A 57,671-nucleotide genomic window follows, 5' to 3' on the forward strand; every position below is an offset into this window, starting at 1 on the left:
GACGGAGCTGTTCGGCTCCCGCGCCTTGCGGCAAGGGGACTGGAAGATCACCGACATTGGCGATGGCAAATGGCGGCTGTTCAATATTGCGGAGGACCCGGGCGAGACCAATGACCTGTCGCTGGAGCAGCCGGACCGGCGCAAGGACCTGATCGCGGCATGGGATGTCTATGCCAAGGATGTCGGCGTGATCATCCCTGATCAGCGGATTTATCAGCCGTGATCATCCGCCGGTTGCTGCCCATAATCTCCCTCGTAGCGCTTCTGCCGCTCACCACCGCCGCCCTCGACCGGCCGGCCTATGGCAGCCTGTGTGAGCGTGGGGGAGACCAGGCGATATGGGTGCCCGCCGGAGAAGCCCTGATCGGAGACGATCGGGGCTATCCGGAGGAACGGCCCGCCTATCGGGTCAGGGTGCCGGGATTCTGGATCGACCGGCATGAAGTGACCAACGCGCAATATGCCCGTTTCGTCGCCGCTACCGGCTATGTGACGCAGGTGGAGCGGCAGGGGGAGTCGGTCATATTCCGGCCGCCGGGGCCGGGTGAGCGCCCCGTTGAACCAAGCCAATGGTGGCATATCGTCAAGGGTGCGGACTGGCGGCACCCTGAAGGGCCGGGCAGTGACCTGGCAGGCCGCGATGACTATCCGGTGGTTCAGCTTTCCTATGCCGACGCGCTTGCCTATGCGCGTTGGGCAGGCCGGTCCCTGCCGAGCGAGGAGCAGTTTGAGCGTGCGGCCGGGGGCGGGCAACCTGACACGCTGACGCAGCCGGGACCGGATGCGGCCAATAGCTGGCAAGGCGAGTTTCCCGTCCGGAATGACGCGGTTGACGGCCATAAGGGGCTGGCCCCTGTCGGATGCTATAAACCCAATGCGTTCGGCCTTCAGGACATGATCGGCAATGCCTGGGAATGGACGAAAAGCTGGTACCTGCCCGGTCACGGTCCGATGGTGTCGAATGAGGGTGCACCGGGCAATCCCAGTTTCGATCCCGCCCAGCCCGATGCGCGCACTCGCGTCATCAAGGGCGGTTCGTTTCTCTGCGCCCCCAATTATTGCGCCCGCTACCGCCCGGCGGCCAGGCACGCGCAGGACGAACTCTACGCGGCCTCCCATCTGGGGTTCAGGACCATCGACAGCGCGCGTGCAGGTCCGGCTCAGCCAGCAGTCCCGCAAGCCGGGCGGCACGGCATTTGAGGGCCTGAGCATTGCCCGCCGCCGGGCAAAGCTCAGGCTGCGCGGGCGGCGCGGCTATGGCTTGCCGGGCATGCTCATCAGGAAAGCGGTGAGATGGCCCACATCCGATTCCGATACGACATCGGGCACCATGCGCGGCATGGCTTCCGACTTCGGATTGCGGATCCATTCCGCGACCTGATCGCTGGTGGCCCGGCCTGATATGCCTGCGAGTTTCGGACCTGCCTGGCCTTCTCCCGCCGCTCCATGACATGCGGCGCACATGGTCTCATACAGCGCCTTGCCTTTTTCCGCGTCTGGCTTCTCCAGAACGGCAGCGGCCTTTGGCGTCGCTGCGGATGTGGCGGCCGCCGGGGCTGGCGCTGCGCCTACGGCATAGATGACCATCGTCGGAATGCCCGAAGCGCCGAAGGTCGACCGCGATACATTGCCTGAGGTCAGCGCCACATATTGCTTCTTGTTGACCTCATAGGTGACGATGCCGCCCGCCAGCGCGCCGCCCGTGGCGATCTTGCGAAGCACTTCGCCATTGGAGCTTCGCAGCGTGTAGAAATTCCCGCCCAGATCTCCCGCAAAGGTCACGCCGCCCGCAGTCGGCGTAATTGCCGAGACGACAGGGAAACCGGGTTTGAACTGCCACCGGATATGGCCATCATCCGGGTCGATCGCCGTAATGGTGCCGTCCGGCTTGTCGCCATCGGCCATCATGCGTCCGCCATAATAGACCTGGCCCATAACATAGGGCTGCGGCGCCAGAGTGATCTTGTGGCACCAGTCGACCGCGCCCGCGATCAGCGAGCGGTTCAGGCGGTCAAAGGCAACGCCATTCCATTCGATCCCGCCCAGCACGCCCGGACAGATGGTTATTCCTTCGGGCGTCGCCGTCTTGAACAGATTGTGCAACCGCACCACTGGCCGTTTAAAGACCATCTTGTGGCTTGTCCGGTCGATCACATAGACATGACCGTCCTTGTTGCCCAGCGCGACAAGCTTCCGCCCGTCCTTACCCTCGAACAGCATCGGTGGCGACGTCACGCCATAGTCGTGATTGTCCGATGGCCGGGTCTGATAGAACCATTTCAGCTTGCCCGTCTTGGCGTCGAGCACGACAATGGAATTGGTGTAGAGATTGGTGTGCTTCTTGTTCCCGACACGCGGGGCGGTATCCAGAACGGGGGCCGGATTGGCAACCGGAACGAACAGCTCGCCAGTATCGGGATCAAGCGCGTAGGACGTCCATGTGCCGCCGCCGCCCTGTTCATAGGAACGCCCCTTCCAGGTTTCGGTGCCGGGTTCTCCCTCCTGCGGGACAAGGTTGAACTGCCAGAGTTTCTCACCTGTATTGGCGTCGAATGCGAACATGCGCCCACGAATGCCGCCCTCGCTGTTGGCGATGCCGATGAACAGCATGCCGTTCCAGACGATCGGCGCTGAGGTGAACAATTCTCCCTTTGCCCAATCGATGGCTTGCTTTCGCCATATCTGCTGACCCGTCAGCGCATCATAGGCGATGATGCTGCCATCGGGCAGGCCACGGAAAAGCTTTTCGTCAGCATAGGCGACGCCGCGGTTTACCGGGATGCCCTCCTTGGCCATGGGCCGGTAGGTGCTTTTCCAGATGATCGCGCAAGTCGTCGGATTGATCGCCATCGTCACCCGGCCAATGGTGATATACATCATGCCGTTGGCCAGGACCGGGCCGGGGTAGAAAGAGCCAAGCTCTCCGACCTGAACGCGGCACACCTCCTGGATATTCGCCGCGTTGTCAGCGTTGATCGCGGTCAGATCGGAAAAGCGCTGCCCGCCAAGACTGCCATTGTAGAGCGGCCAACTGGTGACTTCGGGAAGGGGGGGAGGGCCCTCCATCGGGTGATGCCCGATTTCCTGCGCGGCCAGCGATGAACCGATCACCGACAGCGCGAAAACCGCCCCTGCGCCAGACATTATCGCGCCGCGCCAGCCGCTCTTGCGCTTGTATATTTTCATCACTTCATCCCCTCTTTATCCGGTGTGGCCCTGCCCACCGGCAAATGACTACATGGCCTGCCCGAAATCCTCGGTTTCCTTGTCGCTTTCCGGATTATGCGCCTGCGCCCGGATATATTGGCGCACAGCGGCCAGATCCTTGGCGGAGATATTATCGAATTTCGGCATATTGTTCGGCTGGAGAATGCCGTCCCGCACCACCGCGAGGAAGGTTTCCTCGGACAAGGGGATGAAGGACCGCCGCAGATCGGGCGCCATGCCGGCGGCCACAGCGCCAAAGCCGTGGCACAGGGTGCAATGCTGGGCGTAGATAGCAGCGCCCTGGCTGGCCAGCGCCGGATCCGGCCTGTAATCGGGATCAGCCGGTTTCGACCAGTCCGGCTCTACCTTGGGCGGCAGGACCGCTTTGCCGTCCAGCGCGAAGGTCAGGACGCGGCGCGCCATGGTGCGATAGTCCAGCCTGTACCGCTGAAGCATCGCCCCGCCGCTGCTGGAACTGGTGCCAAAGCCCGTGAGCACCGTGACATATTGCCGCCCCTTTACCGAGAAGGTGATGGGTGGCGCGACCGACGGGGCCTGCGTATCGAACGACCAGAGGCGTTTCCCATCGACCGCCGAATAGGCGTTGAATCTGGAGTCGATCCCGCCCTGAAATACCAGGCCGCCGCCTGTCGAAACCACGCCTGCGGGCACCATGCGGGGGGCCTGTACCCGCCACATTAGCTTTTGCTGGACCGGGTCCCAGGCGATGAGCGAGGAAGTGTAGTTGCGCGGTCCGCCGTCCTTCACCTTGAAATCCGCCGCAAATCCCGGCCCGCCGCCGACGGTGACGTCGGTTGGAGGCAGCCAGCCCGCGCCGGAGCCATCATCGGAGAGTCTGGCGGACAGCTCATTTGCCGGCAGATACACCAGCCCCGTCTTTGGGTTGTACGACATGGGCTGCCAATTATGTCCGCCAAGCGAGGTCGGGCGGACCACTGCCGGGTTCGCATAGCGCGCCTCAGGATTCTCGACCGGACGGCCCGTGCCCAGATCGATCTTCGACGCCCAGTTGACGTCCACGAAGGGTTCGGCGGAGATCAGCTTTCCGGTGATCCGGTCGATGATATAATAGAAGCCGTTCTTGGGAGCCGCCATCAGCACCTTGCGCGGCTTGCCGTCGATAATCAGGTCGGCCAGCGGCATGTCCTGAGTGAAGGTAAAGTCCCAGGTTTCGCCGGGATTTGCCTGATAATGCCACTTATATTTGCCGGTTTTCGCGTCGACTGCGACGACGGAGGCAAGAAACAGATTGTCTCCCTTGCCCTGGCTGCGGACCCGGTGATTATAGGGATAGCCATTGCCGGTGCCGATAAAGACGGTGTCGGTTTCAGGGTCGTAAGTGAATGCATTCCACGGCGTTCCTCCGCCGCCGAACTTCCACCATTCTCCCGACCAGGTTTTCGCTGCCATTGCCATGGCTTCATTCTCGAAGCCCTTTGCGGGATCGCCCGGAACGACCCAGAACCGCCACAGCCTTTTGCCTGTTTCGGCGTCAATCGCCGTCGCATGACCGCGCACCGCGCCATAGTCGCCGGAATTGCCGATGATCAGCTTGCCGTCGAAAATGCGCGGCGCGCCCGTCACATAGCTGCTGTCATCCTTGTCGAGCGTCGGCACTTTCCAGAGCGGCTTGCCGGTCTTCGCGTCGAGGGCGATGACGAAGCCGTCATGCGTAACCGTGTAGACCTTGCCGTTCCACCACGCGATGCCCCGGCTGCCCCATCCGGCATGCTGCTTGGGGCCTGCAGTCTTGTAGACCTCCGGGTCATAACTCCACAACAGCTTGCCGGTAAGGGCATCCACCGCATGCACAAAGCTGTATCCCATCGCGAAATAGATGACGCCATCCACTGCGATCGGTTGGGTGACCGTATTGCCTGCGGGCAGATCCAATGACCAGGCAAGGCCAAGGCGCTCTACATTGCCAGCATTTACCTGATCCAGAGGGCTGTAATGCTGCTCGCCATAGGTCCGCCCATAGCCAGACCAATCAGCGCCGCCGGAATTGTCGAGCAACCGCTCGCTGGGCTTGACGCCGTGCATGACGGACATGGGACTGGCGCCGACGATCATTGTCAAAAGCAGGGGGGCAGCAGCATATATTTTCAGAACTCGGCCCACATCCTTCTCCCAATATCATCCCGGCGATCCGGTCATTCCTCCTCCGCAAAATTGGGGAGGGTGCTGAACCAGACCCATGGCCGGAGCCGGACGGCGGAAGGTCAAAATCCGCCATGGCGCCTGCAGCCGCGAAATGTTTCGAGATGGGGAGTGACAAGGGTTCTGGCAGGGCGGGCGCGCCGTGCGAGAATGTCCGTCATAGATCCCCTCCCAGACTGTACCAAATCCACATGCCCGCTCGTTCTTTTGCCGCGAGAGGTGCGTCTGAAATTGGATGGCGCATGATCACAAAGATGCAGACGGAACTCTATCGCCCGTTGGGCAAGGGAGCCTTTCCTTTGCCGCATGCTGACCCGTTTTAGGGTGGCGAGCAGATTTTCGGTGACTGGTAGGTAACTGTTTTAACGTCAGAAATATCTGTTCAATTCTTCGGATTGGGCATGGGCAAGGCTCGCTTGCTCAACCGGCGATGGCGTTATCGATTTGTGGCTGTGAACATAATCCCGCCAATGCAAGCGCACCGCTCCCCACAAGAAGGAGCAGCGGGCACATATTTTGGGAGGGGGTAAATTGATGCTTTGCAAATTCTTGACGTCATCCGCAATCTTGACTGTGGCCATGCTGAGTGCAGCGGCCGCAAATGCTCAGGAGACGGGTGTCGCACCGCAGGACGCGGCCACTGATCAGGGCGCCAAAATCGAAGACATCGTTGTAACCGCGCAGCGGCAGGTATCGAGCGTACAACAGACGCCCCTGTCGATCACGGCTATCGGCGGTGACATGCTCAAAGATCGCGGCATCGCCAATCTCGATGCGCTGACGCGCGCAATTCCCAATGTCAGCTTCTCCCGCATCGGCGGCGACGGGCGTATCTTCATTCGCGGCATCGGCATCGAGGGGCTGGACGCAAGTACGGATCCGCGCGTGGCTGTCTACACCGATGACGTCATCAACGCCCGTTCGCAGGCTGCGTTGGCTTCTCTGTTCGATATCAACCGCATCGAGGTGCTTCGCGGTCCGCAGGGCACCCTATATGGCCGAAACGCCACCGCTGGTGCGGTCAATATCATCTCCAATGATCCTACCGATTCCCTGGAGGGCTATGCCTCGCTGACGGCCGGCAACTATAACCTGATCCGGGCGGAAGGCGCGATCAGCGGCCCGCTCTCCGATACGGTTTCGGCCAGGCTCGCTTTCCAGACCAACGACAGGGACGGCTTCGGCAAGAATATCGTAACCGGCAATCCCGTCGACAATGAGCGGAGCAGGGCGGTTCGCGCCAAGCTGCGTTTTGAACCGACCGACAAGTTTCACCTGACCCTGACCGGCGACTATCGCTGGGAGAAGGATGCTTCCGGCGGTTACGCCTACGTACGGCCGAACCCATTCCTTGCAGACGTCAATGTCGCAAAGGGCTTTGCACACGCCGCCAGCCGGCGTGACCGCGGCGGTCTCGACCAGCGGCTTTTCATGGAAAATTATGGGCTGACTGCGAACGCCACGCTGAACCTTGCCGATGATGTCGATCTTACCTCGGTCACCGGCTATCGCCATCTCGACCAGGTGAGCGCAGGTAATGGCGGCGATGACTCGACCGCGGTCAGCACGGCGATCGATCTCAATACCAAATCCGACCATTGGTCGCAGGAACTGCGTCTTTCGCTTAAAAAGGGTCCGGTGGACCTGGTTCTGGGCGGTTTCTACTTCCATGAAAAGAACAGCTTCTCGTTGAACGCTGGCGTCTCCCCACTCTTTTTCGGGGGCACAAATTCGCCAATTTATCAGAGCTTCGGTCAAGGCGGCACGCAAAAGACGAACGCTTATGCCGCTTTTGCTCAGGCGACCATCCACGCCACGGACAAGCTCGGGATCGATCTTGGCGCACGCTACAGCTATGAAAAGCGCGACATCAGCCGGTATAACCAGCTCGATTTCGTGAATCTCTACCGGCTCAACGCCCCCCGTGTCGTCGGTTGCGTCGCCCCCCCGATCACTGGTTTCGTGTTCGGCGTCACAAGCTGCAGCAGCAGCGGTGTAGACGGGGCTTCCTGGTCCTCTTTCGACCCGAAGGCCACGATCCACTATCAGTTCAGCGACCGGGTGATGGCCTACGCGACCTATTCTCGCGGCTTCAAGAGCGGCGGGTTTGATTTCACCCAGTTGAAGCCGGCCTTCAATCCTGAAAGGCTGACTAACTATGAGGCTGGCATCAAGGCCGACATGTTTGATCGCCGGCTCCGCGTGAACCTGTCCGGCTTCTACTATGATTACAGCAACCTTCAGATCACGATCGTAAACCTGGAACCGCCGACGCCCGGTCCGGTCACGATTAACGCGGCGAAGGCAAGGCTATATGGCGCGGAAGCGGAAATCACCGCTGTTCCGGTCGATGATCTGAGGCTCTCGTTCAATCTGGCCTGGTTGCACAGTGAATATCTCGAGCTTTTCGACACCAATATTTACACAGGGCAGGTCGAAAATCTCGCTGGCAACCAGCTCACCTCAGCGCCCAAATACAAGCTGGTGGGTGAAGCGGGTTACACCTTCCATGCGGGTTTTGCGGACATCACGCCGCGTGCGGGACTGAGCTGGACAAGCCGGGTCCAGTTCTCTCAGTTCAATTATGACTTCCAGTCCCAACCCTCTCGCTGGGAACTGAACCTGTATCTGGACATCGTGCGCAAGAATGATTGGACGATCAGCGCCTATGGCCGGAACGTGACCAACAAGCTCTACTTCCTGACGAACGTGCCGGATTCAACTTGGTCTGGCGCCGCCATGCTGGGCCAGGCTGCTCCGCCGGCGACATATGGTCTGTCCGTCACGAAGCAGTTCTGAACCAAGGACTAACCTGCCGCTGCCGGTCATGACCGGCAGCGGCAGGCGAATGTTGAAAGTACGTTACGGTGAGCCAATCAGCCAGATTGGCCATGATGGCATGCTTGGGAGAGAGTGGTGGGTTCACTCGAAGGCAGATGCGCGATTGTGACCGGCGCGGCCTACGGTATCGGTTTTGCCGCCGCGCAACGCTTTGCGAGGGAAGGCGCCTTTGTCGTCATCGCGGACATCAAGGGGCATGAGGCGGCGGCCGAGAGTTTGCGGGCGGAGGGTCTGAACGCGCTGGCTGTCTCGGTCGATGTGACTAGCGACGAAGATGTAAACGGCGTGGTCGCACAGATGATGGCGCAACAGGGCCGTATCGATATTCTGGTGAACAATGCCGCCATTTCCGCCGAATTGCGGCCAGCGCCGTTTGAAACGGCGACTGCCGAGCAATGGCACCGGATTTACGACGTCAATGTCGTTGGGGCCTTCCGGATGTGCAAGGCGGTGTCCCCGCATATGAGGGCGGCCAAATGGGGACGCATCATCAATGTGACGTCCGGTGCGGCCTTTGTCGGGTCGGCCGGGATCATGCACTATGTCGCCAGCAAGGGAGCGATCATCGCCATGACCCGCACGCTCGCCAATGAATTTGGCGTAGACAATGTGCTGGTGAATGCCGTGTCTCCGGGTTTTACCATTACCGAAAGTGTAAAATCGGCTCCCGAAATATGGGGGGACTATATGGCGCCAGCCATTGCGGCGCGCTTCATCAAGCGGGACGCGCTGGCACCTGACGTCGCCAATGTCATGCATTTCCTTGCTACCGAAGATGCTTCTTTCATGACCGGCCAGACGCTTACGGCGGATGGTGGCACGGTGATGCACTGATTTGGGATTGGCTTTGATGGCTGACCTGCCGGCGGACGGGAAGATTCAGGCCCGACATTATTGGCGGTCAGTACGACGATATATTGGCCAGATCGGTCTCGAAGCAGGAGCCTTGTAATGCAAGCCGATGTGGTGATTGTTGGTTCCGGTGCGGCAGGTTTGACCGCAGCCATTCTTGCGGCGCGCTCTGGCCTTTCGGTTCTCGTGCTTGAAAGCACATCGGTAATTGGGGGAACGTCCGCAATCGCCGGCGGCGGTATCTGGATCCCCAACAATCATCTGGCTGCCGCCACGGGTGTCGAGGACAGCAAGGCGATGGCCGAGGCATATCTCCGCGCTGTTCTGGGCAATCGCTATGATGCCGCCAAGATCGATGCATTCCTTGAGAATGCGCCGGATATGCTCCGCTATGTTCAAGATGCCACGGACGCCAAATTTATGCCCGTGGCGGTTGGCGATTATGTCCTCGGAATGCCAGGCTGGACGGCCGGCCGCACCCTCATACCTTGTCCCTATGATGGTAACCGGCTTGGGTCTCTTCTGAAAAAGCTCCGGTCGCCCATACCCGAAATGGGCCTCTTTAGCGCGATGCAGGTCACCTTTCTTGATCTGGGTATTTTACGGCACTGGAACCGGTCGGCATCGAATTTTATCGGCACAGCCTCACTTCTCGCGCGGTATGCATGGGATAAGCTGAGACATGGCAAAGGCGCCCGGCTGGGAAATGGCAATGCGCTGGTGGCCGGCCTCTTGCGTAGCGCCATCGATAGCGGCGTGGAGATCTGGACCGATGCTCCCGCTCAGGAACTGATCAAGGATCAGGGGCGCGTCACTGGCGTAGTTTGTTTTCGCGAAAACAGGCGCGAGATCATCATTGTATCCCGCGCCGTCATTCTCGCTACGGGCGGCTGTGGCGCTAATCCTGAAATGCGGCGCCGCTATATTCCCGACACGATATCCGACCTGTCCCTCCAGCCTGAAGGGTGCACCGGGGGTGGATTGACGATGGGAGAGGCCGCCGGAGGCCGCATCGAGCATGACAATGAGGATAACGGAATCTGGGTTCCCGTATCAGTGTCGCAACGCAAGGACGGCAGCATCGCCAAACTACCCTCGCTGATCCTGGAGCGTCATTGCCCCGGGTCGATCATGGTCGATGCGGCAACCGGCCGGCGGTTCGTTAACGAGGGGCTTAGCTATCAGCATTTCGGCCGCACGGCGATCAAGCATGACATAAGAAAGGCTTATATCCTGAGTGACGCCCCGGCCGTCAGAAAATACGGTCTTGGCATGGTCAAGCCCGCGCCCTTCTCCGTTCGGCCATGGGTGGAAAAAGGATATGTGATCGAAGGCGATACGGTCAGTGATCTGGCCAGCAAGATTGGCCTCGACGCATCCATCCTCAACAAGACGATAGCCGATTTCAACAGGCATGCAGTGAATGGTGAGGACCCGGAATTTCAGCGTGGTCAGGACAGCATATCGGCGGGCGCTGGCGATCCCGAACACAAACCCAATCCAGCGCTTGGGCCACTGAAGACCGGGCCATTTTATGCGCTGCCCATAGTGCCCGGCGACCTGAGCATCTTTGCGGGTCTGGAGACCGATGCACATGCGCGGGTCACGGACCGGACGGGGAACCCTATTCCGGGCCTGTATGCCGTTGGCCTGGACAGCAACAGCCTCTTTCGCGGCTGTTATCCCGGAGCGGGCGCCAGCATCGGTCCGGCGATGACCTTTGCCTATATCGCGGCCAGGGATATCGCCGCCGCCGCATGACGTTTTACATGGGAGTGGTTGGATGCGCTGCAATTCCCGCTCCCCGTATTGGAGCAAAGACATCATATGACTGCTGAGGCGCAGGAAATTCAGGGCAACAGGCTCTTAACACCGGTTCGGGTCGGTACAAGAACGCTCAAGAACCGCGTCGCCATTACCTGTCACGTCTATGGCCTGGAGGTCTATGATCCTGGAGAGAGCGGGGACAGTCACGCCGGTTATATAGCGCGCCGGGCCGAGGGGCCGGGTCTTATCGGCATTACCGGTATCGTTCCCCCGACAGCCGATGAAATCAGGCCGGGCATGCTCGAAGGTTTTGCCGAAAAATTCCGCCGGCTTGCCGACATTGTTCATGAACATGGCGGGGTCGCCGTCATCCAGATCCTGGGCACAGGCGCAAAGTGGCGCAGCGGCCTGTTCGGAAAACGGGTGCCATGGAAGGGGGAGGCGCTTTGGGCTTTTTCGCCGGTGCAATCCGATCTGGGAACTGAAGTGGCGCATGCCATGAGTTCCGGCGAGATCGAGTCCCTCATCGAGGGCTGGGGGGTGATGTCCGAAGTTGCCGTTGCCGCCGGTCTCGATGGGATCGAACTGCACGGGGCGCAGGGCTACCTCTTGCAGCAGTCGATCAGCCCCTGGATGAATTTCCGGAAGGATAAATGGGGCGAGCCCCTGGCTTTCTATAAGGCGGTCCTCGACCGGACGCGCGCGGCCATAGGGCCGGACGGCATTCTGGGGCTGCGTTATGCGACCGATGATCTCCGCCCGCCGGAACAGGGCGGCCTGGGGCGGGACAGGTTACGGGAAATCGCCGTCGAGCTCGTATCCGGCGGCCAGATTGACTATGTTAACCCCAGCGAGGGTTCCGCATCCTATCACTATTCCCATGCGATTGGCACTTATCGCCGGCCCCATGGAGATTTCCTGCCCGGCGCGTCAGCGCTGCGCCAAGCGATCGGCGCGAAAGTTCCTGTGATTGGCGTTGGACGCATTACCAACGTAGATCATGCTGAGGCTGCCTTGGCGCGGGGCGACTGCGATATTGTGGGACTGACGCGCGCCCATATCGCCGACCCGGACATTGTGAAAAAACTGTTCAGGGGTGAGCGTAATCGCATCCGGCCCTGCGTGGGCGCCAATACAGGGTGCATAGATCGCAACGCCCTGGGTCTGCCGGTGCGATGTTTCCACAACCCAGAGGCGGGGCGTGAAAGCGAGATAGAAGATCTTTCGCAAGTGGATGCGGCCCGTCGAATTTTGGTTGTTGGCGCTGGACCGGCCGGACTTAAAGCCGCTGAGATCGCAGCCCGCCGCGGACATCATGTGGTGATCATGGATAAGCGCACATATCCCGGTGGACGGCTGGCGACGATCACTGACAGGACCAGCGCTTACGAAATGCTGGGCGCAGTGCATTGGATCGGCAAGGAGCTGGAGTTGCTTGGCGTAGAGATGCGTCTAGGAACCGAGGTGAACGCCGCCTTCTTGGAGAGTGAGAAGTTCGATTCCGTCATTCTGGCGACCGGCTCCAAACCCGCTGAGCACCGGTTGGACACTGACGGCAGCGTTCCTGTTCTAAGCACCGATGAGGCGATGGAGGCGCTGTCCGACGGACAACTTACCAATGTGCTTGTGCATGACGTTTTGGGTAGTGAGGAAATTGCGGTTGTAGTGGAGCAATTCGCTGCAGCAGGTGTCAGAGTTACCACGACCACTCCCAACCCGTCAGTGGGGCAATTCCTGGGCTGGACCCATATGGGCGATCATGTGCCGCGCTTGCTGGCATTGGGCTGCGCTATTGAGGAGCGGACCATGGTAACGGGCATCGCCGATGGATGCGTGATGACCGTGGATCAACTCAGTGCACAGAAAAAGACCCGCCCGTTCGACGCTTTGATATGGGGGCATAGCCGTTTGCCAGATGTGTCGCTTGAAGATGCGGCGCGCCGGGTTTGCGGGGATGTCCACGTCATTGGCGATGCGAATGCGCCTCGCGACGCCATGCTCGCCTTCCTTCAGGGCGAAACCGCCGGGCGCGCAATCTGAGATTTTTGGACTTCGGGGTAGCTGCTTAGCATGGCCCATAAAAACGTGCGTTGCGGCAAAAGTTGACGATTAAGCGCGCAACGCACGATGTTCATGATGCCCCCAGAAGGGGCGCAGTTCAGGCGCGAAGCACCTGGACGGCTTTCTCGTCCTCCACCTGCCAGGTCAGATAGCTGTATCGCTGGATCAGACCGGAAGGCGCGAGGCGCGTGCTAATGAGGAAATAGCGGTTGGACGAGGGGCCAGTCACGAAGCCTTCGGCCATCACTGTGTCGCCGGACGCGACGAATTTGTCGACCTCATGGTCCTCCGCAAGCTGCTCAGGCGTAGCGGTTCGTTCATAGTCGTAGACGAGTTCGCTAAAATCCTGAAAGTTGAGCGCTTCGCCGCCACGCAGCGACGGGGAAATGATCATGGCGTCAGGCTCAAAGTGGGTCAGCGCCTCGGCGAAATGGCCGGTGTCGATCAGCCTCAGATATTCAAGCACATGGTTTGTGGACATATCTCAACTCCTATGATGCATGGAGGCTGCTGCTCTTCAGCGCCTCCTATTATGGTGCGGGTTTCGGCACCCAAAGTCCGTTGATTGATAGATAAGGCGTGAGCTCGCCTACGACCGATATCGCCCTATCCTCTGTGCCTTAGCCGCGCAGAATCTTGATGGTTTCGGGGTCTTCTACAGCCCAGATCAGAAAGCCATATTTTGTGATCAGCCCTTCCGAATTGTACCGCGCGCTTGTCATGTAATAGCGGCTTATTCCCGGCGCTTTGATGAAGCCTTCGATGATGCTGGCGCCTTCGATTTCAAACACTCTGTCGACTTCATGATTGCCGGCGCGCTCCTCAGGAGAGGCGTTCCGCTCATACTCATGGACGAATTCGCGAAACTCCTCGAAATTCATCGGCACGCCATCATTGAACAGCGGCGTGGCGATCATGGCATCCGGCGAAAATAGCTTCAGGGATTCGGTGAATTGCCCACTGTCGATCAGGCGCATAAATTCCAGCACCGGATTGGTTTTTGTGGCTGTGATGGTTGTCATGTGTGACCTCTCGGAAAATTGTGATCGGGCTATCTTTTCTTGGAACCCAGAGTGAAGTCTTTGAGCTGATTTGCGCGCTTTAATATTGCTCGTTTGGCATGAGAGCTTGGCCCGCCCGGCAATGCTGTTCTTCGGACCTGTTGAGAACGAAATATCCAGGGGCTTGCGCCATTCAGGGTCCCGTCTGTCATGGAGGCGCAGCAGTTGTGCGTCGGTAAGCGCTGATCAGGTGGCAGGGTCCGATGGCCGACAGAGCTCTAACAGAGAGGTTCAGTGGCATCCCGGAGACGTGTCTGAACGAATGAAACCTAGACGCGTGCTCAAATATACATGGCCTGTTCGTCCAACAATTACCGAAAATATCATTAAGGCGGCATCGGTTTGTCGCATGAACGGATCGGATTGGCGACACAATTACGGGAGCTGTCCGAAGTGTTCATGCGCCCGAAAGGTTGGGCCGAACACGCAGAATATCCATAGCGTTCAGGTGTGGATTCGTGCCGCACATCTTACGAGGCGAAATGGGAGGGGTTCTGGCAGCCAATGCGCCATCATGCGGTCGGCAGTCGGACGAAGAGCTGCGATCATGCAGGCCCGGCTAGTTGAGTTTGAAGGAGAAGCGCAATGAGTGGTATTTCCAAAAGTCCGAAAGTTCTTTTATTGCTTGCCATGCTTGCCGGGACGGCATCTGCCAGCTTGGCTGCGCAGGCGCAGGAAGGCAGTGGAGCCGACGCTCCCGCTGTGACGGTAGATGGCACCCGCCTCGCTGCGGGACCGGAGGTTAAGGGCATTATCTCCGCACGCAGCGGCGACAAGGTGCAGATCACGAGTGATGACGGGACCAGCACGGTCGTTGTCGTTAATGACCAAACTCAGATCAAGGCCAGTAAGGGGCTTTTCAGCAGCAGCAAGCTTGCCGCTGCCTCGCTTCTCAATGGCCTGCCTGTCACCATCAAGACCTTGCAGGCGCCTGAGGGCCTGATGGCGAGCCAGATCAAACTGCTCGGCAAGGATCTTAAGACCGCGCAGATGATCCGCAACGGCACCGATCAGCGCTTTGCTGAGCAGACGGCCGCAACGGAAGCATTGCGTGGCCGTGTGGGCGATATCGACCAGTATAATGTGAAAAGTACGACAAATGTGAACTTCGCTACCGGCAAGGCGGTGCTGACCGCTCAGGCGAAAAATGATCTCTGCGCTGCGGCGACCACCGCTCAGGGAATGGATAACGCGCTGCTGCTCGTCGTGGGCTACACCGATTCCACAGGCAGCCAGGAATTCAACCAGGTACTTAGCGAAAAGCGGGCCAGTAGCGTTATCAACTATCTTCAGCAGGCCTGCGGGTGGAAGCCCTACCGCATGCTGACCCCCACCGGGATGGCCGAAGCCGATCCGTTGGCGGACAATGAAACGGCTGAAGGCAAGGCCCAGAACCGCCGCGTCGCGGTGAATGTTCTGGTCAGCAAGGCTGTCGAAGGTATGTGAGATGCGCGGGGCGGGCCAGCCCGCCCCGGCTTTTTGGCTCTGACGCGTCAGTCTAGTCGCCGAATTCAAACTTGGCGGTGTCAACGCGCGATGCGGGGCTGGCTCGAAAGAATAGGCTTCAGGATCAAGAATATATCGGATGCACAGCTCGGCGCGCTGCAAGGCAGTGCTGTATTAAAGCCAATATCTTCATGAGCAGCGGAAAGCGCATGAAGGCAACGAATCGCCGAGGCAAATATCACTTCAGCGCACACGGTTACATGTTTCCTATGGTTTCAAGGTGATACGCCACACCTTGGAAAGGTCCGGAAAGCGCGCATATGCTGGGCGGTTTGGCTCCCCGAGTAGGATTCGAACCTACGGCCATTCGATTAACAGTCGAATGCTCTACCGCTGAGCTATCGGGGAGCAGCCCGGCTTCCGCTGGGCAGGCCGCGCCTATAGCAGCGGCTTTCGCGCAAAGGCAAGTCCCGTCAGGCGATAAATTGCTCCGCCGCTATCCGGTCGTCCAATGTGTGCTCAGGATCAAAAAGCAGGATGAGCGGCGTTGTGCGGTCAATCTTCACTTCAACGGCGGCGACATCGCGGACTTCGCGCTGATCACCAACAGCGCTAACGGGGCGCTTTACAGGATCAAGAACCGTGAAGCGCACAACCGTAGCATCAGGCAGGATTGCACCACGCCAGCGCCGTGGACGGAACGGGCTGATGGGTGTGAGAGCCATCAATCCCGAACCCAGGGGCAGGATAGGGCCGTGGGCCGATAGATTATAGGCCGTCGATCCTGCAGGCGTTGCGACAAGCACGCCATCACAGACCAGCTCCGGCAGAACCACCCTGCTATCGACGTGAACCTCCAGCTTGGCGGTCTGGCGCGTCTCGCGCAGCAGAGAGACCTCGTTGATTGCCGGTATGGAAAATTGTTCGCCGTCGACCGTGTCCACCGTCATGCGCAGGGGGAGTACCTTGAATGGCTTGGCGGCTGCGAGCCGCTGTTCAAGCCGCTCCAGCCGCCATTCATTCATCAGGAAGCCGACCGTCCCCAAATTCATACCGAATACGGGCACGATCCGGCGCGCCTCCAGCATTGCGTGAAGGGTCTGCAGCATGAAGCCATCGCCGCCCAGGGCGATGATCATGTCGGCCTCGTGCGGTTCCACAAAATCATAGGAGGCGCGCAGCCGTTCCTCCGCAGCGCGGGCTGCAGGCGCGGGCGAAGCAACAAGGGCGCGCTTCGGTTCGGCGATCATCCGCCTGTCACGTTCATGTGACGCCTGGTTGCACCCTGCGTGCTACCCTGCGTGATGGCGAAACCATGCCGTTCCGGCTTGGCGGCCAATGCCCTGTCGAGCAGAGCGTCGATGGCGCTTGCCCCATTTTCACGGAAGGCGGCCTTTAAATCGATATGATCCTCATGGCCAAGGCACATGAAAATTTTACCCTGACACGTGAGACGCATGCGATTGCAACCCGCGCAGAAATTATCCGTCAGTGGCGTGATAAGACCCAATTTTACGTCAGTGCCGTCAACTGCGAAATAGCGGGCGGGTCCTCCAGTGCGGTATTTCATTGGGAGCAATTCGTAATGCTTGCCTATGGCCGCCACCGCTTCATGCAAAGGCATATAACGGTCAAATCGATCCTCTCCGACTTCGCCAAGCGGCATTGTCTCGATCAGCGTCAGATCATGCCCTTGAACAGAGCACCATTCAAGCATCGGCACAAATTCGCTGTCATTAACGCCGCGGAGCGCGACCATGTTGATCTTGATAGCTATACCGGCTGAGCGCGCTGCCGCGAGCCCATCCAGCACCTTATCAATCGCGCCGCCGCGTGTGATGAAAGCGTATTTTCCGGCATCCAGACTGTCGAGGCTGACGTTGATCCGCCGAATGCCTGCACTTGCAAGTGCATCAGCATGTTCTGCAAGGTGGGTGCCGTTAGTGGTCAATGTCAGTTCTTTGAGCGCTCCGGTCCGCAAATGGCGTCCGATCCGGCGGGCCAGCTCAGGGAAATCGCGCCGCACGAGCGGTTCACCGCCCGTCAGGCGGATGTGACGAACTCCGCGTGCAATGAACCTGTCCGCGATGATCGCTGTTTCCTCTAGCGTCAGGACATCTTTGCGCGACAGGAATTGCATCTTTTCCGACATGCAGTAACGGCAACGAAGATCGCAACGATCGGTCACGGAAATGCGCAGATAATCGATGCGCCGACCAAAGCCGTCGGTCATCGCGCGATCCAGCATCTTTTCCGCACTTTGCATCTTGTTTAGCTAGGACATGGCAGGGCGGGGCGCAAGCATGCGGGTCTTTTCCGGCATGCTGTTCGCAAGGCCGCAGTAACCTCCTCGTGCTAAACCGTCCCGCTACGGCCTGGACAGGACCGGAACATAAGAAGGTACCCGATTGACGCGCAGAGACCAACATGACGAAGGCCGGCCGGGGGTGTTTATTCTGTCCCAGCATGATCGGGATGGATTGGCGGGCTTTGCCGGAGAGGCGGGGTGGCGGGTCATTGCGTCAAGGCGTCCGATGGAGGCCGAACAGAGATTTTTGGCAAGCGACGTCCAGATAGTGGTGATCGATGCCCGCCGTTCCACTTCGCCCGATCTATTGGTTGAGCCGTTTGCTGGAGCGGTAGAGGCGACCGGCGGCGCGCTTATTGCGCTTGTAGGAGAGGGCGCTGAGAGTGCCGTTCCGCAAATCATGGCGGCGGGGGCGACACATTATCTAGCAGCGCCTTTTGGCCTGGATGCATTTGCCGCGACACTTTCTTCCGCCCAGCGGCTCGTCGAACGGCTGGGTGGCGATGTGAAGCGGGCCGGTGATAGCCGCGCCATCAGGAGAAGCGACGCGCTGCGCTGGCGCTTTGACCGGGAGGCTGGGGAAATCGAACTCAGCGAGGCGCTTGCAGCCGAAATAGAAAGCCATTGCGCGCCAACGCCGCGCTCCTTGCTCAAATCACTGTCCAGATCGGACCGCGTTGCTGCAATCGCAGCGATCCGTATGGTGGCCCACAGTGGAGGAACTGCTGCATTCGCCCATGACATGGCTGGGGGTGGGCGTAAGCGCGTAGCGCATCATCTGCACGCTGACAAAGATAGTATCGTTGGAGAAGTGGAATTGCTGCCCGGCGCCACGATATGGCGCAAGCGTGGGCAACGTGATTATCTTACTGGCCTCAGCAATCGCGCGGAAGCTCTGTTATGGCTGGATGAGGCGTTGATGGAGGCGAAAACCCCACCAATCATATTGCTTCTCTCAGTCAGTCAGCTTGATCGCGTAAATACCGCCTATGGACAGATGGCGGGTGACGCCTTGCTGGGACGGCTTGCGCGCAGAATGGAACGCCTAGTTGACGAGCTTGCCGGAACCGGCGCGTTGCTTGCCCGCATAACCGGCACGGAGTTCCTGATCGGATTATCGGGAGAGGTAGGCAGTGAAACCGGGATGGAGCGTGCGAAATTCCTAGCCCGGAGGCTGGTCGCTACCGTCAGTCAGCCATTCAATGCGGGCGATCATCTGATCAGGCTGACCGGCCGATGCGGGATTGCCGGGGCGAGGAAGGGCGACGATGCCGTCCGATTGTTGCGGCATGCGGCGATGGCTCTGGCCGATGCGCGACAGTCCGATGGTGAGGGCATTCGCATATTTACCCGTCAGAGGCACAGCCGGGAGGTCGACCCGGATCGTCTGGAAGCAGACCTGCGGCTCGCACTCGACCGTGGCGAAATCGGTATCGTTTTCCAGCCACAATATGCGACGGGGAATGACGAGCTTCTGGGAGTGGAGGCGTTGGCGCGGTGGACCCATCCCGAACATGGGGCCTTGGGCGCAGGTGTTCTGTTCGCGACGGCGGAACGATCGGATTTTCTGTTACCGCTTTCGGCGCATATCCATGCAGAGGCGCTCCGGCTTGCGGCCGCTTGGCCATCCGGCTTGAATGCGTTGCGTCTGTCGATCAATGTTACTGCGGCGGATATCTCCCAACCGGACTTTCTGGAAAATTTTCTCATCCTCGTGGACCGCAGCGGTTTTCCGCGCGGGCGCCTGACGGTGGAGATCACCGAGAGTGGGCTTGTGGACGATATCGATGCCGTGGCCGTGCTGCTGAACCAGATGCGGGCGGAGGGCTTGCGAGTGGCTATCGATGATTTCGGCACTGGCTATTCCAGTCTTGCCTACCTCAAGGCGCTGCCGCTCGATTATCTCAAGATCGATAGCGGTCTGGCGCAGGATATTGCCGGATCTGCGCGTGACCGGATCATTGTACGCGGCGTGATCCAGATGGCCAGATCCCTGGGGCTAACCGTCATCGCGGAAGGGGTGGAAACCGAGCAGCAGCTATCGCTCCTCGCGCGCGAAGGGTGCGAAATATACCAGGGTTTCTTGCGGTCTCCTGCAATCAGCAGCGATCAACTGGCGCAATTGGTCTAAATTTCCGCGAAGGGCGAAATCTACGGTTTCGGCGGCGCTGCGATACGGAGGATTGAGTCTTCCCGGGCCAGCACCACCAGATCCAGGCCCGCCTCCTGCGCGCGACGGACAGCGAGGTCTGTCGGCGCGGATATGGTGGCAAGCAGGGGGCAATGGGCCAATGCGGCTTTTTCAACCAGATCGTAGGAGCAGCGCGACGACAATAGGGCAAATCCCCCGTCCCACTGCCGCCCTGCCACAAGCATCGCGCCGATCAGCTTGTCGAAAGCATTGTGGCGGCCGACATCTTCCCGAACGAGCAGCACTTCCCCATCGGCGGAGCATAATGCCGCAGCATGCATAGCGCCTGTTGCGCGATTAAGCGGCTGCTTCGCATAAATATCCTTAAGAGCGCGGAAAAACGCTGAATACTTGATCCGTGCGGTCTGCTGGATGCGGGGCAGGGGCCGCATCGCCTGGGTCAGATTTTCAATCCCACATAGGCCGCAGGATGAGTCTGCGACCCGGTGACGAACGCGGTCCAGAACATGGGGAGAGCAATCATCGGCGAGATGGACGCGCAGCAAGATGCCCTGATCCGTCTCGTGAGTATCGAAGCCGAGGATGTCCTGCGATTGGGTTATCAACCGTTCGGAATAGGCGAACCCCGTTATCAAGTCGCCAATATCGCTTGGGCTGCCCATCAACACGGCGTAGCCAATACCGTTGAATTCAAAAGCCAGCGGAACTTCCTGCGCCAAAATACGCTCGACCGCCGTGCATGCGCCATCTGGCGTGATGCGGCGGAAACCCGTGATGGGGAAGGATGTCATTATGGCCGGCGTCAGGCGCTACGCCGGATGGTCACAGGGATGGACTTGTAGGCTGGAGTGCCACTCTGCGCATCATAGTCGTCCAGGGGGATCAGGCAGTTTGCTTCGGGGTAATAGGCGGCCGTGGAGCCGCGAGCTATGGGATGCGCGATCGCCGTCACTGCCTGCATGACGCGGCCCGGTTCGGATTCCACATCGACCAGATCGCCATGGGCAAGACCCAACATGGCCAAATCATCCTGATTGCAAAAAATGACGTCGCGGCGGCCGCTAATGCCCCGATAGCGGTCATTAAAGCCGTAGATGGTGGTATTATATTGATCATGGCTGCGGATCGTTGTGAGGAGAAGGCTGTCGGCATCTCGTGATGGAACGTCGTGCACAATGAAATGCGCCTTGCCATCCGGGGTATTCCAGCGCCGTTCCGATGCCGCGATTGTAAGCCTGAACCCGCCTGGCGTGCGAACGCGCTGATTGAAATCGCGAAAGTCAGGGAAAACCGCCTCGATCTTGTCACGAATGCGATCGTAGTTCCCGGTTAGCATGTCCCAATCGCTACGCGTCGCCGACAAAGCGGCCTTCGCCAGACCCGCGACAATGGATGGTTCCGATTTCAAATCAGGTGCGGGCGGTTTCAGCCTACCCCGTGATGCATGCACCATGGACATGGAGTCCTCGACCGTGACCCATTGGGGTCCGGCGGCCTGCATATCCTGCTCAGTCCTTCCAAGACATGGAAGTATGAGCGTTTCCTTGGCCGTGAGCAGGCAGGTGCGGTTGAGCTTCGTGACGATATTGACCGACAGATCGAGCTTGCGAATGGCTGCAAAGCAAGCATCCGGGTCAGGCATCGCCACCGCCAGATTGCCTCCAAGGGATATGAGCGCGCGCGCTTCGCCCCGCTGCATGGCCGCGAGAGCCTGCACAGCGTTATGTCCATGTTTTCGAGGGCTTTGGATTGCGAACGCGGCATCAAGCCGGTCCAGCATCGCGTCACTTGGCAACTCGGTGATGCCGACCGTGCGATCGCCCTGTACATTGCTGTGACCGCGCAGGGGGCAGATACCGGCTCCCCGCTTGCCAATATTGCCTCGCAGCAACAGCAGATTGGCAATCTGCTGAACATTCTCCGTGCCATGCTTATGCTGGGTGATACCCATGCCGTAGCAGATGATGACCCTTTCTGCCTTGGCATAGATTTGGGCCATGCTTTCGATCGCGGCGCGCACAAGGCCGGATTGGCGCTCGATCCAATCCCAGGACGCCGCACGCAGATATGCTTCAAGCTTTTCAAAACCGGTGCAGTGGTCAGCAATGAAAGGCAGATCAAGAACGGCGGGACCTCCGCTGGCCATGCTGGCGTCATGCATTTCCAGCAACGCCTTCATCATGCCGGAGAGCATTGCGTAATCGCCGCCTATTTTTACCTGGTGATAGGCGGACGCAAGCTGTGTTGCGCCGGGCAGGAGCATTTCGGAGGGGTGCTGCGGCGATTTGAACCGTTCCAGCCCCCGTTCGCGCATTGGGTTGGCGACAATGATCGGAACGCCGCGTTTGGACGCCGCGGCCAGCGTAGACAGCATGCGGGGGTGATTAGTCCCCGGATTATGACCGATACAGAAAATCGCGTCGGCATGGTCGAAATCTTCGAGCGTGACAGTGCCCTTGCCAACACCAATCGATTTGGGGAGGCCAACGCTGGTTGCCTCATGACACATGTTGGAACAGTCGGGAAAATTGTTGGTCCCGAACTCACGCGCGAATAGCTGGTAAAGGAAGGCCGCCTCGTTGGAGGCGCGACCGGAGCAGTAAAATTCCGCCTGGTCGGCATGTTCCAGCGCCTGCAGGGCTGTTCCTGCGCGGGAAAAGACATCTTCCCAAGACGCAGGTACGAAATGATCCGTCGCGGCGTCATAGCGGAGGGGATGTGTGAGCCGCCCTGCATCTTCCAGAGCATGGTCATTCCACTCCCAAAGCTCCGAAACGCTATGCTGGGCAAAGAAGTCTGGATCGACCCGTTTGACCGTAGCTTCCCATGTCACTGCCTTCGCGCCGTTCTCGCAAAACTCGAAGGAGGAGGTGTGTTTCGGGTCGGGCCATGCGCAGCCCGGGCAATCAAACCCTTCTGGCTGGTTCATTTGTAGCAGGGCGCGGGTATCCGTACTGGCGCCCATCTGATCCCTTATGGTGCGCGCGACCGCTCGCAGCGCTCCCCAGCCGCCCGCAGGACCGGCATAGGGATGCACGCCTTCGACGGGAGTTGGCGTTTCTCCGGCAGGGATTGCATCTGGGTGGTTGGCTTTTTCTTTCAACATGGTGCGGCCAATCCCTTCTATCGGTGATCAGGATATAGGAGGTCTGCCCGATGCACAAAGAGTCAAACAGAAAAGGTTCGATCGGCTATTTATTGCCCGGCGACTTTTGCCAGCCCCTTTGACAGTTGAAGCGCGCCATTGAGGCGCGACGCGGAATCGCCCCAGCCACGTGTGATGACCAGCTTGCTGTCAGGACGCAGTTTTGCCGTGCCTTCGAGTTTCTGGACATAGGCGATGAGTCCGGGTGGATTGGGGAAGCTGTCGTTCTGGAAGGTAACGAGCGCGCCTTTCGGGCCGACATCGATCTTGGCGACCGATGCTGTCAGGCAGTTCTGCTTGATCTCGATAAGCTTCAGCAAATTCTGGGTCGGCGCAGGAAGTTTACCGAACCGGTCGATCAACTCTGCGGCAAAAGCCTCGATCCCCTGCCGATCCTCCAATTCGTTGATGCGGCGATAAAGGCCCATGCGCAGGTCGAGGTCGGGGACATAATCGTCCGGAATCATGATTGGCGCATCGACAGTGATCTGCGGCGAGAAGCTTTCCTTCGTCCGGTCACGCAGAATGCCGCCCGCCTTGGCGTCCATGATCGCCTCCTCCAGCATTGACTGGTAGAGTTCGAAGCCGACTTCGCGGATATGGCCCGACTGCTCGTCCCCGACCAGATTGCCCGCCCCGCGAATATCGAGATCGTGGCTGGCGAGTTGGAACCCGGCGCCCAGCGTGTCGAGGTCTGAGAGCACCTTTAGCCGCTTTTCCGCCGTTTCTGTGATGATGCGGTCTGCCGGTGTGGTCATGTACGCATAGGCGCGCGTTTTCGACCGGCCGACCCGGCCGCGAAGCTGATAAAGCTGAGCAAGCCCGAAACGGTCGGCGCGGTGGATGATGAGCGTGTTGGCGCTTGGGATATCAAGCCCACTTTCAACAATAGTGGTCGAGAGGAGCACATCATAGCGCTTGTCGTAGAAGGCTGACATGCGTTCCTCGACTTCGCCGGCAGACATTTGTCCATGGGCGACGATGGGCCGCACTTCAGGCACCTCGTTACGCAAAAATTCTTCGATGTCGGGCAGGTCGGCGATGCGGGGGACAACGAAGAAGCTCTGGCCGCCGCGATAATGTTCCCGCAGCAGCGCTTCGCGGATAACAACGCCGTCCCACGGCATGACATAGGTACGGACGGCGAGGCGGTCGACCGGCGGGGTCTGAATGACGGAAAGTTCGCGCAGGCCCGACATCGCCATTTGCAGGGTCCGGGGGATGGGCGTGGCGGTGAGCGTCAGCACATGGACATCGGTCTTCAGGCTCTTGAGCCGTTCCTTGTGGGTAACGCCGAAGCGTTGCTCCTCGTCGACGATGACGAGACCCAGGCGTTTGAACTCCAGTCCCTTGGTCAGCAAGGCGTGGGTGCCTACAACGATATCAAGCGTGCCGTCCGCCAATCCCTCTTTGACTGCTTTCGCCTCGGCAGCCGGGACAAGACGGGAAAGCCGTCCAACCTTGAGCGGGAAGCCCTTGAAGCGTTCCTCGAAATTGTTGAAGTGCTGGCGGGCGAGAAGGGTGGTCGGACCGATGAGCGCGACTTGCATCCCGGCCATCGCCGCAACGAAGGCTGCGCGAAGGGCCACCTCTGTCTTGCCGAATCCGACATCGCCGCAGACCAGGCGGTCCATCGGCTTGCCCTCGCCAAGGTCACTTAAGACATCCGCGATGGCGCGGTCCTGATCGTCGGTTTCCTGATAGGGGAAACGATCGATAAAAGCTGGATATCCAGAGGCGTCGGGTTCGGCGACCGGTGCGGGGCGAAGCGCTCTGGCTGCGGCCGTCTTGAGCAACTCTCCCGCGATCTCCCGGATGCGCTCGCGCATCTTCGCCTTGCGGCGCTGCCACGCCTCTCCGCCCAGCTTGTCCAGGGCGACGCCGTCCGTTTCCGAGCCGTAACGGGACAGAACATCAAGATTTTCAACGGGAACATAGAGCTTGTCGCCGCCCGCATAGCCAAGCGCCACGCAGTCGTGCGGCGCATTGCCGACCGGGATCGACATGATGCCGTCATAGCGGCCGATACCGTGGTCCGCATGAACGACAAGATCGCCAGGAGTGAGGGTCGCCAATTCCTGCAGGAATGCGTCAGCGCTTTTCTTGCGCTTGGCGCGGCGCACGAGCCGGTCGCCCAACATATCCTGTTCGGTGAGCAGCGCGACATCAGGTGCCGTGAAACCGTGATCGAGCGGCAGGACGACCAGGGCGACATTCCCGGAGGCGGCGGCCCCTAGCGCCTGCTGCCAACCGTTGGCCTCCACCATCTTCTTCACGCCATGATCAGCAAGAAGACCTGTCAGGCGGTCTCGCGCACCCCCCGAATAGCTGGCTATGACAATTTTTTTGGTGCCAAGACGCAGGGAAGCGAGATGCTTCGCCACAGCCTCATAGATATTGACGTTCTGCGCGCGTTCCGGCGCAAAATCCCTTGCGCTGTCGACGCTGAAGTCGAGCACCCTGTCGCTTTCCGGCTCGTGGAATGGCGAAGTGATATGGATGGCGTGGGTGCGGACAGCATCCTCCCACTCGCCGCTGCCAAGGTAAAGCAGGGCGGGGTCGATCGGACGATATGCTCCGGGGTTGGCGGAACGGGCCTCCAGCCGGTTGGCGTGATAATCCCTGATCGCCTCGAAACGGGCTTCCGCTGCGCCTGTTACGCCATGATCGCGCACATAGACGGTATGCTCGCCCAGATGTTCGAACATCGGCACCAGCCGCTCCTCGAACAAGGGCAACCAATGCTCCATGCCCGCCAGCCGCCGGCCCTCGCTCACTGCCTGATAAAGGGGATCTCCGGTGGCGGTTGCGCCAAAAGTCTCGCGATAGCGGCTGCGAAACCGCTTGATGCTTTCCTCATCGAGCAGGGCCTCCGAAGCCGGAAGCAGGACAAAGCCTTCGACATTTTCGGTTGTGCGCTGGGTCGACGGATCAAAGCGGCGAACGGTTTCAATTTCATCCCCGAAAAAGTCGAGCCGCAATGGCTGCGGCTCACCGCCGGGGTACAGATCAACAATACCGCCGCGAATGGCATATTCGCCCGCATCATGGACCGTATCCGTGCGGACATAGCCGTTCGCCTGCAGCAGTTGCGCCAGCTTGTCGATTGCGATCCGTTCACCCGGCGCGAGCCGTGCCACCAACTGCCGGATACGGAAGGGGGTGAGGGTGCGCTGGGTGAGCGCGTTGATCGTCGTAAGAACGAGTTGCGGTCCGCGCTGTGCGGTCTGCAGCGCATGAAGCCCCGCCAGCCTCTCCGACGCCGCGCGCAGAGAGGGCGAGGCGCGATCGTAGGGAAGACAGTCCCAGGCAGGAATGCGGATGACGTCCAGTTCCGGCGCGAACCAATGAACCGTGTCGGCAATGGCCTGCATCAATTGTTCGTCTGGCGCGACGAATACGGTACGGCCTGGAGCGGCGCGGGCAATGTCCGCCAGCATCCATGGCTGAAACCCCGCCGGGACGCCGGACAAGGTAAGCGGTGTCTTGGCCTTGATGATTTTCTGCAGGTCGGTCACGGGCGTTTGCGCAAGCTCACGGTTCTATCTGGATGAAGTCAAGTTTTCGAAAGGCATCCATCATCGGCCCTTCAAACTGCGCCGGCACCGGTTGGGTGCCAAGGCCCCAGGCCATGATGTCGACATCCTGCTCCTCCAGAAACAGCTCGAACCAGGCGATTTCCGCTTCGTCCCAGCCTGTGCCGTAACGATTGAAAAAGCCGCCCACCATCAGGTCGGCTTCCTTCGTGCCGCGATGCCAGGCGCGAAAGCGCAGTCGGCGGAGGCGCGGATTGTCTTCCATGAACATCCTTGCTGGCCCAGAGCGGGCACGAGAAATTGGCCCGCGGCCATTTGCATGGACCCCGCGGGCTGCGATAGTGGCGAGATAGCCATGCGACCCGACATACTCAATCCGCTGTTTGCCGAAATTTCGGCCCTGAAGGGGGTCGGCCCGGCTTTGGCGCGTCCGCTGGAGCGGTTGGGATTGGCGCGGGCAGTAGATGTGGCGTTTCACCTGCCCATCAGTTGGGTCGACCGGAAACTGACCGACACGCTGGATATGGCCGACGCGGGACGGATTATCGGCATTGTGCTGACGCCAGTGGAGTATAAGGCAAGCGGCGGCACTCGCGCGCCTTTCCGGGTCCATGCAACGGACAGCCAAGGCAATTATGTTTCGCTGATCTTCTTCGGACGGAATAGTGGCTGGCCACGCAAATTGCTGCCGATCGGTGAGCCGCGTTTCGTTTCCGGAAAGCTCGACCTGTATGGGCAGGATTTGCAGATCGTGCATCCGGACCATGTGCTGCCCACCGATGAAGCGAAGGATATCCCGGAGCGGGAACCGGTTTACGGTCTGTCGGAGGGGCTGACCAACAACCGGATGCGGGAACTGGCCGCCCAGGCGTTGCAGCGCGCGCCGGAACTGCCCGAATGGATCGAGCCGAGCGTGCTTGCTCACAGGGACTGGCCCGGTTGGCATGAAGCACTGGCGCGGGCGCATAAGGACCCGGCCGATGCGACAGCAAAGGCGCGCCTTGCCTATGACGAGATATTCGCCGGACAACTGGCGCTGATGCTGGTGCGCGCATCGTCCCGCAAACGGCGGGGCATGCCGGTGCAGGGCGACGGGCGTTTGCGATCCCTGCTGAAACTGCCCTTTGCGCCGACGGGTGCCCAGCGGCGGTCGATCGGCGAGATCGAGGGCGATATGGTGCAGGCCACGCCGATGCTCCGATTGCTGCAGGGAGATGTCGGATCGGGCAAAACCCTTGTCGCGCTGATGGCCTTGCTGAACGCGGTCGAGGCGGGCGCCCAGGGGGCGATGCTGGCGCCGACGGAGATTCTGGCCCGGCAGCATTTCGCCACCCTGCAGAAGATGTTGGCCGGTTTGCCCGTCAATATCGCCATTCTGACGGGGCGGGAGAAAGGAAAGGCGCGGGAAGCGACCCTGATGGGGCTGGCCGATGGCAGCATTCACATCCTGGTCGGCACGCACGCAATATTTCAGGAGGCGGTACAGTATCGCAACCTGGCGCTGGCCGTAATTGACGAGCAGCATCGCTTTGGCGTCGCGCAGCGCATGATGTTGACGGCCAAGGCCGAACTGACCCCGCACCTGTTGGTGATGACGGCGACCCCGATTCCACGCACGCTGACGCTGACCTATTATGGCGAGATGGAGGTATCCCGGCTGGACGAGATGCCGCCTGGCCGGCAGCCGATTGAAACGAGAGTCCTTTCGGCGTCGCGCCTGGACGAAGTTGTTGAAGCGCTCGGCCGTCATATCGCAACCGGCGGGCAGGCCTATTGGGTGTGCCCGCTGGTGGAGGAAAGCGAGAACAGCGATCAGGCGGCCGCCGAAGCGCGGGCGGAGAGCCTGCGCATGCGGTTTGGCGATGCCATTGGACTTGTTCACGGGCGGATGAAGGGGCCGGAGAAGGATATGGTGATGGATGCCTTTGCCAGCAATCGGACAAAGGTGTTGGTGGCGACCACTGTGATCGAGGTCGGCGTGGATGTGCCGAATGCAACTCTGATGATCATAGAGGGGGCGGACCGGTTCGGGCTGGCCCAGTTGCACCAGTTGCGGGGCCGGGTGGGGCGGGGCGACAAGCCGTCCGTATGCCTGCTGCTGCGCGGCGGCGCGCTGGGCGAGACATCGCGGGCGCGGCTGGCCTTGATGCGGGAGACCAATGACGGCTTCCGGATCGCCGAGGAAGATCTGAGATTGCGCGGCGCCGGAGAATTGCTGGGGACGAGGCAGTCAGGCGAAGCGCAGTTCCGGCTGGCGAACCCGGAGCAGATCGCAGCGCTGATCGATCTGGCGCGGGACGATGCGCGGCTGCTGATCGATAGGGACGGCGGACTGGATTCCGGGCGCGGGCAGGCGGCGAGGACCTGTCTTTACCTGTTTGAGCGGGATGCGGCGGTGGGGTTGTTGCGGAGCGGTTAGCGTTCCGCCCTTTCGCCGAACAGCTTCCTTCCCGGATCGCAGCGACCAACCGCACAAGCCCGTTTTTCTGGAATTTTTCTCTCCCGTGGCGGACCGAAGTTGCGGAAGTTGCGGGTATCCATTGATCCCGCAACTTCGCGCAAACAGAACAGAGCTACGCCGGCTTCCCATTGCCCGATTGCGCAATTTTCCCTGCTTTATCGTGAACCGATGGGCCTTGGTCTGGTCTATGGTCATGGACGGACGGCTATCATATGCGGCCGTGTGTAGGACAGGCGACGACATCTGCCATAGCGCGCCCTTTCCACGACGAAATGCTGCATCTGCGAAACAAACCGGATCATATTGCGTTGGCCGGTCATGGCCAATCCCGTTACTGACCTGAGCTTCTCTGGCATCTCTCCCGCCGCCGCGCTGTCGATCGGCGCGTCCGTCGCGGTCGCCTTCGCCATTCATTGGGCATTTTTCGCCGTGGCGACCCGGCTCGCGCGCCGCGGCAAGAGCGAAAGTGACGATATACTCGTGGCTGCGGTCCGGCAGCCGACGCGCTGGCTTGCTGTGCTTCTGGCGCTGGCGGCGGGGTTGCAGCCACTAACGCTTGGGCCGCGTATCGGGAGCGTCTGGTCCATCGGGTCGAAGATGATTCTTGCCTTGCTGATTGGTTGGCTGGCGCTGCGTTTGCTGAAGGCGGGGCGGCAGATCGTCGAAATGAAAAGCGACATCAGCGTTGAGGATAATCTGAAGGCGCGCAGGCGCCATACGCGCGTCCGCATCCTTTACCGCATCATGCAGTTTGTGACGGGTTTTATCGTCGTCGCGCTGATGCTGATCGCCATTCCCGGCGTTCGCACGGTCGGCGTGACGCTGATGGCGTCGGCTGGTCTTGCGGGCCTCGCCGTGGGCGCAGCGGCGCAACCGGCGCTGAAGAACCTGATCGCTGGTATCCAGATGGCGTTCTCCGAGCCGATCCGGCTGGATGACGTGGTTATCGTGGAGGGAGAATGGGGGCGGGTCGAGGATATCCGCCTTACCTATGTCATCATACGCATCTGGGACGATCGGCGGATGATCGTGCCGGTTTCCTATTTTCTGGAAAAGCCCTTCCAGAACTGGACAACCCAGACCAGCGACCTGTTGGGCACAGTGTTTTTCCATGTCGATCCCACCGCCGACGTGGGCCGCATTCGCCGGAAGTTTGTGGAGGTAACGCAGGCCAATCCGCGATGGGACAAGCGGGTGGCGATCGTACAGGTCACGGAACATCGCACGGATGCGCTGGAGCTACGCGGCTTGCTGAGCGCGCGGAACGCCGCAGTGGCATTCGACCTGCGCTGTGAAGTGCGTGAGGCGGTCATGGAATTTCTGCGCAGGGAGATGCCGGAAGCCTTGCCGCGCAGGCGGCAGCTTCAGGACAATGACGAGGAGTTCACCAAGCGGTTTGGCGCTTCGGTATAGATACCAGCATCAGCGCATAGTCGGCCTGAGCCACTGGATTTACGAACTCCGTCCCGATCCGGCCGTCCTCTACCCAGCGCACAATCGCGTCCACGGTGCGGACATGCGGCAATTCTATAATCAGCTTATCGCCCTTGCGCACATCGGCGTCGATCCGGGCCATCAAGCCCAGAGCGGAGATGTTGATCACCCGTATCTCGTGCATGAGCCCGCGCAAGGCGGCCTTGGTGCCGAAATCAACCAATTCCCGCTCTGCCCGGCGTAATTCACTGGGATTCTTCGCCGCTGCGCCACGCATTGGTCCGACCACTTGCACCACCCTGTTTTTTTCAACCCGAACCAAAGGGTTACAGGAAGAATGCTGCAACAGCGTGATGGAAAGTGGTTAACGCATCGCCTTCTATCAGCTTGTGACCAGACCATGTTTTTTGGCGCCGAAGCTCACCTTATCCCCTGCGGAAAGCGTGAAGGTGGGGTCGGTCACGACCGAACCATTGACCCGGATGGCGCCTTCAGCCAGCTTTCTGCGGGCTTCCTTGTTCGAAACCGCGAAACCCAGAGCCACATTGGCCTGCACCACGGTCAGCCCCTCAGCACCGAGGCTGACGGTCGGGAGGTTCGCGTCGGACGAGCCTTCCTCAAAGGTTTTTCGCGCCGTTTCGGCGGCAATCTCCGCCGCATCGGACCCATGGGCGAGGGCCGTGGCGGCATCAGCGAGAATCTTTTTGGCGTCGTTGATCTCTGCGCCTTCCAGCTTTTCCAGCCGGGCGATCTCATCCAGCGGCAGATCCGTGAATAGACGCAGGAAGCGCCCCACATCGCCATCCTGCGTATTCCGCCAGAATTGCCAATAGTCGTAGGACGGCAGGGCGTCGGCATTGAGCCAGACCGCTCCGTTCATGGTCTTGCCCATCTTGCCGCCATCAGCCGTGGTGATCAGCGGTGTGGTCAGGCCGAACACCTGCGTCCCGTCAACCCGCCGCGACAGTTCGATGCCGTTGACGATATTACCCCATTGATCCGACCCGCCCATTTGCAGGCGGCAGCCCGAACGGCGAGAAAGCTCCAGAAAATCATAAGCCTGGAGGATCATGTAGTTGAATTCGAGGAAGCTCAGCGACTGTTCCCGGTCGAGCCGGGTCTTTACGCTGTCGAAGCTCAGCATGCGGTTGACGGAGAAATGCTGCCCGATATCCCGCAGGAAGGGGATATATTCCAGCTTGTCGAGCCAGTCGGCATTGTCGAGCATGATTGCGTCGGACGGGCCGTCGCCAAAGGTCAGGAACTTCTCGAAAACGCGCTTGATGCTGGCGACGTTCGAAGCGATCACGTCGCCCGTCATGAGCTTGCGCGCCTCGTCCTTGAAGCTGGGATCGCCAATCTTGCCGGTGCCGCCGCCCATCAGCACGATAGGCTTGTGCCCCGCCTGCTGCATGCGGCGGAGCATCATGATCTGAACGAGGCTGCCGACATGCAGCGACGGCGCGGTGGGATCGAACCCTATATAACCGGGCACGATCTGGCGCGTCGCGAGCGCGTCCAGCGCCTCCGCGTCGGTGATCTGGTGGATATAGCCGCGCGTGTCGAGTAAGCGCAGAAGATCGGATGTGAATGTCGTCATGGCGGGCGGCGCATAACATGGGGATTTGCGCTTGGGTAGCATGTTGGCCATCGGTTTGATGTCTGGGACATCGCGGGACGGGATCGACGCGGCGTTGATCCGCACGGACGGGGAGGGAATCGCCGAATCGCTCGCCTTTCATGCGATGGCGTATGAGGACGGATTCCGCATGCGTCTGGCGGAGACATGCCAGCGGGCGATGGCGATGGACGCGCCGGGATTTGAGCCGCTGATCGCCTCCGTGCAGGAGGAGCTGACCGAGCTGCATGTGCAGGCGGTCGCCGACCTGTTGGGGCGGAGCGGGCGGATGGCGGAGGAGATCGGCGTCATCGGCTTTCACGGGCATACGGTGGCGCACAAGCCCGATCGTGGCTGGACCTGGCAGGTCGGGGACGGAGCCGCTCTGGCGGGCGCATTTGGCATTACGGTTGTCGGCGATCTGCGGAGCGCGGATGTGGCGGCAGGGGGACAGGGGGCGCCGTTACTGCCCGTCTATCATCAGGCATTGGCCTATGATCTGGCGAAACCCGTGGCGATCCTCAATCTGGGGGGCGTGGCGAATGTCACGTTTATCGGGGATGAAGGCGCGCTGATTGCTTTCGACACCGGCATGGCGAGCGGGCTCATCGACAACTGGATGCAGGCGGAGGGGAACATGCCCTATGACGAGGGCGGCCTTGTCGCGGCGTCCGGGCGTGTCGACGCAGCCGTGCTGGGCGCGATGCTCGACAACCCCTGGTTCGACGCGCCGCCGCCCAAGAGCATCGACCGGGAGGAGTTCACGATCGATCCCGTGCGCGGCCTCGGCCTTGCCGATGGGGCGGCGACGCTGACCGCCTTTACGGCGCAGTCCGTGGCGCGGGGTATCCGCCTGTTGCCAGAGCGGCCCAAGGCGATTTTCGTCGCCGGGGGTGGACGGCACAATGGCACCATGATGCGGATGCTGGAGGAGGCGACCGGCATAGCCGTGTCGTCCGGCGACGATCTGGGCTGGAATGGCGACAGCGTCGAGGCGGAGGGATTCGCCTATATGGCGGTCCGTCGACTTCATGGTCTGCCGATCAGTTTTCCGGGGACGACGGGCGTGGCCGCGCCGATGACGGGCGGCGTTGTTTTCGCGCCGCATTGACGGGGCGGTGGTGGAGCCGGAATCCGCTCATTCATTCGGCAAATCCAACGAAGTTGCGGAAGTTGCGGGTTCTGATGCGTTTTGACCGGATTTTGCCCGGAAAGTCGCATGTAGGTCTCACTAAAGTCCCATGTAGGTCGCATGTACGTCCCATATGCGTCCCACTTACGTCCCACTTACGTCCCATGTGCGTCTCACTTGCGTCTCATGTGCGTCGCACTTGAGTCTCATGTAAGTCCCGGTTGCGTCGCACTTACGTCGCATCTGCGTCGCGGTTGCGTCGCATGTTGGTCTCACCCGGGTCGCGGGTGAGTCACAGGTGCGGCCCGGTTCGGCGCCGGGCAGGCGGTTTTGGTCAGCGGGTTTTGGATATTGTTCCATGCGGGGGAGTAGAGCATGGGGCGGGGGATGTAGGACAGGCGTTCAGGGCATCGATATGAGTGTGCGTTGCGACCTCAGAGAGTATGACGGCTAACGACCATTCATTGTCATTCCCAAGCTATTCCCCTTATGCCTCAAAGCGGTCGTAAATTCAGAGTCATGGGGAGATTGAAGTTGGCTGCGCGAGAATTTGTCAGAGCATGCAAGGAAGAGCGAGATGCATTGCTCGCCATGTTCAGCGATGCATCCGCAGGCACGATTGTCGGGCAGCACCTCGACGCAGCACAGTTGAACTCGGAACAGCGTCGTAATGTGATCGCCGCGCTCGACGCGGCTCTTACCGACACGTTCTACACTTTGTTGATGGGCCTTGCTGGCGAAGCCTCACTTGGAGGGCGGCAGCAGGCATATAGGCTGTCAGATGAAATGGGGCGGCCTATCTCGCCGTCTGAACATGCCGACCTTGGCGACCTCGCATTTGAGGCTTTTCAAGCCGATTGAACGTCTGAGTTCGTAGTTAAAGGACTCACAGCAGACTGTCTCCTATCCACCCTTTTCCGTCATCCCCGCGAAAGCGGGGACCCAACACGCCTTGGGCACATAAGGCGTGGGAGGCGAGATGGGTTCCCGCTTTCGCGGGAATGACGAGTCATGGAATAGATGAGGCAGCTAACCACCCCTTCGTCATCCCGCACGTGATGCGGGATCTATTGGCTCCATGCTGGCGTGACGGCACAAGCGCCAGCGCTCATGGATCCCGGATCAAGTCCGGGATGACGAAATCGGGGATATGTTAGCTTGCCACCCAAATTAGCTAACCACCCATCACCGCTTGCGGGTAAGCTCCTTCATCGCCGCTTCCAGCCCGGCGAGGGTGAGCGGATACATGCGGTCGTTCAGCAGTTCCCGGATCAGGCGTGTGGACTGGCTATAGCCCCAATGCTCCTGCGCGCTGGGGTTCAGCCAGACCGTTGCGGGATAGGTGTTCGTCACCCGGTTGAGCCAGGTTACGCCTGATTCCTCATTGAAATGTTCGACCGACCCGCCGGGATGGGTGATTTCATAGGGAGACATGGCTGCGTCGCCGACAAAGACGACCTTATAGTCATGGCCATATTTGTGAAGAATGTCCCAGGTCAGCATCCGCTCGTTGAACCGGCGGCGATTATCCTTCCACACGCCTTCATACAGGCAGTTATGGAAGTAGAAAAATTCGAGATTTTTGAACTCCGCCGTCGCAGCGGAAAACAGCTCCTCGCACAAGGTTATGAAGGGGTCCATCGACCCCCCGACGTCGAGGAAGAGCAGTAGCTTCACGGCATTGTGGCGTTCCGGGCGCATGCGGATGTCGAGCCAGCCCTGCCGCGCTGTGCCGCGGATCGTCTCGTCCAGGTCGAGTTCGTCTGCGGCGCCTTCCCGCGCGAAACGGCGCAGGCGGCGTAGCGCTATCTTGATGTTGCGGGTGCCCAGTTCCTTGCTGTTGTCGAGATTCTGGAACTCGCGCTGTTCCCACACCTTTATCGCGCGTTTGTGCGTGCTTTCTCCGCCGATCCGAACGCCTTCGGGATTGTAGCCGCCATTGCCGAAAGGAGAGGTGCCGCCAGTGCCGATCCACTTGTTGCCGCCCTGATGCCTGCCCTGCTGCTCCTCAAGCCGTTTTTTCAGCGTGTCCATGATTTCATCCCATGATCCCAGGGATTTGATTTTCTCCATTTCCTCTGGAGACAGGAATTTTTCCGCGACGGCCCTCAGCCATTCTTCCGGGATATCCTGCGTGGCCACGCCATAATTGCCCTCCAGGCCCCTGAACACTTTGGCGAACACCTGGTCAAAGCGGTCGATCAGGCTCTCATCCTTCACGAAGGTCGCGCGGGCGAGATAATAAAATTCCTCCGGATTCCGTTCGATAACGTCGCGCTCAAGCGCTTCCAGCAGCACCAGATGCTCCTTGACGCCCGCAGGGATGCCGGCGGCGCGCAATTCGTCGAGAAAGTCGAGAAACATCGATCAGGCCGATACCGGCTTAATGCTGGCCTCGCTTGGGGCGGCGGCATGTATCAGCGATACGAGAACGAACGAAATGATCATCAGCAAATACCAGGAACCCAATTTTCCTATCGACACCAGGTGCCATCCATCCTTCTGGTCTGGATAGGTCCAGGCGTTGGCGAAGGTGCCAATATTCTCTCCGAACCAGATGAACAGCGCAACCAGGAAGAATCCAACGAGCAGCGGCATGGCGCGGGCGCGGCGGAACGGGGTGAACCATATCGTCGTGCGCCGGAACAGGAAGATCGCGAACGCAAAGAGGCCAAGCCTGAGGTCCGGCAGCCAATGGTGCGCGAAGAAGTTCACATAAATGGCGGCAGCCAGGAGGATGGTGGTCCAGCGCGGCGGATAGCCGGTGAAGCGGAAGTCGAAGATGCGCCAGATACGGGCGATATAGCTGCCGACCGCCGCATACATGAAGCCGGAGAACATCGGGACCGGCCCGATATGCAGCAGGCTGGCCTCTGGATATATCCACGAACCGGCTGCGGTCTTGAACAGTTCCATAACCGTGCCGACGACATGGAATGTGCAGATCACCCACGCTTCGCGGAGCGTTTCAAGCCGCAACAGGAGCATGAGCGCCTGGATGCCGACCGCCGCAAGGGTCAGGAAATCATAGCGATGGAGCGGCAAATCGGCGGGGTAGAAAAAATGCGTGCCGAGCAACAGCGCCAGCATCAATCCGCCAAACAGGCAGGCCCAGCCCTGTTTGAAACCGAAAAGCAGAAATTCGTAGCAGCCAGAAGCGACGCGACCCTGAACCACGACGGCTTCAAGGTCCCTGCGCACTTTCGCAAAGCGCGTCATGCCGAGGGAAAAGAGCGAGGCTGGTTCGGTCATCGCCTCAGCCTAGCGGTGGATAAATACAAACGCCAGAAACGCGACGTCACTGCAACGCAACATTAATTCTTGCAATGCATCATTAATGGGGCAGTATCCATTATGGGGCATTCGCTTGGGGCGCACTTGGAAAAGCAAGAGCTTTTAGCCGAATTGGGGGAACAGTCGGCGGAGATATCGCTGCAATGCAGCGAGGCCGCCGGTTTTCTGGCGCAGATCGACCAGCGGATACAGTCGGACGCAGCGCATCTCGCCAGACTGCAAAGCAAGATGGAGGCGCTCTCCGCCAATCAGGCGGAGAGCGGCGTGGCGGCTCTGGAACTGCGGGTGACCGCGCAGAAGGCGGAACGCATCATCGCCGAAGGCAATGACGCGGCAGCATTGTCTCTTGACGAAGTTGCCGGGCTGATCGCGCATGTGACGGGCCTAGAAGTGCATCTGCGCAATTTTCTGGCCGTGATCGAGGCTGTCGGCGGTATTTCCGAAGAGCTTGGCGCGATCGCGCACCAGACGCGCATGCTAGGCGTGAATGCCGCGATCGAGGCTGCGCGGGGCGGCGAGGCGACCCAGGGTTTTGCGGTGGTCGCCGATGAAATACGGCGCCTTGCGGCCCAGGCGGGCGAATCCGCGCGATCCGTTCGGGAAAAACTCGATCAACTGGACAGCAATGCGCGCGGATTGATGAGCGGGGTCGAGGCCAACATCGTGCGTGGCCGGGAAGCGGGCATCCATATTGACGACATGCGTACGATGATGACGGAAGTATCCTCGCTGGTGACGCAATTTCAGCAGCGGTCCCACGCCATCGCCGGTTGCACCGAGGAAGCAGGGGAAGATGTCGAGTCCCTTCGCGCGGGTCTGGACGAGTTCAGCCGGTCGGCATGCGAAAGCGCGGTGCAGGTCAATCATGCGCTTGGCCGGCTCGACGAACTGGAAAGCACGGCCAACACCATGTTGAACCGCGTCGCCCATGGCGGCGTACGCACCCGCAACAGCAAATATATCGCAATGGCCGAGGAAGGCGCGGAGGAAGTTGCGGCGCTGATCGGAGATGCGCTGGATTCCGGGCATCTTACCGCCGAAGCCCTGTTCGACACGCGCTACCGTAAAGTGCCGGGAAGCGATCCGATCCAATATCTGACGGATTTCGTGGACTTTGCGGACCTGCGTCTGCGCGCCCTGCTGGACCGTCGTACGGCGCTGGACCCGGCCGTCGTCGGGTGCTGCCTTGTCGACATGAACGGTTTCCTGCCGACCCATATCAGCGCCCGCAGCCAGCCCCAAAGGCAGGGAGACAGGCTATGGAATCTGGAAAATGCCCGTAATCGGCAGATATTCATGGATGGGCAGACCCGCCGGGCGCTCGACAGCGACGGCGATTTCTTTCTGTTCACCTATCGCCAGGATCTGGGCGAAGGGCGATACAGGGCGCTACGCAGCGTATTCGTGCCGTTGGAATTCGGCGGTCGGCGATGGGGGCTTTACGAGGTCGGCTACCTGATCTGACGCCAGCTTATCCGACCCAAAGCGCTCAGCGGTTCGCCTGTTTGCTGACCGTTACCCTGCCATCGGCAGCATGCGCCGCACTGAGAAGCATCGTCGCGCCCTTCCGATCGCTGCCATCTATGATCGCCGCGATTTGTTTTGTGGTGGGCAGGCGATCATAGGCGCTGTAGACGTCGGTGCGGCCAACCTGATGCACGGAAAGCCGGTATCCGCCGCCTGCCGGAAGCCGGTCAAACCGCATGATCTTGCCTGCGTCGTCCAGCGGGATCAGCACCGGCGAAGCGTCGCCGCTGCCCACGGCCTGCAGCATGTCGTAGCTGGCGTCGCCAACCTGAACGGTTCCGCGAACGCAGACATTATCCTCTCCATCCCTGGGGAAAGGCAGATCGGTCATGCCGGCTGCGCCAGAGGAGCGGTCCGCAACAACATGTGCGCCCGGACCGTCAGCCATGGGGCATGAAGCGATTTGCCGGGCCATAGCCGGGCGAGGAGATGCGTCGCCCTCAAACCGGAGACCGGCGAGGAGAGAGTTCATGCCTGAATTGACATCCTGCATGCGCTCGGTTGGTCCGGTGACGCGCAATTTGATCATCCAGCGCCCTGCGTGAATGAACGCCGCTTCAGTCACCAATTGCCCATCGGCGCCGCTGTAGACGGAACGGATCGCTGTGTTGCTGTGCTGACCTGCAGATGTCACGTCAAAGGCGGTGCGGCGCGTATCCGGGCCGAAGCGTTCATGGATCGCCTTGTCGGTCATGTAAGATGATATGGCGGCATCGGCATAGCTGGGCATGTAGATATATGCCGTTGCCTGCACTACGCCATCAGCGGACGCGAATTGCGCATAATTGTCCAGACCAGCGCCCTGATCGGAAATCTCGCCGGATTTGATCAGGCTGAGATTGCCTGCCGATTGGGGAATGGCGATCCCCGCCGCCGTGACCCGCAGACTATCCGCATCGACGCGCCACGCGCCATCATCGGCATCAGGCGCAACGGCATGAGCAGTGGCCGGAAGGGCCATCGCCAGAAGAAAAGACAAAATGGCAAGACGCATTCGGCACCTCCCCCTTAGGACGCGCCGTCTTCGCGGCGTTATGCAGGGAGGATCACACGCGATCCCCCATTATGCAAGGGTAAGGATGCCTGCTTTCAGGCGACCGGAGGTATTTGGGCCTCATAATGAGGCAATTCAGGGTCAAGGCAGGCCCATTCGGGAGCGGCCTGCGTCCAGATCACCGCCTGCGGAGCGATCAGGCCCGGATCGTCCAGCGCCCCCGCACGGATGAAAGTGAGATGTGGCCGCGATTCGGCGATGCTGAACAAAGGCGTGCCGCAAGCCGGGCAGAAGCCCCGGCGCATGGCGTTGCCGCTGTCCGCGACGCTCTCATGCCATCTGACTTCGCCCTGAGTAGAGACCTTGTCCGACGGGAAGCACACATTCACCGTGGCGCTGCCACCGCCAAGATATTGGCACAGACGGCACCAGCACATGCGCGCAGCCATCGGTTCGGCGTCTATGGCGATCCGCACAGCGCCGCACAGGCATCCAGCTCCATGCGGCATGCCCCGAACCTCCCCGTCAGACCTTGCGGCGCGCCATGAAGGCCAGCCGTTCAAACATCATCACGTCCTGCTCATTCTTCAGCAGCGCGCCATGCAAGGGAGGGATCGCCTTGGCCGGGTCCTGCGATTGCAGAACATCCAGCGGCATGTCCTCCGCCAGCAACAGTTTCAGCCAGTCGAGCAGTTCGCTGGTTGAAGGTTTCTTCTTCAGGCCGGGCACATCCCGTATCTCGTAAAAGATATCGAGGGCCTTGCTGACCAGGATCTTCTGAATGCCGGGGAAATGGACATCGACGATGTTCTGCATCGTCTCCCGGTCAGGGAATTTGATATAATGGAAGAAGCAGCGGCGCAGGAAGGCGTCCGGCAGGTCCTTCTCATTATTCGAAGTAATGACGACGATCGGACGCTCGGCCGCCTGAATGGTCTCGCCCGTCTCATAGACGTGGAAAGCCATGCGATCGAGTTCCTGCAACAAGTCGTTCGGAAATTCGATGTCCGCCTTGTCAATCTCATCGATCAGCAGGACAGGCAGCGCGGGGGACGTAAACGCCTCCCAAAGCTTCCCCTTACGGATATAGTTGGCGATGTCGTGAACCCGCGCATCGCCAAGCTGACCATCACGCAGCCGGGCGACCGCGTCATATTCATACAGGCCCTGATGCGCCTTCGTCGTCGACTTGACGTTCCATTCTATCAGGGGGGCGCCGGCGGCCTTGGCGATTTCCTGCGCCAGAACGGTCTTTCCGGTGCCGGGTTCGCCCTTCACGAGCAGCGGCCTGCGCAACAGCACGGCTGCATTGACCGCCACTTTCAGATCATCTGTGACGACGTAATCGCTGGTGCCTTCAAAGCGCATGCTGTTTCTGTTTCCCGTGTTGCAATGCAAACAGGACTAGGGAAGCAAGTCAGGGGATGCAAGCCGGGGGATGCAAGAGAGCGAGTGAGGGCGTTCAGACCCTGGCGCGGACCGATGCGCGCGCCTGGAGCAGGTCCCACAGGCCCCGGTGCTGGCGCAGCATCTGGCGCGCGCCGAACTGCATGGCGCGGGCGATGCCCTCATCTTCCATTGCGATCGCGTCCGCGATGGCGAGCGTTTCAGGCGCCAGCGGAAGCATGCAGGGTTTCGGTTCAACGCCGGAGCGGATGGCGGCCACGTCGAGCAGGTTGCGTACAGCCTGCCAGTCGAGAACGAGCGCTATCGCAGCGCCCATGGCGCAGCCGCGGCGATCCGATTGGGCCAGCATGTCGAGCGCATGCCGCTGTTGCAGCACAGCCGTTTCCGAATCGCTCTGGCCGGTGGTGCTGGGCAGGGGGCCGACAGCAACCGTCACCTGGGTCAGAAAAGCGCGTTCGGTTGCAAAACCGTCAGCCGCCTGGACCAGCCAGGCGCGCGCCGCATTCTCCGTAGTGCGGGTGGCTGCATGGTCAATTACGCCCGGCTGGCGGCCATGCAGCATGCACAGATAGTGGGTGGCGTCGGCAAGATTGGCGAGCGAACGGGTGAGCATGGAGGGGTGGGCTTCGGCGGGATAGCTGTGACTTCCGGTGCCATCCGCAGCGACGAGCGCCGCCAGAATATCCGAAATCGAGCCAATCCGGCCAATTGTTGCCGCGTCCTGCATTGTCAAACCCCGTTGGGCCGCCCGTTTGCGCTGGGCGGGAAATTCAACGGCTAGACTATGCGCCGGGGGTAAATAGCGGGTTAAGCGCTCAATTCTCGTGTTGCAGTGCAGCGGGATTGGACGGCTGTATAATATGCTGATAAATAAGGATTTATTGTTTCATCTGTTTGGCCGTGGGGCAATATGTTCCGAAACGGCACACAAACAGTTGAGAGAAGCTGCATCACGGGTTGGATTGCTTCAATTTTTCTTTCGCACAGTCGAAGTTGCGGAAGTTGCGGGTTGCAGCCGCGCTTCCAGGTCTGGGGCAGGGCTGGGGTCTTGGGTGGTTGCCAAAGCCCAAATTGCGCCGGCGGCGCAAAAGCGCGGCGGAGCGGCCATTTGCAGGGATGCCAGCCATGGAGAATATCCTCTCGCCAATTGAGATTTGGCGGAGGTAACACCGGCTGGACGCAATAGGACAGGGCTATGAAAGGCTCAGCCCGGACGGAGGGGTGATCCCTGCCTCCGTCCGGCCCGATATGCGCCTACTGGTCGAGGAAACTGCGCATCTTGCGGCTGCGGCTCGGATGTTTGAGCTTGCGCAGCGCCTTCGCCTCGATCTGACGGATGCGTTCGCGGGTCACGCTGAACTGCTGGCCCACTTCCTCAAGCGTATGATCGGTGTTCATGCCGATGCCGAAGCGCATGCGTAGCACGCGCTCCTCGCGCGGGGTGAGGCTGGCAAGGACGCGGGTGACGGTTTCCTTGAGGTTGGCCTGAATGGCGGCATCCACCGGGATGATCGCATTCTTGTCCTCGATGAAATCGCCAAGATGCGAATCCTCCTCGTCGCCGATCGGCGTTTCGAGGGAGATCGGTTCCTTGGCGATCTTCATCACCTTGCGCACCTTCTCCAGTGGCATGGAAAGGCGCTCGGCCATCTCCTCCGGCGTCGGTTCGCGGCCCTGCTCATGCAGGAACTGGCGGGACGTGCGCACCAGCTTGTTGATCGTTTCGATCATATGGACCGGGATGCGGATCGTCCGGGCCTGATCAGCGATCGAGCGCGTGATCGCCTGCCTGATCCACCAGGTCGCATAGGTGCTGAACTTGTAGCCGCGGCGATATTCGAACTTATCCACTGCCTTCATCAGGCCGATATTGCCTTCCTGAATAAGATCAAGGAATTGCAGGCCGCGGTTGGTATATTTCTTGGCGATGGAGATGACGAGGCGAAGGTTCGCCTCAACCATTTCCTTCTTGGCGATGCGCGCCTCGCGCTCGCCCTTCTGCACCATGTTCACGATGCGGCGGAATTCGCTGAGCGACATGCCGGTCGCCTGGGCGATCTCACCCACTTCGGCGCGGATGCGGTCGACGGCGCGGGCCTCCGCAGAAGCGAATGCAGCCCATTTCTTGTCGATCTTGGCGACCTTCTCCAGCCAGCCCTCGTCAAGCTCATGATTGACGTAATTGTCCAGGAAGTCCTTGCGCGGAACCTTGTTGCGTTCGGCAAGACGCAGCATCTGGCCGCCAAGCGCGGTCAGGCGGCGGTTATAGGCATAAAGCTGATCGACGAGATATTCGATCTTCTGCTGATGGAACTGGACGCTCTCGACCTGGGCGGTCAGCTCCTCGCGCAGTTCCTGATATTTGTCTTCCTGCTTCTGGGGGAACACGTCGCCATTGCCGAGCGCAGTGAGGCGGGCCTCCTGCGCACGGGAGAAGGCGCGGAAGATCTCCGTGATGGTCGCGAATTTCTCAAGCGCCATCGGCTTGAGCTGTTCTTCCATCTGGGCGAGGCTGAGAGTGTTGTCCTCCTCCTCGTCATCATCCACGCGCGGCGCCCGGCGCTCGGTCATGGAATCCTCGTCCTCATCGGAATCAGCGGATTCTTCTTCCGGCTCCTCTTCCTCCTTGAAGGACGGGCCAGCCGTCTTTTCGCTGATCTCGCCATCATCCTCGGCGCCTTCTTCCAGGCTTTCCGGGGCAGGGTCCTTCGAAAGCATCGCATCGAGATCAAGGATCTCGCGCAATTGCATTTCGCCGTTGTTGAGGGCGGTGGACCATTCAATGATGGCGTTGAACGTGGTCGGGCTTTCGCACAGACCCAGAATCATCGTGTCGCGCCCAGCCTCGATACGCTTGGCGATGGCGATCTCGCCCTCGCGGCTGAGCAATTCGACGGCGCCCATTTCGCGCAGATACATGCGCACGGGATCATCGGTGCGATCGACCGTTTCCTTCTTCTTCTCGGTAACGGCGCGGGAGGTGCCGTCATCCTCCTCCTCGTCGGACGAATCGACCGAATCGGCCTCATCCTCACGCCGGTCCTCGCCGTCTTCGCCGGCTTCCTCATTCTCGACGATGTTGACGCCCATGTCATTGAGCGCGGACATCACGTCCTCAATCTGCTCGGAGGACATCTGGTCCTGCGGCAGGGCGTCGTTCAGCTCGTCATAGGTGATGTAGCCGCGCTTCTTCGCGCGCGTGATCAGCTTGCGAACGGCAGCTTCGTTGAGATCCAGCAGGGGCGCATCGCCGCCTTCGTCACCGCCGTCGCCTGCACCCGCACCAACAACCTTGTTCGCCTTGCTCGCCATGTATTCGCCTTGAAACCGCGCGCCCTGAAAGGACGCGTCACAACATATCCTCTGGCTGCATCAGATCTGCCAGCCGCTGCGCATGGTCTGCTTTGATCTGACGCCACTTCTGTTGTTCCAGAAGCGTTGTCTCGTCCAGCAGTTCCATCATGCGCCGCGTCGCTTGCTCCAACGCCGCCTCGATCTCCGGCCCGGCCGCCATCACCCGAATCGCTTCCCGGAGATCGCGACGCGCGATATCCGGCTCAGCTTGTTTTCGGGTGAAGGTGAAAGTCAGCGCGTCGGCCCGGAGCAGCCCTTTCGCCATATTATACAGATCACCTTGCCCCAATATGGTAAGGAGGGCCTCCGTTTCAACAATTTCTTCGCGCATTGCCGATTTCAGCAGCAATTCCATGAGAGCGGCCAGGGGCGCATCGGCTATCCGGAGGTGAGAAAGCTCCTCCGCATGATGGCGTATTTCAACCGGATAGCGCAGCAGTCCGGCCACAACGCCCCGCAGGAGCAGGCCCTCCAGTCCCGAATTGCTGATGGTCTTGGCCTCATCGGTTGCAGGCGCGATGGGCGGTTTCCATGGTCCGCGGCGATCGGCGGGCCGCCTTTCGTTGCGGCGGGGCTGAGGCGTGAAAGGACGGCGGGCGAAGAACAGGGCGTCGTGCCGTTCCCTGAAGATATGGGTGTAGTGCGCGCGAATGTCAGAGTGGGCTATGGCGGCCGTGATGTCGTTCAGCCGCTGCTTGAGGCCAGCGCGCTGTTCCGGCGTATCGAGAGGTCCGGCGGCGACCTCATGAGCCCATAGCCGTTCGACCAGCGGCTCCGCGGCGCTGAGCACCGCTTCAAATGCCTGAGGGCCGGAGGAGCGCACAAGATCGTCGGGGTCCTGCCCCGGCGGCAGGGTGGCAAAGCCGAGGCTGTGGCCGGGGCGCAGCAGGGGCAGGGCGCGCATGGCCGCGCGGATCGCTGCCTTCTGTCCCGCCGAATCGCCGTCGAAGCAGAGGACGGGCACCTCGACCATTTTCCACAGCCGCTCGATCTGATGCTCGGTCAGGGCTGTACCCAGCGGCGCGACGCTTTCGGGAAAACCGGCCTGGGACAGGGCGATCACGTCCATATAGCCTTCGACCACGATGACCCGGCCGGTCTGGCGCGAGGCGGGCGAGGCGCGATCCAGATTGTAGAGCGTCCGGCCCTTGTCGAACAGCGGCGTGTCCGGAGAGTTCAGATATTTGGGTTCGCCCGCGCCAAGGATACGGCCGCCGAACGCAATGACCCGGCCGCGCGCATCGCGGATAGGGATCATCAAACGGCCGCGGAAACGGTCATAGCTTTCGCGTCTGGCCGCCTTGCCTTCCGGCTCGCTGGCGGCGGGATCGATCAGCAGGCCAGCCTCGATCAGCCGGGGTTCGCCATGGGCGGTGAGGGCCGCCTTGAGCTTGCCCCGCGAGTCGGGGGAATAGCCGAAGCCGAACGCCTTCTGTGTTTCGGGGCGGATGCCGCGCCGTTTCAGATAATCGCGCGCCTCGCCGCCATCCATGCCGTCAAGCTGCGCGACGAACCAGTCCTGAGCGCCGCTCATCACGTCATGCAGGGTCTGCGCCTGTTCCGCACGCTTGGCGGCGCGTGGATCGGCGGCGGGGACCTCCAGCCCTGCCGCTGCGGCCAGCTCCTTCACCGCCTCCATGAAGGGCAGGCCGCGCTGGTCGGTCATCCAGCGGATCGCATCCCCATGCGCGCCGCAACCGAAGCAGTGATAGAAGCCCTTCTCGTCGTTTATCGTGAAGCTGGGCGTCTTTTCATTATGGAAAGGGCAACAGGCCTTATATTCGCGGCCCGCCTTTTGGACCTTCACGGTCTTGCCGATCAGGGTCGAAAGCGTGGTGCGGGCGCGCAACTCGTCGAGCCATTGGGGGGTGAGACTCATAATCTCCCCTTTCCTTGGGGGGAGGGAAACACGCTATCCCCGGTCGTCCCGAGCAAAGTTGAGGGACGCTCGCGCGGCGGTTTGGCGTAGTGAGACACGGCTTTCCAGTCGCCTTGAATCAGCGCCTCCTTCTTAGCGCGGGACCATGGCTTCACGCGTCGCTCAATTTCCAAAGCTTCGATCCGCGAACCGAACATCTCGGTCCACATGAGCGTCACTGGCAGCCTTTTAGATGTGAAATCACAGAACCCACCGGTTTGATGCTCGCCGATCCTACGGTCCAGATCATCGCTATGGCCGGTATAGTACCGACCATCCGAGCAGCGGAGGAAGTAGACCCAAAAAACCATAAGATGATTATGCCCCAACCTTCGTTCGTGTCGAGCGAAGTCGAGACACGAGGGCGCGGCGCTTTATCCCTCGACTTCGCTCGGGACGAACGGAGGTTTGTGACCAATTTGGCCCAAGACCCCACTAGCCTCCCGCAAGCGGAAGGGGAGGCCTAACTCAACGCCGCCTTCACCAGTCCACTCGCCTTGCTCATGTCGATCACAGTGCCGTGGCGCTCCTTCAGGACGGCCATGACCTTGCCCATATCCTTGGGGCTGGCCGCGCCGACCTCCGCCTTGATCGCCTCGATCGCGGCCTTGGTGTCCGCCTCGCTCATCTGGCTGGGCAGGAAGCTTTCGATCACGTCCAACTCCGCCTGTTCCTTCGCGGCGAGTTCCGTGCGGCCGCCGCTTTCGAACATGGTGATCGATTCGCGGCGCTGCTTCGCCATCTTCTGAAGGACGTCGACGACGATCGCGTCATCCTCCGGCACCTGGGCGGCGGTGCGCAGCTCAATATCCTTGTCCTTCAGCTTCGCCAGGATCAGGCGCACGGCGGCCAGCCTTTCCTTGTCCCCCGCCTTCATCGAGGCGATCTGGGCGGCCTTTATGGCGTCGCGAATCATGGCGAAGGAGCTCCTCTGTTGCCGGAAAGGAACAGACATAACCGGAAATTGGATTCGATAATAGCATTGACCCTGCGGCCGTGCGGGCATAGGTGACCGGCCGTTTAACCCGCAGCAGACCGGGTCACCGCAAAAGCAGCATAAAGGACGCCCCGACCATGGCAGACGCCAAATCCCCGACCGTGCCCAAGGGAGCCACGGGGGTATTGGTTCTGGCGGATGGCACGGCAATCTTCGGCCGCGGTTTCGGCGCGGTGGGCGATGCGGTGGGGGAAGTGTGCTTCAACACCGCCATGACCGGATATCAGGAGGTCATGACCGACCCCAGCTATGCCGGGCAGATCGTGACTTTCACCTTTCCTCATATCGGCAATGTCGGCACCAATCTGGATGATGTGGAGGCGGACAATCCCTTCGCGCTTGGTTGTGTGGTGCGGCAGGACGTGACCGAGCCGAGCAATTTCCGCAATGTCGAGCCGTTCGACCAGTGGATGAAGGAACAGGGCCGCATCGGCCTCTCCGGCGTCGACACCCGCGCGCTGACCCGGATGATTCGCGTGAAGGGCGCGCCCAATGCGGTGATTGCGCATGACCCGGATGGCGCTTTCGATATCGCGGCGCTGACGGAAAAGGCAAAGGCTTGGCCGGGGCTGGAGGGCATGGACCTGGCCATAGAGGTGACGGCCAAGGAAAGCCGCGCGTGGAAGGACGGCCCGTGGAAGCTGGGCTTCGGCTATGGCTTGGACGAGGCAGGTGATGAACGCCCCCATGTCGTCGCGATCGATTATGGCGCGAAGAACAATATCTTCCGCAATCTGGTGAAGGCTGGCGCCAAGGTTACGGTGCTGCCCGCGACGGCGACCTATGACGAGGTGATGGCGCTGAAGCCCGCCGGCGTGTTCCTGTCCAACGGTCCGGGCGATCCGGCGGCGACGGGGGAATATGCGGTGCCGGTGATCGCGAAGCTGCTGGCGGCGGACATGCCGATCTTCGGCATCTGCCTTGGCCACCAGCTTCTCGGCCTTGCGGTTGGCGCAAAGACGGTGAAAATGCATCAGGGCCATCGCGGCGCCAACCACCCCGTCAAGCGGCTGGAGGATGGCCTGGTCGAGATCACCAGCATGAACCACGGCTTCGCGGTTGATACGGATACGCTGCCCGCCAATGCGAAGGCGACCCATGTTTCGCTGTTTGACGGCAGCAATTGCGGTCTGGAACTGACCGACAAGAAGGCTTTCTCCGTGCAGTATCACCCCGAGGCTTCGCCGGGGCCGCAGGACAGCTTTTATCTGTTCGAGCGGTTTGTGGCGGGACTAGCGAAAGGCTAAACAATGGCGACGGTTCGCGATTTCAAGATTGAGCCATTGGATAATGCGCGACCTCATGAAGATGTCGAAGCCGTGGTGCGTCTAGTCGATTGCGGTCGAGAAAAGCTCATTCAAATTGATACTTATGGGCGGCCAGGGCGTGAAATTCCTGGGAAATGCTCTCAAACCATTCGTCTTGATAAAGCAGCTTTTGAGAAGCTGATTCAGCTCGGGAAAAGCCATTTCTAATGCCCAAACGCACAGACATCTCCTCCATCCTCATCCTCGGCGCGGGGCCGATCATTATCGGGCAGGCGTGCGAGTTCGATTATTCGGGCACGCAGGCGGTCAAGGCGCTGAAGGAGGAGGGCTACCGGATCATCCTGGTCAACTCCAACCCAGCGACGATTATGACCGATCCGGAATTTGCCGACGCGACCTATATTGAGCCGATCACGCCGGACATCGTTGCCAAGATCATCGCCAAGGAGCGGCCCGACGCGGTTTTGCCGACCATGGGCGGGCAGACGGCGCTGAACACCGCGCTGGCGCTGTGGCATGACGGCACGCTGGAGGCATATGGCGTGCAGATGATCGGCGCGGACGCCGCCGCCATCGACAAGGCCGAGGATCGCCTGAAATTCCGCGACGCGATGGACAAGATCGGGCTGGAGAGCGCCAAGTCGCGCATCGCCCACACGATCGAGGAAGCGATGGACGCGCTGGACTTCGTGGGCTTGCCCGCGATCATCCGGCCCAGCTTCACGCTGGGCGGCACCGGCGGCGGCGTCGCCTACAACCGCGACGAGTTCAAGAAGATCGTGCTGTCCGGTCTCGACGCTTCGCCCACGACCGAGGTGCTGATCGAGGAATCGCTGCTCGGCTGGAAAGAATATGAGATGGAGGTCGTCCGGGACCGGAACGACAATTGCATCATCATCTGCTCTATCGAGAATGTCGATCCGATGGGCGTCCATACCGGCGATTCCATCACCGTCGCGCCGGCGCTGACGCTGACCGACAAGGAATATCAGATCATGCGCAACGCCAGCATCGCTGTGCTGCGCGAGATCGGCGTCGAGACGGGCGGGTCGAATGTCCAGTTTGCGGTGAACCCCGCCGATGGCCGCCTGGTCGTTATCGAGATGAACCCGCGCGTTTCGCGGTCCTCTGCGTTGGCCTCCAAGGCGACGGGCTTCCCCATTGCAAAGGTCGCGGCGAAGCTGGCCGTCGGCTACACGCTGGACGAAATTGAGAATGATATCACCGGCGCGACGCCTGCGAGTTTCGAGCCGACCATCGACTATGTCGTGACCAAGATCCCGCGCTTCGCCTTTGAGAAGTTCAAGGGCGCCGAGCCGCTGCTGGGCACCGCCATGAAGTCAGTCGGCGAGGTGATGGCCATTGGCCGGTCGATCCATGAGTCCATGCAGAAGGCGCTGCGGGGACTGGAGACGGGCCTGTCGGGCTTCAATGTGGTCGACCATCTGGTCGGCGCGCCCAAGGATGACATCATCGCCGCTCTGGCGCTGCCGACGCCCGACCGGTTGCTGGTCGCGGCCCAGGCTTTGCGGGAAGGGCTGAGCGTCGAGGAAGTGCACGCCATCGCCAAATATGATCCCTGGTTCCTGGAACGGATCAAGGAGATTGTCGAGGCGGAGCAGGAGGTTATCGATAACGGTCTGCCGCAGGATGCCGATGGTATGCGTCGCCTGAAGTCGATGGGTTTCTCCGATAAGCGGCTCGCCTGGCTGGCGCTGCAGTCGGCCAATCTGCGTCCCGGCATGCGGCGCGCCGTGGCGCGCGGATCGGGCCTGATCCGCGAGGCTGTGGTCGCGATGACCGGCGGCATCACCGAGGATGAGGTGCGGGCGCTGCGTCACAAGCTGAACGTGCGTCCGGTGTTCAAGCGCATCGACACCTGCGCCGCAGAGTTCGAGGCGCGCACGCCCTATATGTATTCGACCTATGAGGCGCCCAGCTTCGGCGAACCGGAAAATGAGGCGATGCCGTCCGACCGCAAGAAGGTGGTCATCCTGGGTGGCGGGCCGAACCGGATCGGGCAGGGGATCGAGTTCGACTATTGCTGCTGCCACGCCTGCTTCGCGCTGGAGGATGCGGGTTACGAGACCATCATGGTCAATTGCAATCCGGAGACGGTGTCTACTGATTATGACACGTCCGACCGCCTGTATTTCGAGCCGCTGACGGCAGAGGATGTGCTGGAGATCCTTGAGGTCGAGAAGTCCAACGGCACGCTGGTTGGCGTGATCGTCCAGTTTGGCGGCCAGACGCCGCTCAAGCTGGCGCAGGCGCTGGAGGATGCGGGTATTCCGATCCTTGGCACCTCGCCCGACGCCATCGACCTGGCGGAAGATCGCGAAAGGTTCGCGGCCCTTATCAACAAGCTCGGTCTGCTGCAGCCGGCTAACGGCATCGCCCGCAGCCGGGAGGAGGCGATCGCCGTCGCCAACCGGATCGGTTATCCTGTGCTTATGCGCCCCAGCTATGTGCTTGGCGGCCGGGCAATGGAGATCGTCGACGGGCAATCCCAGCTTGAGGAATATATCGCCACCGCCGTTCAGGTGTCCGGCGACTCGCCGGTGTTGATCGACCAGTATCTGCGCGACGCGATAGAGGTGGACGTGGATGCGCTGTGCGACGGAGACGATGTTGTCGTGGCGGGCGTACTCCAGCATATCGAGGAGGCAGGCGTCCATTCAGGCGACAGCGCCTGTTCGCTCCCGCCCTACAGCCTTCCTGTAGAGATTGTAGCGGAGATCGAACGGCAGGCGGAGGTTCTTGCTCATGCGCTGGAAGTGCGCGGACTGATGAACATCCAGTTCGCGGTGAAGGACGGGCAGGTCTATCTGATCGAGGTCAACCCGCGCGCGAGCCGCACCGTGCCCTTCGTCGCCAAGGCCATCGGTACGCCCATCGCCAAGATCGCAGCGCGGGTGATGGCCGGCGAGAAGCTGAAAAGCCTGCCGAAGATCGACCGGAACGCCATACAGCATGTGGCGGTCAAGGAAGCGGTTTTCCCCTTCGCCCGCTTCCCCGGAATCGACCCGATCCTGTCACCGGAAATGAAAAGCACCGGCGAAGTCATGGGGATCGATCAGGATTTCTCCACCGCCTTTGCCAAGGCGCAGATCGGGGCTGGCACCATGTTGCCGGTGCAGGGATCCGTGTTCATCTCGGTGAAGGACAGCGACAAGACCGTGATCCTGCCCGCCGCGCGCAAGATTGCGGATATGGGCTTTACCATCGTGGCGACCGGTGGAACGGCGCGCTACCTGGAGGAACAAGGGCTGCCCGTCGAAACCGTCAACAAGGTGGCTCAGGGGCGTCCGCACATCGTGGACAGGATCACCGATGGCGGCATCGACCTGATTTTCAACACCACGGAGGGATGGCAATCCTTGAAGGACAGCCAGTCCATCCGCGCCAGCGCGCTGACAAAGAAGGTGCCGAGTTTCACCACGGCGGCCGCCAGCGTCGCCGCCGTTGACGCCATTGAGGCGTTACGCGGACATGCACTTGAAGTACGCGCCCTCCAATCCTATTATCACCTGTCGCAAGACTAAACTCTCCCAAAGAGTGATTGAGGCAGCGGGGCGCTTTGATAGCGGGGCGCCCAGAGAGAATTATTGACGAAGAAGGCTATTGGGGAACGCGATGGCGACCGTTGAAAAGATGCCCATGCTGATGGTTGGTTATGAGAAGCTGACAGCGCAGCTTCGTGACCTGAAGGCAGAGCGTCCCTTGATCGTGGATGCGATCGAGGAAGCGCGCGCGCATGGCGACCTTTCGGAAAATGCCGAATATCACGCGGCCAAGGAACGTCAGGGCCAGGTGGAAGCGTCGATCGCCGACCTGGAGGACAAGCTGTCCCGTGCGCAGATCATCGATCCCAAGGAGCTTTCGGGCGATAAGGTCGTGTTCGGCGCGACCGTGACCCTGCTTGACGAAGATGACAAGCCGGTCACCTATCAGCTTGTCGGTCAGGCCGAGGCGGACGCCAAATCGGGCATGATCTCCTATAACAGCCCGCTGGGCCGCGCGCTCATCGGTCGCCAGATCGGCGATGAGGTGGAGGTCACGGTGCCGTCGGGCGAGAAGTTCTACCTGGTCGATAAGATCGAGTTCGTCTGACCCTGCGATGAAAATCCCAAGGGGCAGGGCGACGGATTGGGTGGCGGGCATTACCACCCTTGCCTTTCTCATCATATTTCTGACCGGATATACCGATAGCGCGGCTTTGATGGCGGGCTTCATCCCGTTGCGCGCGACAGATCCGGCCGCCTTTGCTCAGATCGCGGAGTCGGCCGGGATGTTGCCGGTATGGCTGACTCCGCTCAGCGCCATGTTCGTCCATGCGGGCTGGATGCATATTGCGTTCAACATGCTGATGCTGATGTTCTGTGGACGGCATGTCGAACATGTGATGGGCGCGAAACTGCTGCTTGGGCTGTATGCCATAGGCGCCTATGCGGCCGCCGCGGCCCAATGGCTCTGGGAACCGCAGGCCTATAATCCGATGATTGGCGCCAGTGGCGGCATTTCGGCTCTGCTCGGCACCTATGCCTTGCTCTACAGCCAGCAGAATGTCCGCGCGTTCGGGCCTGTTTCCGCAAATGTGATGCGTATTCTATGGCTTGCCGCGGGTTGGGCGGCGATCCAGTTGATGATCGGTGTGGCGATGCGCGGCGCTGCGGGCGATCTGGGCCATATTGCCGTGGCCGCGCATATCGGCGGATTTATGGCCGGACTGGTCCTGACAAAACCCGCCCTGAGACTGAGATTCCGCAAGAGGCCGGCAAGCGTCTGATCGATTTGCCGGCTTGGGCGCCAGTTAAGCGCCTGGCTCCAGCAGCCGGTGCAGATGGACAACGACATACTTCATTTCCGCATCATCGACGGTGCGCTGCGCGGCGGCGCGCCAGGCCTTTTCCGCCGTAGCGAAGTCAGGAAACACGCCGACGAAATCGATGGCGTTCAGATCTTCAAATTCCAGGCCCTGCGGATCTTTCACACGGCCACCCATCACCAGATGCATTTTGCTCATGGCGTCGCTATTCCTTTCACGGGGAGTGAGCGACCGCCATTAGCAGCGCTATCCGCCCTTTCCAAGGGGCGGTAGCGCGAAAATCCCGGCTTTTCCTTTATGCTTTGGGCCTGTCAGGCCTTTGGCAAGCGCTGGTTCACCGCCTTGCCCGCAGCGATGAGCGCGTCGCCGGCCTTATGCGCCGCACTCTCCGCAAGGCGGGATGCGCGTTCGGGCAGGCGCGCGCGCTCGATGGCCTCGCGCGCCGCCTCTGCCGCCTCGGTTGCGCGCGAACGGACAGTTGCGGGAATGTCTGCATCGGCAAGCGCTGTCCGGGCGGTGGAGGTCAGCTCCGCAGCCTTGGCGCGCGCCGCCGCCGCCGCTTCACCGGCGCGGACGCGGACAGCTTCTGCGGCCTCGCTCTGCTCCAGCGCATCCTTGGCCGATTTCGCTGCCGCCAGAGCGCGTGCGCCCACAGCCGTTGCTATGCCGGGAGCAGCCTTGGCGGCCGCACGGCCACGCGGGAACAGCAGGGATATCAGCGCACCCGCAGCAACCGCCGCTGCAGTGGCCGCAATCGGATGCTCGACGATGAAGCGATTGGCAGCGCTTGCCGCCTTCAGGCCCTGGTCACGCGCGGTCGCATAGCTTTCACCCGCAGCCTTTCGCGCACCGTTCAATCTTTCCACCGCGGCTCCGGCTTTGCCGTCTGCATATTCGCGAATGCGGCCAAGCTGATCGTGAATGTCGCTGCTCATAGTTAATCCTCCGAAAGCTTTCTCTCGCGATATTTGTCCCGCCCAAAAACGTATAAGCGCTTGAAAAGTGCCGTAAGCGGACGACGGAAGACAAAAACAATGATAGCGGCCAATGCGCCGCCCAAGGCAAATCGATGGCGTGTCACGACGGAGCGGGCTTGTTTTCCGCTGTCCTGCAGGGCTTCAACCAGCGCCGCCTGCGCACGCGCTTTCAGGCGGGATGCCGACAGACGATCGCGAGCGATGCCAAAGGTGGAAAGAAAGCGCTGACGCGCAACATCCGCTTCTGCGCTGGCCCTTCGATAATCATCCATATCGCTCATGGCCTGTCCTTATCGGGGAAAAGGCGGCGGAGACGCTGCTTCGCGGCGTATAGGAGGATCGCCACGATCAGCAGAGCGGTGATCGACACAGCGAAGGTCGCCCCCAGCGGGGTTAGATAGGGCGCCAACGCGAACACCAGCCCGATCATCAGAGTCACTAATGTACCAAAGAGCAGTATCAGGGCGACCGCGCCAAGAATGGCGACCGTTCGCAGGCCAGACCCGATGAATGCCGCGCGTATTTTTTGCCGGTTGATTTCCGCGTCGGCATAGGCCCGGCCGTCATCGACCAGCCGCCGCAATACCTCCTTCAAGGGTTCTTCCTTCACCGGCCGATCATGCGGCAGGGCTGTCCCTGCGCCATTCTCTCCGAACGGGCCGGTAGATGAAGTTTCTCTGGCTTCTGTCACGGTTCGCAATCATGCCCCGGTTAGACGGCGACTGGTCCCGCCAGGAAAAGTTCAGGCGTTGTCCGAACCCGAACCCTTGGCAAGCCGCATCAGCACGAAGCCGACCACGGCCGCCGCGCCGATGGCGACGGCAGGGCTTTTACGGACGAAATCGCGCGCTTCGCCAACGAGCTGGTCGACATCCTTGGCGTCCAGCGACTTGGCCGCTCCAGCCACGGCTTCGGCGGCGTAACGCGCATAGTCGCCATATTGCGGGCCGAGTTTTGCATCGACGGTGCCAGCCGTGTCGGCGATCAGCTTGGCAAGACCCTGCATCGCGGAGCCGGTCTTGTCCTTGGCGGAACCAGCAGCCGACCGCGCCGTCTTTGCGGCCTGTTCCTTGATCTGGTCGGCCTGCGCCTTCCAGGCGGTGCTTGCCTTTGCGGTCCTCGCTTTCGTCGCACGCGGTTTCCGGGGCGCGGCCGTCTTGGGCGCAGCCGCCTTGCGGGTCGCGGCCTTCTTTACCGGTGCCGCCTTCACAGCCGCAGCCTGCGCCGCTGTCGCAGCCTTGGGCGTGCGAGGCTTACGAGGTTTACGGGGCGCCTTGGGCGTGGACTCGGCAGTATCGGCCATTTTCTGTAAACTCCTGCAATCTGTGCGCCATCAATGCATGGGCCAAATAACAGTTCCGCGTGCGTAATGCACCCCGATACTGTCGCATTTCGGGAGCATCTGGTTTGCGTGTCCCGCCGCCATTGCCATATCGCCCGCCTCTGGCTAAGCGGACGCCGACAAAACGCCGCGCCGGCGTCAGAAGCTGAGGAAATTCGATGACCGCCATTCTCGACATCCACGCCCGCCAGATTCTCGACAGCCGTGGTAATCCGACGGTTGAAGTGGACGTGATGCTGGAAGACGGCAGTTTCGGCCGCGCCGCGGTGCCTTCGGGCGCTTCGACTGGCGCTTATGAAGCGGTCGAGATCCGGGACGGCGACAAGGCGCGCTATCTGGGCAAGGGCGTGCTGAAAGCGGTCGAGGCCGTGAATACGGAGATTGCCGATGCCATTGTCGGTTTCGACGCCGAGGATCAGGGCGATGTCGATGCGGCGATGATCGCGCTCGACGGCACGGAGAATAAGTCCCGCCTGGGCGCGAACGCCATTCTGGGCGTCAGCCTTGCCACGGCAAAGGCGGCGGCGGATGCCCGTGGCCTGCCGCTCTATCGCTATGTTGGCGGCGTGTCCGCGCATGTCCTGCCGGTGCCCATGATGAATATCATCAACGGCGGCGAACATGCCGACAATCCGATCGATTTCCAGGAATTCATGATCATGCCGGTCGGCGCGGAGAGCATCGCCGACGCTGTGCGGATCGGTTCGGAGATTTTCCATACGCTGAAGAAGGGCCTGCACGACAAGAGGCTGGCCACGGCGGTTGGCGACGAGGGTGGTTTCGCGCCCAATATCGCCTCGACCCGCGATGCGCTGGACTTCATCATGCTGTCGATCGAGAAGGCGGGCTACAAGCCGGGCGACGACGTTATGCTGGCGCTTGACTGCGCGGCGACGGAATTCTTCAAGAACGGCAAATATGAGATTTCAGGCGAGAGCCTGTCGCTCAGCCCGGTCGAGATGGCCGATTATCTGGCCGCGCTGTGCGCCGACTATCCGATCAAGTCGATCGAGGACGGCATGGGCGAGGATGATTTCGAAGGCTGGAAGGCGCTGACCGATAAGATTGGCGGCAAGGTTCAACTGGTCGGCGACGATCTGTTCGTCACCAATCCCAAGCGCCTTGCCATGGGCATTGAGAAGGGGCTGGCCAACTCCCTGCTGGTCAAGGTCAACCAGATCGGTTCGCTGACCGAAACTCTGGCCGCCGTCAGCCTGGCGCAGCGCTCCTCCTATACAGCGGTGATGTCGCACCGATCGGGCGAAACCGAGGATGCAACCATCGCAGACCTTGCCGTCGCCACCAACTGCGGCCAGATCAAGACCGGCAGCCTTGCCCGGTCGGACCGGCTTGCAAAATATAATCAGCTTATCCGCATCGAGGAAGAACTGGGCGATATTGCTATCTATGCAGGCCGCTCCATCTTCAAATGATGCGGCTTTGGTCGCAAGTTAACCAATATTTCCTTGCAACCCTGAATCGCCTGTGATTCAAGGCGATATGGCTCATATCGTAAAGCTTCGCATGCTGCTTTTCTCCGCCCTTGGGCCGGCGTTGGCAGTGCTGTTGCTGTTCCTCTTTGCGGGCTACGCGATATTGGGTCCGCGCGGATTGCTGGCCTGGGGGGATTATTCCCGCCAGTTGCACAACGCCCAGGCGGAACTCGCGGTGGTCAAGGCCGACCGGAACCGTTTGAAGAACCGGGTCGACCTGCTTGATCCGCGCAGGACGGACCCGGATATGGCCGATGAGCTCATCCGGCGGGAGCTTGGCCTCAATCATCCCGATGAAGTGGTCGTTCCGCTGAATTAACGGCGTAAAGATTTGGCTTTTTGGCCCGCCGGAGTGGCGGTTGCCGTTGCATTGTCCCTTACACTGATCCTATATCCGGCACTCCTCCCCGGACAAAGCGAGAAGGATTCTTCCTTTGGCAAAAACCACTACGTCGCGCGCCGACAAGGCAAAGGACGCTTCGGCTGTTCCTGCACCGGCCGATCATAATCGGGAACGGCCCGATACCCCCGTCGATTACAAAGCGAGCAAGGAAGAATTGCTCGAATTCTACCGGCAGATGACTCTTATCCGCCGCTTTGAAGAAAAGGCCGGACAACTTTACGGCCTGGGTTTCATTGGCGGATTCTGCCATCTCTACATTGGGCAGGAGGCGGTTGCCGTTGGCATCCAGTCCGCCCTGGAGCCAGGCAAGGACAGCGTGATCACCGGCTATCGCGACCATGGCCATATGCTGGCCTATGGCATCGATCCCAAGGTGATCATGGCTGAACTGACCGGCCGCGCGGCCGGCATTTCCCGCGGCAAGGGCGGGTCCATGCACATGTTCTCCGTCGAGCATAAATTCTACGGCGGCCATGGCATCGTCGGCGCGCAGGTTGGCCTGGGCACGGGCCTGGGTTTTGCGCATAAATACCGCGACGATGGCGGCGTGTGCGTTGCCTATTTCGGCGATGGCGCGGCCAATCAGGGCCAGGTCTATGAGAGCTTCAACATGGCGGAGCTGTGGAAGCTTCCGATCATCTTCGTCATCGAGAATAATCAGTACGCC

General features: G+C 60.6%; 48 protein-coding genes and 1 tRNA gene (2 of these 49 cut by a window edge). 21 read left to right on the top strand and 28 right to left on the bottom strand.

Annotated elements, in window-relative coordinates; genetic code table 11:
• Positions 1-223, top strand: the 3' portion of a protein-coding gene (locus BHQ40_RS01110; RefSeq protein ID WP_253183210.1) for an arylsulfatase. 1,409 nt of this gene lie to the left of the window's left edge; the window shows 223 of its 1,632 coding nt (coding positions 1,410-1,632); its start codon lies off the left edge, out of view; its stop codon occupies positions 221-223.
• The gene (locus BHQ40_RS01115; protein ID WP_070151241.1) at positions 220-1,200 is read left to right on the top strand and encodes a formylglycine-generating enzyme family protein; all 981 of its coding nucleotides are present in this window, start codon (positions 220-222) and stop codon (positions 1,198-1,200) included. The genes BHQ40_RS01110 and BHQ40_RS01115 overlap by 4 nt, the downstream gene beginning before the upstream one ends.
• 54 nt (positions 1,201-1,254) lie before the next feature.
• On the opposite strand, the gene BHQ40_RS01120 is transcribed toward BHQ40_RS01115, so the two are convergent.
• Both BHQ40_RS01120 and BHQ40_RS01125 read right to left on the bottom strand, forming a co-directional pair.
• Positions 1,255-3,186 carry an outer membrane protein assembly factor BamB family protein gene (locus tag BHQ40_RS01120; protein ID WP_070151244.1) on the bottom strand — a complete coding sequence of 644 codons (1,932 nt, stop codon included), beginning with the start codon at positions 3,184-3,186 and terminating at the stop codon, positions 1,255-1,257.
• A 48-nt stretch (positions 3,187-3,234) separates the two neighbouring features.
• The gene (locus BHQ40_RS01125; protein ID WP_171905723.1) at positions 3,235-5,280 is read right to left on the bottom strand and encodes a PQQ-dependent dehydrogenase, methanol/ethanol family; all 2,046 of its coding nucleotides are present in this window, start codon (positions 5,278-5,280) and stop codon (positions 3,235-3,237) included.
• Between the two features lie 687 nt (positions 5,281-5,967).
• Between BHQ40_RS01125 and BHQ40_RS01130 the strand changes: the two genes are divergently transcribed.
• From BHQ40_RS01130 to BHQ40_RS01145, 4 genes are all read left to right on the top strand, one after another.
• Entirely contained in the window at positions 5,968-8,187 is a 2,220-nt protein-coding gene (locus BHQ40_RS01130) for a TonB-dependent receptor (protein WP_171905724.1), read from the top strand.
• A gap of 117 nt (positions 8,188-8,304) precedes the next feature.
• Positions 8,305-9,063 (top strand): SDR family NAD(P)-dependent oxidoreductase, encoded by a 759-nt coding sequence (locus tag BHQ40_RS01135; RefSeq protein WP_070151250.1) that lies wholly within the window; start codon positions 8,305-8,307, stop codon positions 9,061-9,063.
• A 117-nt stretch (positions 9,064-9,180) separates the two neighbouring features.
• Positions 9,181-10,842, top strand: coding sequence for an FAD-dependent oxidoreductase (locus tag BHQ40_RS01140; protein WP_070151252.1), 1,662 nt, complete (start codon positions 9,181-9,183; stop codon positions 10,840-10,842).
• Positions 10,843-10,908: 66 nt separating this feature from the next.
• Positions 10,909-12,888: an oxidoreductase gene (locus tag BHQ40_RS01145; protein ID WP_070151254.1), complete on the top strand. Its 1,980-nt coding sequence runs from the start codon at positions 10,909-10,911 to the stop codon at positions 12,886-12,888.
• A gap of 118 nt (positions 12,889-13,006) precedes the next feature.
• Here the strand turns inward: BHQ40_RS01145 and BHQ40_RS01150 are convergent, their stop codons facing one another.
• Both BHQ40_RS01150 and BHQ40_RS01155 read right to left on the bottom strand, forming a co-directional pair.
• Positions 13,007-13,390, bottom strand: a complete 384-nt coding sequence (locus BHQ40_RS01150) for a hypothetical protein (RefSeq protein WP_070151256.1) — start codon at positions 13,388-13,390, stop codon at positions 13,007-13,009.
• Positions 13,391-13,529: 139 nt separating this feature from the next.
• Positions 13,530-13,931 carry a hypothetical protein gene (locus tag BHQ40_RS01155; RefSeq protein ID WP_070151258.1) on the bottom strand — a complete coding sequence of 134 codons (402 nt, stop codon included), beginning with the start codon at positions 13,929-13,931 and terminating at the stop codon, positions 13,530-13,532.
• 624 nt (positions 13,932-14,555) lie between these two features.
• Here BHQ40_RS01155 and BHQ40_RS01160 point away from each other — a divergent pair.
• The gene (locus BHQ40_RS01160; RefSeq protein ID WP_070151260.1) at positions 14,556-15,416 is read left to right on the top strand and encodes an OmpA family protein; all 861 of its coding nucleotides are present in this window, start codon (positions 14,556-14,558) and stop codon (positions 15,414-15,416) included.
• A gap of 333 nt (positions 15,417-15,749) precedes the next feature.
• Here BHQ40_RS01160 and BHQ40_RS01165 read toward each other — a convergent pair.
• From BHQ40_RS01165 to moaA, 3 genes are all read right to left on the bottom strand, one after another.
• Positions 15,750-15,824: transfer RNA gene (locus BHQ40_RS01165), tRNA-Asn, on the bottom strand.
• A 65-nt stretch (positions 15,825-15,889) separates the two neighbouring features.
• Positions 15,890-16,666 carry an NAD kinase gene (locus BHQ40_RS01170; RefSeq protein WP_070151262.1) on the bottom strand — a complete coding sequence of 259 codons (777 nt, stop codon included), beginning with the start codon at positions 16,664-16,666 and terminating at the stop codon, positions 15,890-15,892.
• On the bottom strand, positions 16,663-17,649 hold the full coding sequence (moaA, locus tag BHQ40_RS01175; RefSeq protein WP_253183211.1) for a GTP 3',8-cyclase MoaA: 987 nt from the start codon (positions 17,647-17,649) through the stop codon (positions 16,663-16,665). The genes BHQ40_RS01170 and moaA overlap by 4 nt, the downstream gene beginning before the upstream one ends.
• Positions 17,650-17,863: 214 nt before the next feature.
• Here moaA and BHQ40_RS01180 point away from each other — a divergent pair, with 214 nt between their 5' ends.
• Positions 17,864-19,855 carry a putative bifunctional diguanylate cyclase/phosphodiesterase gene (locus BHQ40_RS01180; protein WP_070151440.1) on the top strand — a complete coding sequence of 664 codons (1,992 nt, stop codon included), beginning with the start codon at positions 17,864-17,866 and terminating at the stop codon, positions 19,853-19,855.
• A gap of 20 nt (positions 19,856-19,875) precedes the next feature.
• Here the strand turns inward: BHQ40_RS01180 and fdhD are convergent, their stop codons facing one another.
• The 4 genes from fdhD to BHQ40_RS01200 form a co-directional block, all read right to left on the bottom strand.
• Positions 19,876-20,667, bottom strand: coding sequence for a formate dehydrogenase accessory sulfurtransferase FdhD (gene fdhD, locus BHQ40_RS01185; RefSeq protein WP_070151267.1), 792 nt, complete (start codon positions 20,665-20,667; stop codon positions 19,876-19,878).
• A gap of 11 nt (positions 20,668-20,678) precedes the next feature.
• Positions 20,679-22,982, bottom strand: coding sequence for an FdhF/YdeP family oxidoreductase (locus tag BHQ40_RS01190; protein WP_070151269.1), 2,304 nt, complete (start codon positions 22,980-22,982; stop codon positions 20,679-20,681).
• A gap of 89 nt (positions 22,983-23,071) precedes the next feature.
• Positions 23,072-26,539 (bottom strand): transcription-repair coupling factor, encoded by a 3,468-nt coding sequence (gene mfd / locus BHQ40_RS01195; RefSeq protein ID WP_070151271.1) that lies wholly within the window; start codon positions 26,537-26,539, stop codon positions 23,072-23,074.
• Between the two features lie 16 nt (positions 26,540-26,555).
• Positions 26,556-26,822 carry an FAD assembly factor SdhE gene (locus BHQ40_RS01200; protein WP_070151442.1) on the bottom strand — a complete coding sequence of 89 codons (267 nt, stop codon included), beginning with the start codon at positions 26,820-26,822 and terminating at the stop codon, positions 26,556-26,558.
• Positions 26,823-26,912: 90 nt separating this feature from the next.
• Here BHQ40_RS01200 and recG point away from each other — a divergent pair, with 90 nt between their 5' ends.
• Positions 26,913-28,976 (top strand): ATP-dependent DNA helicase RecG, encoded by a 2,064-nt coding sequence (gene recG / locus BHQ40_RS01205; RefSeq protein WP_070151273.1) that lies wholly within the window; start codon positions 26,913-26,915, stop codon positions 28,974-28,976.
• A 360-nt stretch (positions 28,977-29,336) separates the two neighbouring features.
• Positions 29,337-30,431, top strand: coding sequence for a mechanosensitive ion channel family protein (locus tag BHQ40_RS01210; protein ID WP_070151276.1), 1,095 nt, complete (start codon positions 29,337-29,339; stop codon positions 30,429-30,431).
• Here BHQ40_RS01210 and BHQ40_RS01215 read toward each other — a convergent pair.
• Together BHQ40_RS01215 and tyrS are read right to left on the bottom strand one after the other, a co-directional pair.
• Positions 30,403-30,741 (bottom strand): PilZ domain-containing protein, encoded by a 339-nt coding sequence (locus tag BHQ40_RS01215; protein ID WP_139139127.1) that lies wholly within the window; start codon positions 30,739-30,741, stop codon positions 30,403-30,405. The genes BHQ40_RS01210 and BHQ40_RS01215 overlap by 29 nt on opposite strands.
• 93 nt (positions 30,742-30,834) lie before the next feature.
• Entirely contained in the window at positions 30,835-32,052 is a 1,218-nt protein-coding gene (gene tyrS, locus BHQ40_RS01220; protein ID WP_070151444.1) for a tyrosine--tRNA ligase, read from the bottom strand.
• A 40-nt stretch (positions 32,053-32,092) separates the two neighbouring features.
• On the opposite strand from tyrS, the gene BHQ40_RS01225 reads away from it, so the two are divergent.
• Together BHQ40_RS01225 and BHQ40_RS01230 are read left to right on the top strand one after the other, a co-directional pair.
• Positions 32,093-33,181 (top strand): anhydro-N-acetylmuramic acid kinase, encoded by a 1,089-nt coding sequence (locus BHQ40_RS01225; RefSeq protein WP_070151280.1) that lies wholly within the window; start codon positions 32,093-32,095, stop codon positions 33,179-33,181.
• A 555-nt stretch (positions 33,182-33,736) separates the two neighbouring features.
• Positions 33,737-34,063, top strand: coding sequence for a hypothetical protein (locus BHQ40_RS01230; RefSeq protein WP_070151282.1), 327 nt, complete (start codon positions 33,737-33,739; stop codon positions 34,061-34,063).
• 324 nt (positions 34,064-34,387) lie between these two features.
• Here BHQ40_RS01230 and BHQ40_RS01235 read toward each other — a convergent pair whose 3' ends face one another.
• Both BHQ40_RS01235 and BHQ40_RS01240 read right to left on the bottom strand, forming a co-directional pair.
• A complete protein-coding gene (locus BHQ40_RS01235; RefSeq protein ID WP_070151284.1) occupies positions 34,388-35,566 on the bottom strand; it encodes a vWA domain-containing protein in 1,179 nt (392 codons plus the stop codon).
• A 3-nt stretch (positions 35,567-35,569) separates the two neighbouring features.
• On the bottom strand, positions 35,570-36,454 hold the full coding sequence (locus BHQ40_RS01240; protein ID WP_070151286.1) for a DUF817 domain-containing protein: 885 nt from the start codon (positions 36,452-36,454) through the stop codon (positions 35,570-35,572).
• A gap of 102 nt (positions 36,455-36,556) precedes the next feature.
• On the opposite strand from BHQ40_RS01240, the gene BHQ40_RS01245 reads away from it, so the two are divergent.
• Positions 36,557-37,960: a methyl-accepting chemotaxis protein gene (locus tag BHQ40_RS01245; RefSeq protein WP_070151288.1), complete on the top strand. Its 1,404-nt coding sequence runs from the start codon at positions 36,557-36,559 to the stop codon at positions 37,958-37,960.
• A gap of 25 nt (positions 37,961-37,985) precedes the next feature.
• On the opposite strand, the gene BHQ40_RS01250 is transcribed toward BHQ40_RS01245, so the two are convergent.
• The 8 genes from BHQ40_RS01250 to BHQ40_RS01285 all read right to left on the bottom strand — a co-directional run bounded on the left by BHQ40_RS01250 (position 37,986) and on the right by BHQ40_RS01285 (position 46,612).
• The gene (locus tag BHQ40_RS01250) at positions 37,986-39,017 is read right to left on the bottom strand and encodes a hypothetical protein (protein WP_070151290.1); all 1,032 of its coding nucleotides are present in this window, start codon (positions 39,015-39,017) and stop codon (positions 37,986-37,988) included.
• A 95-nt stretch (positions 39,018-39,112) separates the two neighbouring features.
• Positions 39,113-39,526: a GFA family protein gene (locus BHQ40_RS01255; protein WP_070151292.1), complete on the bottom strand. Its 414-nt coding sequence runs from the start codon at positions 39,524-39,526 to the stop codon at positions 39,113-39,115.
• 16 nt (positions 39,527-39,542) lie between these two features.
• Complete coding sequence (locus BHQ40_RS01260; RefSeq protein WP_070151294.1) at positions 39,543-40,385, bottom strand: AAA family ATPase; 843 nt, start codon at positions 40,383-40,385, stop codon at positions 39,543-39,545.
• Between the two features lie 94 nt (positions 40,386-40,479).
• Positions 40,480-41,151, bottom strand: a complete 672-nt coding sequence (locus BHQ40_RS01265; protein ID WP_070151297.1) for a DUF6975 family protein — start codon at positions 41,149-41,151, stop codon at positions 40,480-40,482.
• Positions 41,152-41,678: 527 nt separating this feature from the next.
• A complete protein-coding gene (rpoD, locus tag BHQ40_RS01270; RefSeq protein ID WP_070151299.1) occupies positions 41,679-43,736 on the bottom strand; it encodes an RNA polymerase sigma factor RpoD in 2,058 nt (685 codons plus the stop codon).
• Positions 43,737-43,773: 37 nt separating this feature from the next.
• Entirely contained in the window at positions 43,774-45,657 is a 1,884-nt protein-coding gene (gene dnaG / locus BHQ40_RS01275; protein WP_070151301.1) for a DNA primase, read from the bottom strand.
• Entirely contained in the window at positions 45,654-46,007 is a 354-nt protein-coding gene (locus BHQ40_RS24865; RefSeq protein WP_083276610.1) for a GIY-YIG nuclease family protein, read from the bottom strand. Before BHQ40_RS24865 ends, dnaG begins: the two co-directional genes overlap by 4 nt.
• A 152-nt stretch (positions 46,008-46,159) precedes the next feature.
• Positions 46,160-46,612, bottom strand: a complete 453-nt coding sequence (locus BHQ40_RS01285; protein WP_070151306.1) for a GatB/YqeY domain-containing protein — start codon at positions 46,610-46,612, stop codon at positions 46,160-46,162.
• A 158-nt stretch (positions 46,613-46,770) separates the two neighbouring features.
• Here BHQ40_RS01285 and carA point away from each other — a divergent pair, with 158 nt between their 5' ends.
• The 5 genes from carA (at position 46,771) to BHQ40_RS01305 (ending at position 52,750) form a co-directional block, all read left to right on the top strand.
• Positions 46,771-47,940, top strand: a complete 1,170-nt coding sequence (carA, locus tag BHQ40_RS01290) for a glutamine-hydrolyzing carbamoyl-phosphate synthase small subunit (protein WP_070151308.1) — start codon at positions 46,771-46,773, stop codon at positions 47,938-47,940.
• 3 nt (positions 47,941-47,943) lie between these two features.
• Positions 47,944-48,168: a methionyl-tRNA formyltransferase gene (locus tag BHQ40_RS25480; protein ID WP_139139128.1), complete on the top strand. Its 225-nt coding sequence runs from the start codon at positions 47,944-47,946 to the stop codon at positions 48,166-48,168.
• Entirely contained in the window at positions 48,168-51,506 is a 3,339-nt protein-coding gene (gene carB / locus BHQ40_RS01295) for a carbamoyl-phosphate synthase large subunit (RefSeq protein ID WP_070151310.1), read from the top strand. Before BHQ40_RS25480 ends, carB begins: the two co-directional genes overlap by 1 nt.
• A gap of 91 nt (positions 51,507-51,597) precedes the next feature.
• Entirely contained in the window at positions 51,598-52,074 is a 477-nt protein-coding gene (gene greA / locus BHQ40_RS01300) for a transcription elongation factor GreA (protein ID WP_070151312.1), read from the top strand.
• Positions 52,075-52,081: 7 nt separating this feature from the next.
• The gene (locus BHQ40_RS01305; RefSeq protein ID WP_070151314.1) at positions 52,082-52,750 is read left to right on the top strand and encodes a rhomboid family intramembrane serine protease; all 669 of its coding nucleotides are present in this window, start codon (positions 52,082-52,084) and stop codon (positions 52,748-52,750) included.
• A gap of 24 nt (positions 52,751-52,774) precedes the next feature.
• Here BHQ40_RS01305 and BHQ40_RS01310 read toward each other — a convergent pair whose 3' ends face one another.
• The 5 genes from BHQ40_RS01310 to BHQ40_RS01330 form a co-directional block, all read right to left on the bottom strand.
• Complete coding sequence (locus BHQ40_RS01310) at positions 52,775-52,987, bottom strand: DUF4170 domain-containing protein (protein ID WP_070151316.1); 213 nt, start codon at positions 52,985-52,987, stop codon at positions 52,775-52,777.
• Between the two features lie 113 nt (positions 52,988-53,100).
• A complete protein-coding gene (locus BHQ40_RS01315) occupies positions 53,101-53,724 on the bottom strand; it encodes a hypothetical protein (protein ID WP_070151318.1) in 624 nt (207 codons plus the stop codon).
• Between the two features lie 2 nt (positions 53,725-53,726).
• On the bottom strand, positions 53,727-54,047 hold the full coding sequence (locus BHQ40_RS01320) for a hypothetical protein (RefSeq protein WP_070151320.1): 321 nt from the start codon (positions 54,045-54,047) through the stop codon (positions 53,727-53,729).
• Entirely contained in the window at positions 54,044-54,457 is a 414-nt protein-coding gene (locus BHQ40_RS01325; RefSeq protein WP_216094839.1) for a phage holin family protein, read from the bottom strand. Before BHQ40_RS01325 ends, BHQ40_RS01320 begins: the two co-directional genes overlap by 4 nt.
• 51 nt (positions 54,458-54,508) lie before the next feature.
• Complete coding sequence (locus tag BHQ40_RS01330) at positions 54,509-55,069, bottom strand: hypothetical protein (RefSeq protein WP_070151324.1); 561 nt, start codon at positions 55,067-55,069, stop codon at positions 54,509-54,511.
• Between the two features lie 197 nt (positions 55,070-55,266).
• On the opposite strand from BHQ40_RS01330, the gene eno reads away from it, so the two are divergent.
• The 3 genes from eno to pdhA all read left to right on the top strand — a co-directional run.
• Positions 55,267-56,541 (top strand): phosphopyruvate hydratase, encoded by a 1,275-nt coding sequence (gene eno / locus BHQ40_RS01335; RefSeq protein ID WP_070151326.1) that lies wholly within the window; start codon positions 55,267-55,269, stop codon positions 56,539-56,541.
• Positions 56,542-56,608: 67 nt separating this feature from the next.
• Complete coding sequence (locus BHQ40_RS01340) at positions 56,609-56,920, top strand: FtsB family cell division protein (protein WP_070151328.1); 312 nt, start codon at positions 56,609-56,611, stop codon at positions 56,918-56,920.
• 115 nt (positions 56,921-57,035) lie between these two features.
• Positions 57,036-57,671: the 5' portion of a pyruvate dehydrogenase (acetyl-transferring) E1 component subunit alpha gene (gene pdhA, locus BHQ40_RS01345; RefSeq protein WP_070151330.1), read on the top strand. The gene runs 438 nt beyond the window's last position; 636 of the gene's 1,074 nt are visible here — the first part of the coding sequence; it begins with the start codon at positions 57,036-57,038; the stop codon falls past the right edge of the window.

It is taken from the genome of Sphingobium phenoxybenzoativorans, assembly GCF_001757355.1.
GTDB lineage: Bacteria > Pseudomonadota > Alphaproteobacteria > Sphingomonadales > Sphingomonadaceae > Sphingobium > Sphingobium phenoxybenzoativorans.

Excerpts from the sequence above, each read along its gene's own strand:
- BHQ40_RS01145 (WP_070151254.1), top strand. The coding sequence starts at position 10,909 with ATGACTGCTGAGGCGCAGGAAATTCAGGGCAACAGGCTCTTAACACCG.
- greA (WP_070151312.1), top strand. The coding sequence starts at position 51,598 with ATGGCGACCGTTGAAAAGATGCCCATGCTGATGGTTGGTTATGAGAAG.
- BHQ40_RS01125 (WP_171905723.1), bottom strand. The coding sequence starts at position 5,280 with ATGTCCGTCATGCACGGCGTCAAGCCCAGCGAGCGGTTGCTCGACAAT.
- BHQ40_RS01255 (WP_070151292.1), bottom strand. The coding sequence starts at position 39,526 with ATGCCGCATGGAGCTGGATGCCTGTGCGGCGCTGTGCGGATCGCCATA.
- BHQ40_RS01225 (WP_070151280.1), top strand. The coding sequence starts at position 32,093 with ATGTTGGCCATCGGTTTGATGTCTGGGACATCGCGGGACGGGATCGAC.
- fdhD (WP_070151267.1), bottom strand. The coding sequence starts at position 20,667 with ATGACATCCTTCCCCATCACGGGTTTCCGCCGCATCACGCCAGATGGC.
- carA (WP_070151308.1), top strand. The coding sequence starts at position 46,771 with ATGGCAGACGCCAAATCCCCGACCGTGCCCAAGGGAGCCACGGGGGTA.
- BHQ40_RS01265 (WP_070151297.1), bottom strand. The coding sequence starts at position 41,151 with ATGCAGGACGCGGCAACAATTGGCCGGATTGGCTCGATTTCGGATATT.
- recG (WP_070151273.1), top strand. The coding sequence starts at position 26,913 with ATGCGACCCGACATACTCAATCCGCTGTTTGCCGAAATTTCGGCCCTG.
- BHQ40_RS01240 (WP_070151286.1), bottom strand. The coding sequence starts at position 36,454 with ATGACCGAACCAGCCTCGCTCTTTTCCCTCGGCATGACGCGCTTTGCG.
- BHQ40_RS01245 (WP_070151288.1), top strand. The coding sequence starts at position 36,557 with ATGGGGCATTCGCTTGGGGCGCACTTGGAAAAGCAAGAGCTTTTAGCC.
- moaA (WP_253183211.1), bottom strand. The coding sequence starts at position 17,649 with ATGACCGACGGCTTTGGTCGGCGCATCGATTATCTGCGCATTTCCGTG.
- rpoD (WP_070151299.1), bottom strand. The coding sequence starts at position 43,736 with ATGGCGAGCAAGGCGAACAAGGTTGTTGGTGCGGGTGCAGGCGACGGC.
- BHQ40_RS01170 (WP_070151262.1), bottom strand. The coding sequence starts at position 16,666 with ATGATCGCCGAACCGAAGCGCGCCCTTGTTGCTTCGCCCGCGCCTGCA.
- BHQ40_RS01150 (WP_070151256.1), bottom strand. The coding sequence starts at position 13,390 with ATGTCCACAAACCATGTGCTTGAATATCTGAGGCTGATCGACACCGGC.
- BHQ40_RS01235 (WP_070151284.1), bottom strand. The coding sequence starts at position 35,566 with ATGTTTCTCGACTTTCTCGACGAATTGCGCGCCGCCGGCATCCCTGCG.
- BHQ40_RS01250 (WP_070151290.1), bottom strand. The coding sequence starts at position 39,017 with ATGCGTCTTGCCATTTTGTCTTTTCTTCTGGCGATGGCCCTTCCGGCC.
- BHQ40_RS01210 (WP_070151276.1), top strand. The coding sequence starts at position 29,337 with ATGGCCAATCCCGTTACTGACCTGAGCTTCTCTGGCATCTCTCCCGCC.
- BHQ40_RS01140 (WP_070151252.1), top strand. The coding sequence starts at position 9,181 with ATGCAAGCCGATGTGGTGATTGTTGGTTCCGGTGCGGCAGGTTTGACC.
- BHQ40_RS01130 (WP_171905724.1), top strand. The coding sequence starts at position 5,968 with ATGCTGAGTGCAGCGGCCGCAAATGCTCAGGAGACGGGTGTCGCACCG.
- eno (WP_070151326.1), top strand. The coding sequence starts at position 55,267 with ATGACCGCCATTCTCGACATCCACGCCCGCCAGATTCTCGACAGCCGT.
- carB (WP_070151310.1), top strand. The coding sequence starts at position 48,168 with ATGCCCAAACGCACAGACATCTCCTCCATCCTCATCCTCGGCGCGGGG.
- BHQ40_RS01285 (WP_070151306.1), bottom strand. The coding sequence starts at position 46,612 with ATGATTCGCGACGCCATAAAGGCCGCCCAGATCGCCTCGATGAAGGCG.
- BHQ40_RS01305 (WP_070151314.1), top strand. The coding sequence starts at position 52,082 with ATGAAAATCCCAAGGGGCAGGGCGACGGATTGGGTGGCGGGCATTACC.
- BHQ40_RS01310 (WP_070151316.1), bottom strand. The coding sequence starts at position 52,987 with ATGAGCAAAATGCATCTGGTGATGGGTGGCCGTGTGAAAGATCCGCAG.
- BHQ40_RS01315 (WP_070151318.1), bottom strand. The coding sequence starts at position 53,724 with ATGAGCAGCGACATTCACGATCAGCTTGGCCGCATTCGCGAATATGCA.
- BHQ40_RS01200 (WP_070151442.1), bottom strand. The coding sequence starts at position 26,822 with ATGGAAGACAATCCGCGCCTCCGCCGACTGCGCTTTCGCGCCTGGCAT.
- tyrS (WP_070151444.1), bottom strand. The coding sequence starts at position 32,052 with ATGACGACATTCACATCCGATCTTCTGCGCTTACTCGACACGCGCGGC.
- BHQ40_RS01260 (WP_070151294.1), bottom strand. The coding sequence starts at position 40,385 with ATGCGCTTTGAAGGCACCAGCGATTACGTCGTCACAGATGATCTGAAA.
- BHQ40_RS01190 (WP_070151269.1), bottom strand. The coding sequence starts at position 22,982 with ATGTTGAAAGAAAAAGCCAACCACCCAGATGCAATCCCTGCCGGAGAA.
- BHQ40_RS01120 (WP_070151244.1), bottom strand. The coding sequence starts at position 3,186 with ATGAAAATATACAAGCGCAAGAGCGGCTGGCGCGGCGCGATAATGTCT.
- BHQ40_RS01330 (WP_070151324.1), bottom strand. The coding sequence starts at position 55,069 with ATGGCCGATACTGCCGAGTCCACGCCCAAGGCGCCCCGTAAACCTCGT.
- BHQ40_RS01160 (WP_070151260.1), top strand. The coding sequence starts at position 14,556 with ATGAGTGGTATTTCCAAAAGTCCGAAAGTTCTTTTATTGCTTGCCATG.
- BHQ40_RS24865 (WP_083276610.1), bottom strand. The coding sequence starts at position 46,007 with ATGGTTTTTTGGGTCTACTTCCTCCGCTGCTCGGATGGTCGGTACTAT.
- BHQ40_RS01155 (WP_070151258.1), bottom strand. The coding sequence starts at position 13,931 with ATGACAACCATCACAGCCACAAAAACCAATCCGGTGCTGGAATTTATG.
- BHQ40_RS25480 (WP_139139128.1), top strand. The coding sequence starts at position 47,944 with ATGGCGACGGTTCGCGATTTCAAGATTGAGCCATTGGATAATGCGCGA.
- BHQ40_RS01340 (WP_070151328.1), top strand. The coding sequence starts at position 56,609 with ATGGCTCATATCGTAAAGCTTCGCATGCTGCTTTTCTCCGCCCTTGGG.
- BHQ40_RS01320 (WP_070151320.1), bottom strand. The coding sequence starts at position 54,047 with ATGAGCGATATGGATGATTATCGAAGGGCCAGCGCAGAAGCGGATGTT.
- dnaG (WP_070151301.1), bottom strand. The coding sequence starts at position 45,657 with ATGAGTCTCACCCCCCAATGGCTCGACGAGTTGCGCGCCCGCACCACG.